The sequence below is a fragment of the Acinetobacter sp. YH12063 genome, from assembly GCF_013419715.1.
Lineage (GTDB): Bacteria > Pseudomonadota > Gammaproteobacteria > Pseudomonadales > Moraxellaceae > Acinetobacter > Acinetobacter amyesii.
In genome coordinates this window covers 1-57,671 of record NZ_VOZO01000013.1, presented here as the reverse complement: position 1 = coordinate 57,671, position 57,671 = coordinate 1, and the positions used below count along the sequence as shown (strand labels likewise).

The window sequence follows — 57,671 nt, the reverse complement described above, 5'->3', positions numbered from 1 at the left end:
AATCAAATTAAGTGTTTTAAAAATAGCCGAATCAGACAAGTTAGTACTTATACGGATACTTTTAGGAAAGCATAAACAAAAAAGTAGGTATGCTTTGCTTAAACAACAGGCAATAAAAAACCCACTTCGTAATGAGTGGGTTTTTTAGAATCTGGCTCTTCCACCTGGGCTCGAACCAGGGACCTGCGGATTAACAGTCCGTCGCTCTACCGACTGAGCTATGGAAGAATAGATGGCTCTCCAACCTGGGCTCGAACCAGGGACCTGCGGATTAACAGTCCGTCGCTCTACCGACTGAGCTATTGGAGAATCTGATGCGCATTTTAGGGATGAAACTTAAAAGGGTCAAGTAAAAATGACGGATATAGCGCTTAAATGTTTTTTTATTATTCAAAGATGGGTTTGTTGCTTATTTATTGATTCTTTTGAGCTTTTATCGTATTAAAAGTCATCAGAATACTTTGGCGATTATAGTTTGAAGAGTAATGGATGAAATGGTGAGTAAGGTTGCGTTAGATCGCTATTCTTGTTTTAGACATGCTGAGAGAAGTACGCACTGTCATTTTGTATGATCGCTATTTTGTTACATTGGGCAATAATTAGACGGCCAATTACAGTTTTTAAAATAAATAGAAGATTTTTTAATAATTTTTAGATAAAAAAATCGTCTAAGTACACAAGTGGCTTAGCTTCCTGTATAAGAACTAGGCAAAGTTTCATTGTTTTATGAAATGGTATTGAATATTTACAAAAGTAGTCTAAATTCAGTATTTTTATAAAATTTAAAAATTTATTTTTTAAACAAGGATTTATATGCTTCACCTTAGAAGAAAATTATTCCCTTTAACTCTTTTATCTATTTTATTAGTCGCATGTGGTGGAGGGGGAGGAGAAAGTAGTCCAACGTCATCAGAAACATCTGTACCGAAGCCTATTGAAGAAACTACTGTACTAAGTCCAGATTTGACGCATGGCTATTTTGAAATTGAAAATTCTGGCATTGCTAATCACTCAACCATCAAGTTTTCACCATTTCACACAGATAGTGTGATTGAAGCATCTGCTACAAACAATAATATGTGGGATTTAGAAATTCTTACACCAAGCAATGATTTGTCTGCCCATATTAATAATTTGGCGGGTCTTTATTTTTATCCTAATGACGATAAAGTTGGAGTTTTTAGCTATTCAGAGAATGATAACGGGTATCTGAGAGTTCAATGTCAAAATTCATGCAGCGATACATTTTCTTATAAAATTGAAAAGCAGAGTAATGGTAAAACTTACTTTATTATAGACGCAAATGGTTCTATAGCAGGACGTTTAAATAATATTGGCTTTGCATCTACAGCTAAAATTAAGGGCTCTGTTAAGTTTGAAGTAAATTCTGATTGGCCAGTGTGGAACACCAAACGATTTAATGAATATCATGCGGAATCAGACTTAGTTGTTAATGGTAAACCTGCAACAATAGAAAAATTTTTGGATTGGAAAACTAGTTCTGTTTTAAGTTTTACGACCGATAAAGAATACTATTTTAATTTTAATAATCCTGTGGATCTTGATCACGATAGATTTATCTTAACAGAGGGGAATTATTTCAGTAATGAGCAACCTAAAGATGTGCACATATATAAGGGATACTTCAATCGAGATTTTATATTAAATACAGATTATGAAAATGGTATAACGACCTTTAAATTCATCAATAACTTATTTACTAACCCTATTGAATATATTGCTTCTCCAGACTTAAAAGTATCTGGAGGTTTTGTGAAAAAAATTCCTTATGGTCAAGTCATTGCAGGAGATGAAGTTTTTAAAATTGATGAAACTGTTTCAGCAGTTGCATATGCAGAGAATGAAAGTAAATATTATCGTTTTATGAGTCGAGATAAGCAATCTGATCTAGAGTTCACAGTGAAATACGATACTATAACTAAAAATGTAAATGTAGCTTATCAAAGACCACAGAAGGGTCAATTAAATGTGAATATCTATCTGAAATGGAACTGTAAATTGACGAATAATCATTGTAGTGGTGTAACTGTCAATGATTCAGAGGGAACTATAGAATTTAAAAACGTGCAGTTAGATGATGGTCGTCTAATAAATGGCAAGTTTGGTCATTTAGGCGTAAATGATCTCTTAAGGTAATAATTGCGTAGTTATACTCTCAAAAATATAACTATGGTAATTCTCCTACAATTAATTTAATACATAGTATTTGAAAACACCTTAATTTTAATAAATTTCAGAATCTTGTGTTGGGAAAGGCCATACCTACGGATTTTAAATTTTTAAAATGTTTAACATGCAACATGTGTAATAAAAAATCCTTGTTGCATAACTTTATTTAATTTCACTTGAACTAAAACAAGAAAAAGTAGTGCTTATATATTTTTATAGATTTTAAAATTGTTAAGCCCATAAAAAATCACCCTAAAAGGGTGATTTTTTTGACTTTTGAATAAGTTTTAAAACTTATTTTTCAACGCCAGCAGCTTGACCTGCATATTTAGCGTTTGCATAGTCCCAGTTCACTAGGCTTTCTAAGAAAGTAGAGATGTATTTAGGACGAGCGTTACGGAAATCGATGTAGTAAGCGTGTTCCCAAACGTCGATAGTCAACACAGCAACTTTACCGTGAGCAAGTGGAGTGTCAGCATTTGAAGTTTTAAGGATAGAAAGGTTGCCGTTTACTTCGTCAGCAACTAACCAAGCCCAACCTGAACCGAACTGAGTTGCAGCAGCATTTGCAAATTCTTCAGCGAATTTTTCGTAAGAACCGAAAGCTTCGTCGATTTTAGCTGCTAAAGCGCCAGTAGCTTTACCGCCACCGTTTTTAGCCATACAGTTCCAGTAGAATGTGTGGTTCCATACTTGAGCTGCATTGTTGAAGATACCAGCTTTAGAAGCATCGCCTTTAACTGCAGTGATGATTTCTTCTAAAGATTTGCCTTCAAGATCAGTACCAGCGATTAGGTTGTTAAGATTAACAACATAAGTATTGTGGTGTTTGTCGTGATGGTATTCTAAAGTTTCTTTACTGATGTGCGGAGCAAGATCTTCGTAACCGTAAGGTAACGCTGGTAAAGTAATCGTTGTCATGTTTTCAATTCCTTGCATTTTGCTGGGTTTTGACATTAAGTGCCGTTATTGTAATAGATTCTTGCAGTAAAATGCGCATTGCTTATAAATAACAATACAGAATAAAGCCTGAAAATATACGTATAAGGACTGAGTCAAAGACCAAGACGATTTAAATTAAATCGGGTTGTTTAATTCGAAATAACTATACTCAATATTGAACTGTTCTGAAATAGCTTTTGCGAGTCGTTGTACACCATAACGCTCGGTTGCATGATGTCCACATGCATAATAATGCACGTTTAATTCTTCAGCCTCATAAAAAGTGCGTTCACTCACTTCACCTGAAATGTATGCATCACAATCTAATGCAGCCGCCTTACCAATAAAGTCCTGTGCGCCGCCCGTACAAAAACCAATTTTTTGAATAGAGGGTTTATCTGCCGGCAGGTGAATGGCATCAAATCCTAATTTTTCAGAAACGAACTCTTTAAACGCTGTTGGAGTCATTGCTTGTTTTAAATAACCAACATTACCAATAGGATTGCGCTCAGTAGGATCTAAGGCTTCAATATTCTCTAATTCGAGCAAATCAGCTATCGCTGCATTATTACCTAAAGTAGGGTGACTATCTAAAGGTAAGTGATAACCTACGAGTGAAATATCTTTTTTGATCAGGCTTTTGATGCGTTTGCCGCGCATACCAGTGATTGGGTAAGCTTCACCTTTCCAAAAATAACCATGATGTACCAATAACAAATCAGCATTTGCTGCGATTGCGGCTTCAATCGCAGTTTGTGATGCGGTAACTGCACATAAAATTTTATGCACTTCTGCTGAGCCTTCAATTTGCAAGCCATTGGGAGCATAGTCCTTAAATTCATGTGCTTTGAGTGTGCTGTCACACCACTGAATAATTTCACTTAACTGAGCCATATACTGTCCAAAATCTCAAAGAGATGCATCAAAATTCACTATTGTTTAAATTGTAACTAAAGAATCACAAATCTCTGTGTTTATTTTTAAGTTTGTTGAAAATATTACATTACAATACGATATAAATTATTTAGCCATCAATGAATTATAAAATTTAGAGGATATAGACGTGCGTCGGACCTTTACATGGTTACCTTGGGTATTATTAATACTTGTGATCATCGGTTTCTTTACATGGCAACAGGTTCAAAAACCTAAAGCACCCATTGCCCCAGATGGGGTCAAAATGCCTGCAGAAAAGGTTGAACCCCTCATTGATACTTCGCGAACAGGCGGGGTGGTTTCGTATAGTGCTGCGGTAAAAGTCGCTGCGCCAGCGGTTGTGAATATTTTCACTACGCAAAAAGTGAAACAATTGGATCATCCTTTATTAAATGATCCTGTTTACCGTGAGTTTTTTGGTAATCAACTTCCAGATCAAACCAATCAAAACGAAAATAGTTTAGGTTCTGGTGTGATTGTTCGTCCTGATGGCTATATTTTGACGAATAACCACGTGATCGCACAGGCCGATCAGATCGTCGTGGCTTTACATGATGGTCGCCGTGCTGAAGCAAAAGTTGTGGGTACAGACCCAGATACAGACCTAGCTGTGATTAAGATTGAAATGAGTCAATTACCGGTATTGCCATTTAAGTTAAGTGGCAATGAAGTCGGTGATGTCGTCCTCGCGATTGGTAACCCTTTTGGCGTAGGTCAGACGGTTACGCAAGGGATTATCTCAGCTACAGGTCGTTCAGATTTGGGAATCAACACTTACGAAGACTTTATTCAAACGGATGCGGCGATCAACCCTGGAAACTCAGGTGGTGCTTTAATTGATGTTGCAGGGAATTTGATTGGCGTTAATACTGCGATCTTCTCGCAGTCCGGCGGTTCTTTGGGGATTGGTTTCGCCATTCCTGCAAAAGTGTGCCAACAAGTGCTGAACTCTATTTTAAAAGATGGGCGAGTGGTACGTGGTTGGTTAGGTATTAGTTTACTTCCAATTGAGCAAGAAAATATTTTAGATCCACGTGTGAATGGTGTGATTGTGGCAGATGTCATTCGTAATGGACCTGCAGCACAAGCAGGTTTAAAACGTGGTGATAAAATCATGAAAGTAAATAATGAGCTAATTACCTCGACTTCGCATTTAATCAACTTCGTTGCACAACAAGCGCCATTGAGCACTATGCAAATTGACATTGAGCGAGATGGAAAGGCGATGACTTTGCCAGTACAAGTGGGAGAGCGTAAACCGCAAACTCAAAACAGTGACTCGCAATATATTCCATTACCCCGCTAGCATAGAAAATCCCTCGTTATGAGGGATTTTTTTGAGTGCCTTTTTTGTACATCGCTTTGAAGCGCATCGTTTGAGCGCAAACAATGCGCTTTGAAATTGAAATATCAATTACAAAAATGCATTGCACGCTTTGCTGAATTTGACTTAATTTATAAGCAATAATAATCAGATAAGCGTATAAGAATATGAGCTTTTTACCCGCAGAACATGCCAAAGTTTTATCCAGTCAAGCCAATTTAGATATCGCCTTATATAAGGCACGTTTGGCTTTGCTGATTGAAGAAAATGCCAAACAGGGGAATACCGCCGTATTTACGGTTTTACCCAAGCATTTAGCTTTAGAAGAGATTCGAAGTTTATCTGCTGAACTTACAGAATTGGGATATCAAGTTCGATTTGAAGTGAATGAATTTTTTTATAATTTTAATGTGTACTGGATTTGATTCGGGATTCACGACATTTAAGGTCCTAAGTTAAAAACAAAATGAGACCCTTTAGAAAACCACGCTAAGCGTAGTTTTCTAAAGCCGTTTTATAACACAGTGACTTATTCAGATTTTTGATAGTCATTAATGACTTCAAGTGCCGCACGAAAAGCTTCTTGAGTCGCTGGTGCGCCACAATATGGCAAACTATGAAGTAACACTTCCTGAATTTCTTCTACAGTCGCCCCATTATTTAAAGCACCTCGGACATGACCTTTGAGTTCTGTCGGACTTTTTTGTGCAGTTAAAAAGGCAATGGTAATTAGTGAGCGATATTTACGGGGTAAAACGCCTTCACGCTGCCAAGTTGAACCCCATGCATGCTCATTAATCCAATCTTGCAAAGGTTGAGTAAATGGCACGGTATTGTCTTGCGCACGTTTGACGAAACTTTCACCCATAACTTCAGTACGAACTTTTAAGCCATTTTCATAATCTTGTTGTGACATGCAGCAAACCCTCTGTGATGTAATTTTGCAGTACAGCCTATACCTTTGACTCTGCGATACTATTGGCTGATGGTCGTATAAAAAAGCCATCCCATTGTTTAACAGTGGAATGGCTTTTATTTTGAGTAAAATTAAGTTTAAAAGCGATGCAGAAGCTGATTAATATCGCAGAAATGCTTCTGGTTCATCATCGGTTTGTTGTTGCTTTTTCACTTCTGGTGAAACGGTTAAATGTGGATTGGATAGCTCAAGTTCGTGGATGAGCTGCATGTCAAATACATCTGTGAGCATGCTGTCATAGCGTTGAATGTTGTAAGTGCTGAGCTGTTCAGCTTCAGAGGCTGTAATGACTTTTTGTGCAATCGCATCGGCTATATGTGTTTCAAAAGTTAAACCTTTGAATTGACCTTTAGATTCAGCTTTTTTAAATTGGTTCCACAGCGGTTCAATTTTCAACAATTGTAAAAAGGCATTTTCCATACGACCAGAAACTTCATCTGCTGCAGTGCTGTAATACACGTGTTTTTTCAGTTCTTGGCGGAAAGTATTGTCTAGCATCATTTGAGTGGCAACTTCACGTTTTAAACGGTCTGTCGGTTTAGCAACAACTCGTCCAAACGGAAAGCAGATGATTTTTACTACGCTTGCTGCCAGTCGCATTGGGAAGTTATCAAATAAGCCATGGAAAGCTTCTTCAACATTGTACAAAGCTTTATCTAATGCAAGTTGTGCATGTAATTGTTCAGCTTCGCTTCTTTGACTTTGTTCATAATATTTAAGAATAGCCGTCGCGATAAATAAATAAGAGTGGATGTCTGCCAAACGTCCCGAAAGCATTTCTTTACGTTTAATATCGCCGGCTAAAAGGCCAAGACACATATCTGCAGTCAGTGCGAAATCGGCGCTGAAGCGATTAATTTTTTTATAGTAGGGGCGGCTAAATTCATCTGCTGAAGCTGGTGAGTCTGATGGGCCACCTGTGAACGCATAAGCAAAGGCACGTGCAGTTCGGTTAAAGGTATAGCCTAAGTGCTTAAACAGTATTTCATTGAATGTATTGAGTGCAGTGTTTTTATCTTCGGCTTGAAGTAATTGTAGCTCCTCAAATAAATATGGATGGCAACGCATTGAGCCTTGTCCAAAAATCATCAGAGAGCGACTGAGAATATTGGCGCCTTCGACAGTAATTGACACAGGAATGGCCTGATAATTCAACGCTAAAAAATTACGAGGCCCCATTTGCACGGCACGTCCACCGACGATATCCATGCCGTGATTGACTACTTTACGCATGGTTTCAGTGGCATAGTATTTGGCCATTGCAGTCATTACAGCAGGTTTGCCGCCTTGGTTTAAACCACAAGTCACCAAATAGCGGAATGCTTCAAGCATATATGCATCTGATGCGATATCACTCGATGCTTCTTGTACACCTTCAAAATTACCTACAGAAATTTTAAATTGCTGACGAACTTTGGCAAATGCACCAACATTTAAATATGCCATTTCTCCGGCTGCTGTTGACAATGCAGGGAGTGAAATACCACGACCGACCGCTAAACATTCCATCAGCATACGCCAGCCTTTGCCGGCATTTTCTATCCCACCAATGATCCAATCTAAGGGGATAAAGACATCTTTGCCTTCAACTGTCCCATTCATAAATGGTGAGCCTGGATTATGACGAGGGCCTGTAATGACACCGTCATGACTCGCCGGTAATAGGGCGCAGGTGATGCCATATTCCGTTTTATTTGTATTTCCCAATAAGCCATCTGGATCGTATAGCTTAAATGCCAGACCAATGACGGTGGCAATCGGTGCAAGGGTAATCCAGCGTTTAGAGAAGTTCATGTTTAAGCCGAGCACTTGTTGTCCCTCAAAGGTGCCATAACAGACGACACCTGTATCAGGAATAGCACCTGCATCTGAGCCGGCTTCAGGGCTAGTGAGACCAAAACATGGAATTTCTTCACCTTTTGCAAGGCCAGGGAGGTATCGGTCTTTTTGTGCTTCGGTACCATAGTGTAGAAGTAATTCGCCCGGTCCAAGAGAGTTGGGCACCATACAACTGACTGCGGCAGTCAGTGAGCGAGATGCAATCTTGCTCATGACACGGCTTTGTGCAAATGAGCTAAATTCACGGCCCCCGTAAGATTTTGGAATCACCAGTCCTAAGAAACCATTATCTTTAATAAATTGCCAAGCCTCTGGTGGGAGGTCTTTATGTTTATGGTGAATATCCCATTCGTTGAGCATGGCACAAAGTTGTTCGACTTCATTATCAATGAAGGATTGTTCTTCAGCGCTGAGCTGAGGGTAGGGATAAGCCTCAAATTTTTTCCAATCAGGCGCGCCCATAAATAGCTCTTTTTCCCACCAACTTGTTCCTGCATCTAACGCTTCACGTTCCGTAATACTCATACTCGGCATCGCATTTGCTAAGGTTTTATAGGCAGGTTTGGTGAGCAGATTGAGCCGCAGTGGGTTAATCAACATAACTAAACTTAAAGCAATAAGAGGGATGCCAAGTATTAATGACCATGGGCTTAAAAAGGCGAGTGCAATTGAAACAAATATCAGTGTTATTGCGCCTACAGCTCGTGAAAGTTCAAAGAAAAAAACGGCCCAAAGAGCAAAAATAAAGAGTACTGCACTGAGTATAAATAGCATTTGTTATGGCTCCAGTGACAAGGGACAGAGCGTTATGCTTTTAAAACAGCCTACATACGTTTAAAAATGATCTCATCTTTTGTCTTTCTGATTTTAAAGTGCATGAGACTGTCAAAATGGCATCACTCGGCTGGTGAGTATGATTGGACAATTGCGCGAATATAATGAAAGCGCAAATAAAGTGTTATCAATAGATTGATTAATAAATGATCACAACACAATCCCTATCGGGCAAAGAAATGTCACATTACGTAAACTTGGATAATTCGATATATTGGATGAATATTGGATACTGTTTAAGGAACACACAATTTTCGAAAGATGTTATATTGGGAAACGAATTGGGCTTAGTGTGAAAGCCACAAAAAAAGCCCTCAATCAATGAGGGCTTTTAATTTGCGATGTTTTAAATCTTAGTGTAATTAGGCTTCAATCGCTTGAACTGCAATTTTCTTTGCAGGATCAGTTTTACGACGTACCGCAGGCACTGGCTCACCATAGTATTGACGGTCAGCAAAGTAACTTGAACGGACCATTGGTGCAGCCCAAATGTTTTTGAAACCAAGCTTTTGGCCATGTGCAGTGTAACGCTCAAATTCTTCTGGGCTTACAAAACGGTCAATAGGGGCATGTTCTTTAGAGGGCTGTAAGTACTGACCAATGGTGACATAGTCAACATCATGTGCTTTTAAGTCGTCTAATAACGCGATCACTTCTTCTTCAGTTTCACCAATACCGACCATCAAACCACATTTAGTTGGTACATCTGGGCAGTATTCTTTAAACATTTTTAATAAGTTTAGAGAGTGTTGGTAGTCAGAACCTGGACGCATTGCTTTATACAAACGTGGCACAGTTTCAATGTTGTGGTTAAACACATCAGGAGGGCACTCCGTCATGATACGAAGGGCAACATCCATACGACCACGGAAGTCAGGAACTAGAATTTCCAAAAGTGTTTTTGGGCTCAAGTTTCGAGCTTCTTTAATACAGTCAACAAAGTGCTGTGCGCCGCCATCAACTAGGTCATCACGGTCGACCGACGTAATTACGGCATATTTCAAACCTAGATTGGCAATGGTTTCTGCCATGTGACGTGGTTCATCTGGGTCAAGAGCATTGGGACGACCATGCGCAACGTCGCAGAATGGGCAACGACGAGTACAGATATCGCCCATAATCATAAAGGTTGCAGTACCGCCACCGAAACATTCAGGTAAGTTCGGGCAAGCCGCTTCTTCACACACGGTATGTAATTTTTGTGCGCGTAAAGTTGTTTTAATACGTTGAACTTCATCAGGGGCAGCCATTTTGACCCGAATCCAGTCAGGCTTACGAGGCGTTTCAACCGTTGGCACAACCTTCACAGGTATGCGAGCGACTTTTTCTGCGCCACGAAGTTTTACACCCTGTACAGGTTTACGGTTCTCAGACATATTCAACTTTTCCACTGTTTTTGACGAGGAGATATTCAAAAAATTAGCTCGATCATTATAGCGGACTTGAGCTTAAATAGGGGGAAAACGATATTCATATAATAAATGTGGTTATCACATAATATATGTGAGCTAAATATCCAAAAAAGTTAGGATATACGTCATAATACAGCCTAGATTAAAGAATATTTGTAAAGGAGCGTTGAATGCCACGTAAGAAAGAGGTCGTTAGTGGAACTTTCGTGAAATACGATGCGGTAGTTCTGGGTTCTGGCCCTGCGGGTGAAGGCGCTGCAATGAAACTTGCTAAATCAGGTAAGCGAGTTGCAATTGTAGATATGCGTGAACAGCTTGGTGGTAACTGTACCCATGTAGGAACAATTCCAAGTAAAGCATTGCGTCAGACCGTTTCAAGCATTTTACGTTACCAACGTGACCCTATGTTCCAAAAAGTCGGTGAATGGAAACAGTTCACGATGAAACAGGTGTTACGTAATGCGCATAAAGTGATTCAACAACAAGTTGAAACGCATTCACGTTTTTATGACCGTAATAAAATTGATATTTTCCACGGCCGTGCGTATATCCAAGATCAAAACACTGTTTTGATTTTTAGCAATGAAGGTATGACGGAAACTTTAGTATTCCAGCAATTAGTGATTGCGACAGGTTCACGTCCTTACCGTCCAGCTGCTTTAGATTTTAATCATCCTCGCGTATTTGATTCAGACAAAATTTTGGATCTGGATTATTCAATCCAAAAAATCATCATTTATGGTGCAGGTGTGATTGGTTGTGAATATGCGTCTATCTTTATTGGTCTAGACCACAAAGTTGATTTGATCAATACACAGCACAAATTACTCAGCTACTTAGACGATGAAATCTCAGATGCATTGTCATATCGTTTACGTGAGCAGGGTGTACTGATTCGCCACAACGAGCAGATTGATCATCTTGAAACACATGATGATCATGTGGTTCTTCACTTGCAAAGTGGTAAGAAAATTAAAGCCGACGCGATTTTGTGGTGTAACGGTCGTTCTGGTAATACCGATGGTTTAGGCCTAGAAAATGTAGGTATCAAACCAAACAGCCGTGGTCAATTAACCGTGAATGATCAATATCAAACTGAAGTAGAGAATATCTTTGCTGCGGGTGATGTAATCGGTTGGCCTTCACTTGCATCTGCTGCATATGACCAAGGTCGTTGTGCCGGTTCTAACATGAGCGGTGAAGAAGGAATTGCACCTGTAACGGATATTCCTACAGGTATTTATACAATTCCTGAAATCTCTTCGATTGGTAAAACTGAACAACAGTTAACGGAAGAAAAAATTCCGTATGAAGTAGGTCAGGCATCTTTCCGACATTTGGCACGTGCGCAAATTACGGGTGATACCGTAGGCGAGCTTAAAATCTTGTTCCATCGTGATACTTTAGAAATTTTAGGTGTTCATTGCTTCGGTAATAATGCTGCGGAAATTATTCACATTGGTCAGGCCGTGATGAACAGCCCGAACAATACGATTAAATATTTTGTAGAAACCACATTTAACTATCCGACTATGGCGGAAGCGTACCGTGTTGCAACATTGAATGGTATGAACCGCTTATTCTAAGGTTAAAGTGAACTTAGAATGTGCAATGAAAGACCCGTAAGTTTCGGCTTGCGGGTTTTTTATGGTTAGAATAAAGTGCATACAAAATATACAGTCAATCCACTTATAATCATCAACATTTTCAACTCATTTTAGGTAGCCCATGACGATCCGTTCAGTGACCATTCAAGGTTTTCGATCTATTCATCATATGAATTTGACCTTGTCGCGTCTGAATATTGTCAGTGGTCCGAATGGTTGTGGTAAGTCCAATCTATATAAAGCTGTACGTCTCTTGCATGAAGCTGCAAATGGCCAATTATCCCAAGCAATTGCAAATGAAGGCGGGATTCAAAAAATCATGTGGGCAGGTGGTCACCGTGCGGGTGATCGATCGAAAGATCCTAAGCGCATGAAGCTTGCTGTGGAAATGGAGCATTATGAATATCAACTTGAAATTGGTTTTCCCGAACCGCTCATCACCTTGTTTGCACTCGATCCTTTGGTCAAAGTTGAAGGGATTTGGTTGAGTGGCTATCAACGTCGAAAAATGAGCGAGTTGCTAGAGAGAACCAACCAAGCGGCATTTCTTAAAAATGTTGATGAAGAACGGATTGCTTATCCGATGGCATTAACACCAGAAGAGTCGGTGTTTGGACAATTGTCCGATCCACACTTATATCCCGAAGTTTCACAAGTGCGTGAGACCATGAAAAACTGGCGCTTTTATCATGAGTTTTCTGTCAGTGGAAATTCACCGATCCGTGTCCCACAGGTGGGTATTCGTTCGCCGGTTTTAGCGCATGATGGCACAAATTTAGCCGCAGCCTTTGAAACTTTACGTGAGCGTGGCAACAGTGAAACCTTGTTTGAAGTACTAGAAAAAGCCTTTCCGCAGACCCAATTTTATGTGCAGGAAATGGGTGGGCGCTTTCAAATGATGATGCAAAAGCAAGGGATCTTAAGACCTTTGGAAAGTGCCGAATTTTCAGATGGGACTTTACGGTTTTTGTGTTTAGCTGTGGCTTTATTGAGTCCAAGACCCCCAAATTTTATGGCACTGAATGAGCCAGAAAATAGCTTACATCCCGATTTATTACCTGCCTTGGCGATGCTGATTGCCGAAGCAAGTCGCTATACGCAGCTTTGGTTGACCACACATTCCAATGAACTGGTTGAAATGATCAAACAGTATAGTGATGTGCAGCATTATCAACTAGATCAAGTCGAGGGGAAGACCGTGGTCAAGGGCGCAAGCTTAATCGATGAGGATTAGATTATTCCTTTAGCTATAGTTTTTTTGCTTAAGTTTAAAAAGGTAGAAAAGTTAAAAAAGCATAATAGCCGATAAAACTGCTTATTAAGCTAAACCAGACTGGCAGCTTGCTGCGAAGTAAAGCAATAACGACGGCAACAAATATAAAGTCCGTCCATTGAATGATGTATTTCTGGCTCATTTGAAATAGTAGACACAGTAATAGACCGACGACAGCCGCATTGATCATTTTTAAGGTGCCAAAAAGCATCGGGCATTTCATCAACTTATTCCAAAACGGTAATAAGCCACACAATAATAAAAACGATGGGAAGTAAATCGCCAATGTCGCGAGTGAGGCATTCAATATTGGCACATCGGTCATGGGTAAAAGTGTGCCGAGATAGGTGGCGAAACTAAACAAGGGCCCCGGCATGAGTTGTGCAAGGGCATAGCCTAAGTCAAAATTTTCATTACTGATCAGTCCTGTAGAGACAAAGTCCTGATGTAAAAATGGCAAAATAATATGTCCACCACCAAAGACGAGGGATGCTGTGCGGTAGAAGCTTTCTAAGCTGAAAGACAATATATTGCTATGTTGTATATCGAAGAATGGCAGAACGAAAAAAGGGCTGATAAAGGCGAGAAGCCATAGCCAAGAGGTGCGAGTATTTTCATATGCATTCTGGCTAAAATTGTCATGTTTGGGTGGAACTGTTTCGGTGATATTTGGCTTTTGGCTGCGTAATTGATTTGACGATAAAACTAAACCGATAATTGCAGCGCATAAAATCACCAAAACTTGATTTAGAGAAAATTGAAAGAAATAAATAAAAAATGCAGCTAAAAGCATGACTAGATACTGAAATTTTGTTTTACAGAAGCTTCGCATCATTTGCCAAAATGCCCATGTAACCACAGCAAGGACAATCAACTGAATAACATGAAAGAACTGTGTTGAGAGTTGATCGCTAAGTTTTAAGCTTAAAATCGCCGCGGCACACATCAGCAGGGCGGATGGTAAAGTAAAGCCTAACCACGCCAAACAAGCACCTTGATAGCGGTTGAGTTGAAATCCAATCGCCATGCCGAGCTGGCTACTGGTTGGGCCTGGAAGGACTTGAGTCAAGGCAAGCAAATGCGCATATTCATGCTCCGTTATCCATTTTTCTTGTTTCACAAAATATTGAAAAAACAACACTAAATGCGCAGCAGGTCCACCAAATGCAATACACCCTAATCTTAAAAAGGTGAGAAAGATGACAAGGTTTCGTTGTGGTATGGACTGGCTCATGCGTTACCAATATTAAAAATCGAAATAAGGTTATGAATTTCTAAAGGATAAAATCTTGAATGTTAAAAGATCTTAAAGGCTGATTATTGCAGGAGTATGTAAATCCTGCTTCAAAAATATTTTGAAGTGCTTAGCAGGGAAAAAGATAATTGGACGAAGTGACATAGTGCTGTCCCACATGCACATGGCGTCGGTTTCCGCCGCTGATTAGCATCAGCACATACACATAAAAAATTGTCTAAAAATGACTTCTCCAAAATCAGACACCTTATCAGAAATTTTGAGCGCTTTATTGAAGTGGTTGATGAGTGGCATTGCATCGTTACTTTCAATCATGGCATTTGCAGATGATCAGCTACTTGCTTCACAAGCATTAGCAAGTTATACAGATCAAAACAGTTGGCAGGGCATTCAGCACTATCTACCCAAAGAATACCATTTAACAGAAACGCAGCGACCCAAAGAAGAGTGGTGGAGTTGGCAGGGTCATACTGTTCACTTAGATACTTATCGGAATCCACAGGCAAAAGTGAAGGTGATTCTGTTTCATGGTGTGGGAACAAATGGTCGACAAATGTCGATGATTTTGGGTCATCCTTTGGCACAACGTGGCTATGAAACTATCGCTATTGATATGCCCGGTTATGGCCTCACCCAAGTCAAAAAGGGCTCAAAAATTCGTTATGATGATTGGGTTCAAGCAGGTAATGACCTCATTGAAGCCGAGCTACAAAAAGATCATCGTCCTATCGTTTTGTATGGGCTTAGTGCAGGTGGTATGTTGACCTATCACGTGGCGGCAAAAAATAAAAAGGTGAAAGGTATCGTCGGTATGACCTTTCTAGACACTTCAAATAAAACTGTGCGTGATCAAGTCTCTTTGAATAAATTTATGAGCCGCGTGGGCAGCCCACTGGCTCATGTGACAGCACATACACCATTTTCAGCATTGCCAATGCCGATGCGGTGGGTAAGTAAAATGCATCGCTTGGTGAATAATGACGCAGCATTGCAGGTCTTTTTAAAAGATAAAACGTCAGCTGGGAATAGTGTATCGGTTAAATTTCTAGATTCGTATTTATATTATAAAAATGACACGCCACCGGAGCAGTTTGATGTCTGCCCAATTTTACTAACGCAGCCTGAACAAGACCGCTGGACGCCTTTGGCTTTAAGTCAGCCATTTTTAGCACGGATTCACCAAGTTCCAGTCGATGTCGTGCTGTTGAAAAATGCAGGACATTATCCTTTGGAACAGCCGGGACTTAAGCAAATGGTCAATGCAATAGATGCGTTTTATCAAAAAGTCACGCAATAATCTGTTGAAAGCGTGATGCGTAATTCATACCAACATAGATATAAAAAAACCGCCAGAAGGCGGTTTTTTTTATTGGGACTTTATCGTGGAAATATTTAAGCAAAATGACCATGTTGAAAATCATAAAATGCCTGACGTATTTCATCTTCAGTATTCATGACGAATGGTCCATGTGCCGCAATCGGTTCATTTAAAGCTTCGCCACTTAAAATAAGCAGTTTGGTTGCTTCAAAAGATTTAAGTTTCAAGGACGATACTTGGTCACTCACATATAAAGTCTGTTTCGCATCAAAGCGTTGACCTTCAATTTCGATCGCCCCACTTAATACAAAAATCATGTTATTCCACTGTGGGTTGAATGAAAATTCCTGTTCAGCATTTGCATTCAAGCGCACATCCAATACATTCATCGGGCTAAAGGTTTCAGCGGCGCCCAATGTATCTTCAAATTGGCCAGCAATGACGCGTACCACGCCTGCATTTTGTGCAAGCTTTACTTCAGCAATATTGGCTGTTGTCAGTTCTTGATAGCGAGGTTCAGTCATTTTGGCATGACTAGGTAAATTGACCCAAAGTTGTACCATGTCTAAATTTCCGCCAGTTTTGGCAAAATCTTTAGAATGGTGTTCTTCATGCATAATGCCTCGACCCGCAGTCATCCATTGCACTTCGTCTTTGGCAATGCTGCCGTGATTTCCTTTAGAGTCAAAATGCTCCAATTCACCTTCATAAACAATGGTCACTGTTTCAAAGCCACGGTGTGGATGTGATCCAACACCACGTTGATGGTGACTTGGAGAGAAATGATATTGGCCGGTATAGCCCATAACGAGGAATGGACTGGTTTGATTGCCCATTTCTTGCATAGGGAGCATAGAGTTTGTTGGGAAGCCATCGCCCACCCAAGTCCTACGATCACTATGATAAACACGTTTGATTGAATTCATAATTCAGCCCTCAATTTAATGCTTCTGTGATCTATTATTGAGGTATAGTGAGGGAATGACAGGGCGAAAAACTCAACAGATTATTCTAAAAATGAAACAATCATGCAAAATTTAAATGACTATTACTACTTCGTGCAAGTGGTGAAATACCAAGGTTATACCAAAGCCAGTGAAGCATTGGGTATTACAAAGTCTAAACTATCACGCCGTATTACAGAATTAGAGACCCGTTTGGGTGTACGTCTGATTCAACGTAATACGCGAAAATTTACTGTGACTGAAATAGGACAACAGTTCTATTTACACTGCTTAAAAATTTTAGAGGAAGTCAGCGAAACGGAAAACTTTGTGCTCAGTACGTTGAACGATCAACTCTGTGGCCAAATTAAAATCTCTTGTCCTGTGGCTTTGGTGGAAATGCCTGTTGCAAAAATGGTCACCGATTTTATGCAGCAATATCCTGAGGTCAGTGTGCATCTCATGGCGACCAATCATCGGGTTGATGTCATTGAGGAAGGCGTAGATTTAGCAATTCGTGTTCGTAATATGCCTTTAATGGATAGTGATTTGATCGTTCGAGATTTAGATGCTTGGGATCATGTTTTGGTGGCATCGCCACAACTTTTCTTCGAGCGTGAAATACCACAGCAATTGGCTGAGATTCAAAATTTTCCGTGTATTGGTTTTGATCGGCCTAAACATTTTTGGGATTTCCGACATCGTGAAAAAAGTGAAACTCAACAAATTGAATTTCATCCACGCTTAAGAACTGACAGTTTTAGTGCGATGATTTCTGCTGCTCTTTCTGGCGTGGGAATCGCTTCTTTGCCCAAAGTGTTTGTACGTGATGCTTTAAAAAGTGGTGAGTTAATTGAACTGTTTCCTGAATGGCAATTGCCGCAAGGGGCAATTCATGTTGCATACGCGACACGACAAGGCATGCTGCCGGGTGTGCGTGCGATGTTAGATCATTTAATTTCAGGTTTTAAGGCATTAGATATAGATCATCCGTAATTTGAGCAGTGTTCTTATTGTTTTAAAATTTTAATTATTTGGAGTTATTGCTTAAACACGGATTTTACTGGGTTATTTATTTTTTATTGTTGGCATGAAGTTCAACATTAGTATGGTCGTCCTCCTGCTAGGCTAATTCGCTTTAATAAGCGGCGTTGGTCTGAAGGGAAAGGGCGGCGTGAGTGTAAAGTGGCTTGGTTATCCCAAAATACAATGTCACCTTCTTCCCATTGATGTTCATATCGAAACTCAGGTTTCAATAAATGTTCACGTAAGGATGCAATCAATTCACTGCCTGACTGATCATCGTAGTGAACCAATTCCACTTCAGATCGTTCATTTAACCACAGACCTTTACGGCCACTTTCTGGATGGGTACGTACAAGCGGATGTGGATAGGCATGTCCAACAATCGGTTGGTCTTTGAAACGGTAAAGAGGTGTAGCGCCATATCCCGTTGTGCCTTTATTATTTTTGGCACGGACAAATGGGTTATAGGTAATGAGTTGAAGTTGGTCTAAATGTTTTTGTGTCGCTTCATCTAAAGCTTCATAGGCTTTAATGGTGTTATACCATGAGGTTTGTCCACCGTCTTGCGGTAGTTCAATGGCATAGAGTAATGAGCCAAAAGATGGCAGCGGAGTCCACTGATGATCTGCATGCGCAGCCAATTCACCATGTCCAGTATAGTCACCTTTGCCGACTGCATTTGAAACGGGTACCACGTCTGGTGGTGTACCGGTATCATCTTGTGACGCTAGCACAGGAATATCTGCACCAGGACGGAAAATTGAACCGAAGTAGCTTGCAAACGCGAGATACTGTAAATCATCTAGACTTTGATGTTTAAAAATTAAAATCAAGTGTTCTGCCAGTGCTTGTTTTAAACGGTAGATGGTTTCCCCAGACTGTGCTTTACGCGCATCTAAACCATAAACCACAGCCCCCAAAGCTTGGTCATGTTGCGCTTCAATACGAATTTCATTGCCATCTTGAAATTGTTCTGCTTGATGCCAACGTGGAGCATCATGGATGGCTTGCGAAAGTTGAGTTAATGCAGTCATTTCATAAGTTCTCAAATTGTTCTTTATTGAGACTTAATCTATGGAAGAAAGCACAGGATGGAAAATTAAAAAATAAGCTAAGTTTATGAAAAAACGTATTATTAATACTAATATGCTGAAAATGCAGCTTTTATTGAATCGTGTAGTAAATAGCTAAAAAACTGCTGTTGTAGTGTTGATAAAACAGCAGTTTGAATTGGAATTAAGGTTTCTATGCGTCTTTAATGTGCACAAAACGCTTGGTTAAAGTATTCGAATAATTCAGGCGTTTGGCTCCATAAGCCGATGGATAAAGCCAACAAGGCCAGAATACTGATAGCAATACTGAGTCGGAACCATAATGTTGAATTAGTCATGAATGACACTTTCCTCATTAACCATGAAATGTACCAATACCCCAAAAATACTCAGGACAATCGAAAAAATCCAAATGGCATCATAGTTACCGGTCATATCGTGGTTCACACCACCCAACCAGCCACCAAAAAATGAACCGACTTGGTGTGTAAAGAACACGATACCGCTGAGCATACTGAGATATTTAACGCCAAACATATTGGCCACAATACCGTTGGTGAGTGGTACGGTAGAAAGCCATAATAGTCCCATAATGACGCCAAATGCATAGATTGTCCATGTGCTTAAAGGCAGCAAAAGAAAGGAAATAATGGCAATGCCACGTAAACCATACAGTCCCATCAACAGCTTTGGTTTGGAATATTTGCCACCGAGCCAACCAGCTGTGTAGGTGCCGACAATATTAAATAGTCCAACGAGCGCGAGGAAAATAGTGCCCGTAGTGGCATTAAAGCCATGATCGATTAAATATCCCGGAAGATGGATGCCAATAAACACCACTTGGAAGCCACAGACAAAGAAACCGAGTGCTAGAAACCAAAAGGGTTTATGCTCCCAAGCCAATTGCAAAATTTGTTTAAAAGTCAGAGAGGCTTCATGCGTATTAGTTGCATTTGGTGCAACATACATTGGTGCTTTTAGCATCCAAGCTAAAGGAATAATAAGCGCAATTAAAATGGCGCTGACCACCAAAGCCGAAGACCAACCCAATTTTTGCAATAGCAGTAATGTAGAGGGCAGCATAATGAACTGACCAAAAGAACCTGCTGCACTGGCAATACCCATGGCTAAACTACGTTTGTCTGGATGCGCTGCACGTCCTACGGCAGAAAGTAATACTGGAAATGATGTGGCTGAGAGAGCCAAACCCAGGATTAAACCTGCGCTTAAATTAAGAAGTAAACCGGTAGAGCTGATGGCCATGAGTAATAGTCCGAGGGCATATAATGCACCACCGACGGCGACCACGATCTTACTGCCATATTTATCTGCAAAAGCCCCTGTAATCGGCTGCACAGCACCCCAAATTAAGTTTTGCATGGCAATGGCAAGGCTAAAAACGTTATGTCCCCAACCAAATTCATCACTCATCGGCACGAGATAGAGGCCAAATGCATGACGCACCCCTAATGACAATGCCAAAATAATAGCACTGCCAATGAGCATGTAAATCAGGGGTTTCGAGAAACGAGTATCAGACATACAGCGGTCTACATTCTTTAAATTTAACTCAATGGTATTCGAATAAACGCAGAGTTGCGATTAAATTTAATTCACCAAACAATAAATTTTTTTTATAGGTAACTATGGATGAATAAAGGAAATTGACACAGCGGAAATTTAAAAGTGTTTAAAAGAGATTGAAAAGATATCTCAGAATAAAAGACCATATAAAAGCCAATAAAAAAGACGACCGTAGCCGTCTTTTATATATGTTATTTATTAGAAACGCATACCGATACCTGCATACGCAAGAATTGGATTTACTTCAATATCCGCTTTAGATTTGATCAGTTCGCCGTGTGTCGCATCTGTAACGGTAATGGTTGTTTCATTTTGAAGGTGTGCATAGCTAACAGAACCAACAGCAAACCATTTGTCATTGAAGTCATAGGTGAAGCCAACCGTCGCAACTGGCGCAAATGCATCTGTTGCTTCTAAATCAACTTTGGGATTTGCCTTACTTGGTTTTCCTTCCAAAGAAGCGCCTGCATTACCTTCTTTAATGTTGGCAATCATGTGACCTGCAGCAATCAAATCTTTCTCAATTTGTGGATTCATTTCCAATTCATTGAAGTAAGCATACATCACGCCTAGACCCACATAGGGACGGAATTTATTGACGCCAGTTTTACCGAAGTGATATTGGATTTCTGCAGCGGGGGTCCATGCACGAGCAGATGCCGCTGGGCCGTAGGCTTCTAAATCTGTAATCAGCAAACTATTCTTCATTGCGATTTCAGGTAGGTCGATAATACCTAACTCAGGTGTCGCAATAGCTGCAAATGGCGCATAAATTTTTCCTGATCCTTGTAAATCAACTTTTGGCGGAATACCCGCTTTCATTTCTAAAGAAATGTTATCAGTAAAGAAATAGTTGGTCATGATGCCTAGTGTGGTTACATCATCGGCTTCAAGGCCAGTACCTTGGTTATCCCAACTTTGTAGGCCATTAATTTCAGCAGTACCGCTTAGCCCTGCTGGTAAGGTACTCGTACCTAATTTATCGAGCAAACCGACAAACCAAGTAGAAATGTTTGGATCCATAGCTGGATCCATATTGGCTTTTACTGCGTCAATTGAAATATCACCAACTTTGGCTGTTTCACCATTTTTTACTGATGTATCAACATGGAATGGTTGTGCTTTACCTTGTGGCATAACATGTAGAGCACCGACAGAGACAGAAAAACGTTTGAAGCCATCGCCATCTTTTAAACTAAAATATGGTGAGTCTGCATGACTGATGATTGGTAGGGCAGCCATAGAAGCAGCAATGCACAATACACTTTTTTTCATTTTAAAGGACTCCATGTCCGTAAATTGATAATAATTTTTCTAAGTGCTCATTATTCAAAATTAGTGCGTAAAAAATGTTATAGAAAACAAGAATAAACGTAATAGTCCTGTAACATTCTTGATGATTTGTATTATTTGAAGGTTTTAATTAGGTATTTGTGTAAAAAAATCGAACATTTTTGAAATTTAGAAATGTTTCTATCTATTTGTATATATTCAATATTTATTGACATAAGTGACAGTGTGTTGGTTGATTTGGGTCAATAAAATAGTTTAAAACGACCATATTCAAAGCACTTTTTTGTGCTGTTGTCCTCTATAGTATAAAAATTCATAGCTTATCATTGAGTCTTTATATGCCAATCGAGGCTATTCACTCAAAGCCTTTTACACCAAAACCATTTTTTTTGTACAATAGCGCCAGATTCAATTGAGTTATTCGTATGAGTACGCAAAACCCTCCCAAGAAAAAGGCTTTAGTCAATTTGCCTTTTCCGATTAAAAAAGCTGAAGATAATGCTTCGGATGAAATCTTTGAAGATATGCGTCCAAAACCTCAGCGTTATGCTGACCGTACTTGGATGCCACCACGCGGTACACGTCGTTCGATGGGTAAGCGTTAAAAGATTTAAATAAAAAAGCCATGGTTCAAACCATGGCTTTTTTATTGCAAATTATTGATGTTAATTGCGTATTTCAGACTGAATTCTTCGGTCTTTATTGAGATAATACTTTTTCTTCTGACGATACATGTCCAGATCGGCACGTTTGAGCATATCTTCCATCCGCTCATTCAGCTCATTGGTGGCACAGCCAATCGATATACTCATCGGTTGATTAGAATAAAATTGGTTATCGACCAATAACAACTCATTCAAACTTTGTAAGCAGTTTTGCAGTGCTGCATCATCTGCACCCGGTAATAGAATGACAAATTCATCACCGCCAATGCGCGAAGCAGAATAGGGCGTATGCTGAATAAGCTGGTTTAAAATGTTGCCCAGACGTCTGAGGATACTGTCACCAGCATCATGCCCAATACTGTCATTGAGTTCTTTTAGTCCATTTAAATCAATAAAAATACAAGAAACAGGACGTAATTGATTGCGTTCGAGACGATTGATTTCTGCGATATAAAATGAACGGTTATAGAGCTTAGTTAGAACGTCATGCTTACCTAAATATTCAAGATAATTTTCAGCCTTTTTACGTGCGGTAATATCGGTTAAAGCAACCTGCACGGTGCTCCAATCATCAAGATAATCGGGAAATACGGTAAATTGCAGCAAGACATGGCGAATACTGCCATCAAGTGCATAATTTATAGCTTCACGTTGATGATGTAGATTGCCATTCCAAAGTTCAATCAACTGTTCTTTAAAGGTTTGCAGCATTTCTTTGGCAAACACTTTATGTACATTTTTGAGCAATATTTCTTTGTTCGGAGCGCCAAATAAATCAAGCGTGGCTTGATTGACGTCAACGATCAGTATTTCTTTAATGCACTCTTGTACAAAATCGGGATGAACATCCAAAAAAGTGACAAAGTCTTCGATTTCTAAAGCGCGTAGCTGATCTAATTTGATTTTAATCCGGCTAAAATCTTCGACCCAAAGTGAGGTTGGAGAATAATGAAAACGCGCTTCTGCCAAATGACGACTTTGTTCTTGTAAACGGCAAGCTTCAGTATAAGAGGTGATATCTTCAGTCGTAATTAAAACGGCAGATAAATCCTGCTCATGACTCGGTAGCACGATGCCTTTGAGTTGAATGTCTAGGCGTTGTCCATTGAGCGTATAGTTCACGGCAGAATGGGAAAAATGTGTTTCACCATTCCATAATGCAACCAATTCTCTAATGTGTGTTTGACAGATCTCCGCCTGAAAAACTAAATCAAGGTTTTGACATAAATGTTCAAAGTCACGTGCTTGATAAAGTTCCAACGTTTTTGCGTTGACCTGTAAGAGTTTTATTTTTCTCGCACATTGCAGAATACGTGATTCATCTTGTTGAAGAAAAGTGGAGAGATCCTGCACACCTTGCTGACGCCAGAGATCAAATTGTTTTTTGACTTCACTGTAATCTTCAAGCCACATGGCAATGGGGGATAGCTCAAAAAAAGGAGAATCTAGCATGTCTATTTTATGTGCTCGTCATTCTTCATGATAATTACAGCATGTAGTATAAGATGAAAAAAAATGATATTAAAATAATGTGATATGTAAAATAAACTTTATTTTTAATGTGACTTAAGTCGCTAAAAACCATTAATCAACCGTAGAAAAAAAGCCAATATGGACATTGGCTTTTTGGGTGTTTCAAATGTGGTGAAAAGAGCCTTTAGCGGCTGGCTTTACGGGCTTTATTTTCAGGCTTTGGTGCAGCGATTTCACGTTCAGCTTTCCAAACATCGATGAAATCTTTTTCATTGATATTGTACAGTTCAAGTAGGGCTAAAATGACGCCGCCAAACATCATCGGGCCTTCAGAATTACTTTGAAACTCAAATATTTTCCCATTCAGGGCATGCAAAATATCTTCAATTTCAAAAATACGGTCACGACCATTGCTATCTGTCGGGTACATTTGGGTATTCAGCACAATTTTCGCAAGACTTTTTTCATTATCTGTTAAGGCCAGAACATCAACCAATTCATCTGCCGAAGGTGCAAAAATTACCGAGTCTTGAAAAATTGTATGTAGAAGTTTCGAAGTAAGTTTAGGTAAAGCTTTTTCAACGAAAGGACGGAATGAAATTGGAAAAATAACATTTCTAGAAATCCCCTTAAACATGGGAGCAATTTCTTCAACTTTATAGCCAGCGACACCACAGCCAATCGAAGTAATGAAATATTTGGTCTTCGGATGATTCTTGGTATAGATTTTAAAATCATCAACATAATGTTGAATCTGAGACAATGGCATTTGTTGTAAATGCTCATTCATCGTTGGAATAGCAAAACTTTGACCAGCCCATCCACGACCAATACCATTCATTGCACCAAAATGCTCTAGGGCAGTACGCGCTGCACCGCCAGTATGTTGACCTGCCATATTGCTGCCAAAAACAAAAATAGTATCTTCGGGTAGGTTTTTAACAATACTTTCGTCATGATATTGGTAAGTCATAAGTTTGATCTGTGGCGTCCTTTTGTTCATGTTGCAGGTGAAATTTATATAGGTCAAGTATCAATAAGGGATAAATGAACGCTTTATTCTTGAGTTTTTTTAGAGCCAAGAGTTTCCTCAAGAAAAACATGCGAAATCAGGCGAATTATTTTTCAAACATGAAAAAAATCTATGGGTTTATGTTGAATTATAATTTTACAGTCCGTACACGCCTCTGGTATTTACATAAATTTAGCGTTGTTTTGTGCAACTTTGCCCTCATAATAAAGCCATATAAAACTGTTGAAGAAGAGTGTGATGCAGAAACAGCCTTTTGAACTGGTAACACAATATCAGCCGGCAGGTGATCAGCCTCAAGCGATTGAGAAATTGGTGAAGGGGATTGAAAAAGGAATGCATGATCAGTTGCTCTTAGGGGTAACAGGTTCAGGTAAAACCTATACCATGGCAAATGTGATAGCACGCACGCAACGTCCAACGATTATTATGGCGCATAATAAAACTTTAGCTGCGCAGCTTTATGGCGAGTTTAAAGCCTTCTTTCCGCATAATGCCGTGGAATACTTCGTCAGTTATTATGACTATTATCAACCCGAAGCCTATGTTCCATCTTCAGATACTTTTATTGAAAAAGACTCATCGATTAATGATCATATCGACCAAATGCGTCTTTCGGCAACACGGGCATTATTAGAGCGACGTGATGCAATTATTGTAGCGTCAGTTTCAGCTATTTATGGTCTGGGTGATCCCAATGCTTATATGAGTATGCTTCTGCATATCGTGGAAGGAGACCGTATTAGCCGTGATGATATCATCCGTCGTTTGGTGGAAATGCAATACACCCGAAATGAACTCGAATTTTTACGGGGCACATACCGTATTCGTGGTGAAATTATTGATATTTTTCCTGCTGAATCTGATCAAAATGCCATTCGAATAGAGTTATTTGATGATGAAGTTGATTCAGTTCGATGGTTTGATCCATTGACAGGCAGAATGGTGCGTAAAGTGCCACGTATTACGATTTACCCAAAAAGCCATTATGTAACACCTAAAGATAATTTACAGCGTGCAATTGGAACGATTCGTGAAGAACTCGCAGAACGACTAGGATTCTTTCGTGCAAATGATAAATTACTCGAAGCACAGCGTATCGAACAACGTACACGTTATGATTTAGAGATGATGCAGCAGCTTGGCTATACCAATGGTATTGAAAACTATTCACGCCACTTGTCTGGCCGTCCTTCTGGTGAAGCACCTCCGACTTTGTTTGATTATGTACCTGATGATGCTTTATTAATCATTGATGAATCGCACGTTACCGTACCGCAAATTGGGGCTATGTATAAAGGTGACCGTTCACGTAAAGAAAATTTGGTCAATTACGGTTTTCGTTTACCAAGTGCGCTTGATAACCGCCCAATGAAATTTGAAGAATGGGAGCGGATTATTCCTTCGACCATTTATGTCAGTGCAACGCCTGCACATTATGAAATGGAAAAGTCTGAACAAGTCGTTGAGCAAGTGGTTCGACCCACAGGTTTGGTCGACCCTGAAATTGAAATTCGTCCAGTGTTAACGCAAGTGGATGATGTATTGTCAGAAATTAATAATCGTAAAAACTTAAATGAGCGTGTATTGGTTACGACATTAACCAAACGTATGGCAGAAGATTTAACTTCATATTTGAAAGAATATGGTATTAAGGTCGCTTATTTACATTCTGATATTGACACTGTTGAGCGCACTAAAATTATCCATGAATTGCGTTCGGGTGTATACGATGCAATTGTTGGGATTAACTTACTGCGCGAAGGCTTAGATATGCCAGAAGTGTCTCTAGTCGCCATTTTAGATGCAGACAAAGAAGGCTTCTTGCGTTCTGAGCGTTCTTTGATTCAAACCATTGGTCGTGCAGCGCGTAACTTAAACGGTAAAGCGATTTTATATGCAGATCGTATGACTGACTCCATGCAAAAAGCCATTGATGAAACGGATCGTCGTCGTAATTTACAGATTGCATTTAACCTTGAACATGGCATTACGCCACGCAGTGCAGTGCGTCAAAACGTCAATGATATTGATACAGGTGAAGTGCTGACAGATGATGAAATCGATGAAAAAATTTCAGATCAGGCCAAGGCATTAACTGCAGATGAACGTCATTTGATGTCGGATCCAAAACTTCTGGCAAAACATATGAATAAGTTGGAAAAAGAAATGCTAAAAGCGTCTAAGGAATTACAGTTTGAACAAGCGGCTCGTTTACGCGATGAAATCTTGCGTTTAAAAGCACAGATGATTTCATAATTTTGTTAGACAAGATGCGGAATATTGTTTGAATGACATACATAATTCAGACAAGAAAATGATTTTTAGAGCAATTTTTTCCGCTAGAGTAAAATCACGAGAAAAGAATCTACTTTATTTTATCGATAATTTTGCAGCGAAATGAGGCATAAAATGACAACAACGAATATTCCCAAAGCAGGTTTTAAGCTCGCAAAAATTGCACTTGGTGCAGCAGTGTTAATTGGTTTGGGTGCAGCCACAATGGCCTATGCACAGACGAAACCGTTACAGACTGTGGAAAAAGTCGAGCTCGATCGTTATTTAGGTATGTGGTATGAAGTAGCTCGTAAGCCTATGGTTTTTCAAAAAAGCTGTGACCGTGATGTGATTGCGGTTTACACGCTAAATGAAAATGGCAACATTAATGTAAATAATCGCTGTGTATCTAAAGATGGTACCAAGAAGCAATCAATAGGCGAGGCATTTGTACAAAATGCACCGTTTAACACGAAATTAAAAGTTAGTTTCTTACCAGAAGCCATTCGTTGGTTGCCTGTGGGGCGTGGTGATTATTGGGTACTCAAAGCCGATGAAGACTATCAAACAGTTTTGGTGGGTGAGCCACGTCGTAAATATATGTGGGTTCTTTCTCGTTCGGCTCATCCAGATCAGGAAGTGATTCAGGAATATCTAAATTATGCTCAATCTGTCGGTTATGACTTATCAGATATTATTCATACCAAGCAGACAGTGAAACCTAAAACCTAAATAATTGAACAAATGCTAAAAAACCATGCCTGTGCATGGTTTTTTATTTGCTAGAATGTCCAGGCGAGAAGCTTGATTCATCAAGCAAAATATCAAGATTATGTAGTCATTTGGACTGGAGTGAAAGATGTATAAAGGCGTTGCATTGTCTGTATTGGCATCGGTCACTTTCGGTATTTTGTATTTCTTTACCATCTTTTTAAAACCTCTAGATAGCGAGCAAACTTTTGCATGGCGCATGTTGGCGACCTTGCCATTTTTAACCTTATTTATGTGGTGGATGAAAGATTTAAACAAAGTCAGTGAAATTTTTTGGCGTGTGGTCAAGCAACCGATCTTTCTCATTTGGTTAATCATTAGTTCATTTTTATGTACTACACAGCTTTGGTTGTTTTTGTGGGGACCAATTAATGGCCGAGGGCTAGAAGTATCTTTAGGGTATTTTCTATTGCCCTTAGTAATGGTTCTGGTTGGATGTGTACTGTATAAAGAAAAGCTGTCTAAATGGCAGATGGCTGCCGTGGCATTGGCAATTTTAGGGGTCGGCCACGAAATTTGGCGTATTGGCAGTATCGCGTGGGAAACTGTCTATGTTGCTGTGGCTTATCCGATTTATTTCTTTTTACGTCGTACCTTTAAAACCGATCATTTGGGTGGTTTTTGGTGGGATCTTTGCTTAATTCTGCCTGTAGCCTTTTATTTAGGATTTATTCATAGCGATAGTTTAGCGCTGATGTCGTTATTCCCGTATCTGATTTTGGCGGTTTTAGGACTTGGTTTTTTGAGCGCACTTGGCTTAGGTAGCTATATGTTGGCGAGTCGTTATCTGCCATTTGTGATTTTTGGTTTGTTGAGTTATTTAGAACCCGTGTTGTTAGCCTTTGCATCGATCGCATTGGGGGAGCGAGTAGAAGCCGAAGAATGGCTAACTTATATTCCAATTTGGGGTGCAGTGTTGTTATTGGTAATAGAAGGCGTCTTACATCTGTTTAAACAAAAGCAAAATGAACGTGCGCTAGCAAAAAATGTAAAAGCGTTAAATGATCGAATCGATTCTTAGACTGAAAATGCTGGTACGTTAAATTGATCAGTTTACAATTAATGCTTGCTGTTTTTTAATAAAATCTTAAACTTAGAAAACTAAAACACGCCATGATTCAATTTGTTGTTTAGGAAGAACAGCATTGAATGATGGTGTACAAAAATATTTATTTTAGATAAAAATAAACTGAAATCGATAAAAGATCGATTAAAGAACCAAGATACAGGAAGCAGTCAGTGGTTGTCCCATTTCATCAAAACGCTAAACTTTTGCAGCTAGAGCCTGTGTTGGATCAGCATTGGCGGAGTATTGTATCTGAAGTATGCACTGATCTTGATCAATCCAATTTAGCACAGATACAGCAGGTGTTATCGCAAAAAGGTATTCGTTGGGAGTCTTCATCACAGTCGTATCAAAGCGATGTACCGATGAATTTGGGTATGCTGATGAAAGTACTAAAATATGATGTCATGCGTGAGCATGCACAGTATTTGGCAACACAGCTCGAAGAACTTAGGATATTGACCCAGAGTATTCAAGTTGCGCAAAAATTAGAAGAAAACCTACTCTATATCAATAAAATAGATGCAGAAGAAGATTTTGAATTACAGCATGAAAAAAACGTATTACATCGGCATTTTATTTTAAATGCCGCACAAATCATTCGTGAAATGGATTTGATTGCGCCGAGTGATGCACGTCAACTCACTGCTCTGCAAGTTAAAATTTTCTTGATCGAGATTTTCTTAAAGTCACATATGTTAGGGCAAGTTTTTGATGCTTCTATCCCGAAATCATCTGAGGTTTGGCAACATCCGATTTTTAAATATTATTTAAAGCGTGAACAAAAAACGCGATATTTACAAATTGTACAAACATCTGAGTTTATTTATATTTTGTCGCCTGATTTAGATTGGACGACGCAGTATTCAGCAACTCGGTTTTTATCGACAAAGCATAATGATGCCTTAGCAGACGACGTTTTTGATGGGGTGGCCATAGATTTAACTACTGCTTTAGAGAATCAGCAGATCGAACAATTAAAATTTCGAGTCTCAAAGTTGGCATCCATTGCAGGTTTTATACATTTAGATCTACAAAATTTAATGCAGCAACTACATACACGGGTAGATAAGCATCTACTTTTAATGCTGCATGTAGAGGATGCTACTCAATTAGCGACGGTTTTACCTGCTTTTGAGCAGCAGTTCAATACATTGATATTGAAGCCCTTACATCAGACTGTTCAATATCAACTGAGTGAGCAGATACAGCATGACTTTGTATTTTTCCATAGCATGCAAATATCTCAGAAGCTCATCACGAGTCTAAACGTCTTGAGTAGTTGCCCTAAGTTTGAGGCAAGTTTGGAGTTGAAGCGACTGCGACTTCAACTACAGGCTTGGCAGGTGCTTTTGTTGAAACGGCGTACGCACATTTTTCATGTTCAAAACGAAGATGATTGGGAGTTACATCATCAGCAGTCACAGCAAATTCATACGGCGTTGAAAGCGCTCTTGCAGCCGAACGAGGATCAACAGAAGATCTTTGCTAAAGACGTAATTGTAGAAAATACGGGTGCCCATGGCGCGCATGTTGGATTTTCCAAACGCATGACGAAAACAGGGGAGTATGAAAGCCTTGAAGCCGATGCTTTAAAAGCGCAGCAGCAAAAAAAGCGACAAACTTATATGCAGGTTTTAATGTTGCTAAAGGAACATGCGTCACAGCTCGTCAATCTCGATTTTGAGCCATGTGAAAATGCCTTAAAGGTGCAGTCTTTTAGTGATCAGAGATATTTTGCGATTAGTACTGGAGAGAATGGTTTAAATGCACTACCGAAAATATTAGAGCTGAGTGTAAATTTCTTTGATTTTAATTTGGAAAAGTTTGCTGAGAATCTGAAAAATTAACAGAATTTTAAATATTGATCTGACTTTAAAACTAATGTTAGGCAGTAACATTAGAGGCGTAATTTGATCCAAATAAAAGAACGATACTCGGTAATGTTATCCTCAATTGTCTAAGACAAGGTTATTTCTAATAAAAAATGTTTTTGCAATACTTTGAATAAATTGACAGTAGTGAACGAGTTTTGCGGTGAGGAGCATTGCTCCGCAAGATGGTTTCCTTATGAAGCACGCTTCTCATTTTGCCAAATGAGAAACAACGTTTCGTAAGAGTACCTCCAGCTGAAGGCTAAACCCTTTATTCAAACCTCAGGTGTAAGACTCCGTCGAATATTCTTAAAAATCATTTAAAAATGTGAACTTATTATTACGAGCTTAGCATCAGTAAAAATACTATAAATTGAGCAAAATAAAAAACACCACAATTTGAAAAATATAAATATTCGTTCATCTTTGAGCTAAATCTGCTGAGATCTGGTTGATAAAACTACATTTGAAATTTTGTGACAAAAATCTGCGAAAAAGCCTGTTTTTCAACTTTCGGCTATAAAATCATAATACTAATCATGATTATTTTGAAAATTGATAGTGAATATATAACAAAATAACCTTGTCGAAATCTGCTTTTAGATTCATTAATTTTCAGTTTTCCATTACAATTGTGGGGTTTTGAAATTTATGCTTAGATTTACAATTAATTAGAGGACGTATCTGTGAGCAAAGACACTATCGTTGCCCTACATGCAGAGCACCAAGGTCGCTGGAAAAACCGTGAAGAAATCGCGGAACGTATGATTGCCCTAGTGGGTCAGTTATATCGTGAAAAAAACATCGTAGCTACAGTATACGGTCGTTCTTTAATTAACCGTTCGGTTATCCAAATTCTTAAAGCGCATCGTCGTACTCGCGTACTTGACGTTGAACTTTCAGTTGTGAACACTTTCCCAATTCTTGAAGCTTTAGCGAAAATCGAAAACATCGGTACTGCTGAAATTGATCTTGGCAAACTTGCTGTTGAGTTCAAAGAAAAAGGCGGTGATGTTGACGCATTCGTTGCTGACGCTGTGAAATCACTTGAAGGCAATGCAACTAACGTTGAAAACCGTGATGTTGTACTTTACGGTTTCGGTCGTATTGGTCGTATCCTTGCACGTTTGATGATCAGCCAATCTGGTTTAGGCCGTGGTCTTAACCTTAAAGCAATCGTTGTTCGTAAATCATCTGACGGTGACTTAGAAAAACGTGCGTCTTTGTTACGTCGTGACTCTATTCATGGTCCATTCGCAGGTACGATTTCTGTTGATGAAGAAAACGAAGCAATCATTGCAAACGGTAACTTCATCAAAGTGATCTATGCGTCTAACCCATCTGAAGTTGATTACACTGCTTACGGTATTAACAATGCACTTGTAATCGATAACACAGGTAAATGGCGTGATTCTGAAGGTCTTGCACAGCACCTTAAATGCGCTGGCGCTGCACGTGTAATTCTAACTGCACCTGGTAAAGGTGACATGAAGAACGTTGTATTTGGTGTGAACCAGGCTGACATCCTTGATGAAGATCAAATCATCTCTGCTGCAAGCTGTACTACCAATGCGATCACTCCAACACTGAAAGTGTTAAACGACAAATACACAGTGATCAATGGTCACGTTGAAACAGTTCACTCGTTCACAAACGACCAGAACCTGATCGACAACTACCATAAAGCTGATCGTCGTGGCCGTGCTGCAACATTGAACATGGTTATTACTGAGACTGGTGCTGCTAAAGCGGTTGCGAAAGCACTTCCTGCACTGAAAGGCAAGTTGACTGGTAACTCTGTACGTGTTCCTACGCCAAACGTATCTCTTGCAATTCTGAACCTGACTTTAGACAAAGAAGTTGATCGTGATGAAGTAAATGAATACATTCGCCAAATCTCAATCAATTCTAACCTTCAAGGTCAAATCGGTTATACAAACTCGACTGAAGTTGTATCTTCTGACTTTATCGGTTCTCGTACTGCAGGTGTATTCGACGCTCAAGCGACCATCACTTCAGGCAACCGTTTAACTTGCTACGTTTGGTATGATAACGAAGTAGGTTATAGCTGCCAGGTACTTCGCATTGCTGAACAAATGGGCGGCGTAAGCTATCCAAAAGTTCCTGCTGAAACAAATGCATAATTTGTGAAAGCTAAAAAAGAGTCTCATTTGAGGCTCTTTTTTTTATCTAAAGAGTAGGGATGAGTAGCTTAAGGCATAGACGATGAATGGATTGATCAAAAGCATCGAAATGTCTTGTTATTTCTGCCACTGTTAGATGCGTGTGAGTCATTTATAATGAAAAAGCCAACTAAAATATTCAAGTTTTAAGTTAATGAAATCATTAAAGAAATAAATACAAAAAATTGCAAACTGGTTTGGGTAATGTGTTCAAAATAAAGCTGTAAAAATAAAAAAGCAAAAGGAATTTAGTTTGCAAGCAAAGCACATGCTCAGTGGATTGGCATTTATTGTGTTTGCTGCACTCTGTGGTGTACTCATCGCCATTTGGGTGTTTAAGCACTTTAATATTTATATCCCACTAGAAAATCAAAACGTCAATATCGACCTGCAAGAGCCATTACAAGCCGAAGTCAAAATTCATGATGCCTTGGATGTGGATGTGACAGGGCGGGTGAATGCTGAAATTCCGATACATGAAAATTTAAATATTCCCTTAACTCAAACGCTGACACCACGGGTGTATTTTGATAATCAAGTCCCGATCAAGACCACGATTCCAGTGCGTGAAACTTTGAAAGTGAATCAAAACCTTCCTGTGAATACCAAAGTGAAAGTCAGAGTCATGGGGCAGGATGTGACATTGCCACTCAAAGGTGATATCCCGATACAATTGGATATTTCAGTAAATATGAATGTGCCTTTGGAGCAAAAAGTACATTTAAAATTTGATGCGCCAGTCAAAACCGTGCTGAAAGAAAACCTGCATATTCCACTCAATGCAAATTTAAAAACCAACATTCCTATTGAAGGTAATTTGAATGTTCCAATTAAAACGGCATTGAAAGCGACAGTGGACGTACAAAATACGTTGCCCGTTCAAATTAAAAAGGGTGAATTGGTGATTCCACTAAAAACAATGCGACTCAATAGAGAGCATGCCAAAACTGAAGCGAAAGCTCAGGAGTAAGCCATGTGGATATTTCAATCGGCGAAGCGTATCATTTTGAGTTTTATCGCAGTTGCATTGTTGGTTGCGGTACTATTTTGGTTGTATTTAAATATTTATGCGTCGATGCAAGTACGTGCAAAAAATGCAGATATTCAATTGTCGCATTCACTACCCACCAAAATTTCCGTTGGCAATTATTTGCAAACGCAGTCCATCGGGACGTTGGATACGCAGATTGCTTTAGATCGGAAGCTGTAACTGCCCTTAAAGGGAAAATATCTGGCAGATTTGCAGTTTAGTGTAGAGGTTCCGATCTCAGTGGATATTGATTATTCCACCAATATTCAAATTAACCAGACGATGCCGCTTGAGGCGACCACAGATTTGGTGATTAAAAATAAACTTGTGCCGAAATTTCCCTTAAAAATGGACATTCCTGTCAAGTTAGATGTGCCTTTTCATTTGAAAAGAACCTATAACATTCCTATTCGAATTAATTTTAATGGCCCTGTGTATTTTGAGTTTAATGAAAAAGTTGATTTGCATGTGGTACATCAGTTTGCACCACAGCTAAAACTGAATGACCCGATGACCATGCGAAAAATTGCAACCTTTAATGCCACGATGTACAACGCAGAGCGTAATACCAAGGCAAATTTAGATATGAATATGGATTTGCCGATAAAAAATGTACATCCATAAGCATGATTCAACTCAAAAAAAGCCCGAATCAATTCGGGCTTTTTTGTGGGTTCAATCTTATTTTAAAGCAGCTTCAACAGCACTACGTAGAGAAGTAGTTGGGTGACCGAGTAACTGTTCCAAGTCCTTACGATCACTTTGCATCGCACCGTCAATGCTATTGATATCGGCATCGACGATCACATCTACAAGACCAGCAGGTAATCCAGCTTGTAATAGACCTTGTGTATAGTCTTCTGTAGTTAGATTTTGATAGTGAACATTTTGACCTGAAACTTGCTGTAGGGTTTCAGCAAGCTGTGCCAATGTGAAACTGTCTGAGCTTGCAAGTTCATAGGTTTTATTCTCATGACCAGAGCTTGTAAGTACTTTTGCAGCTGCTTCAGCATAGTCAGCACGGGTCGCTGCATTAATTTTCCCATCCTTTGCTGCACCAAATAAGGTACCTGTTTCCACCACATGTCCTGCAGCAGCAAGATAGTTTTCGACATACCAGTTATTTCGTAAGAAGGTATAGGTTAAACCACTAGCTTGAATCAGACTTTCTGTTTCACGATGTTCTTGAGATAAACCCAATGGTGACGTATCTGCACGTAACAGGCTGGTATAAGCAAGATATGGAACTTTCGCTTCTACTGCAGCATCAATTACGGCTTTGTGTTGTGGAGTACGCCGACCAATTTCATTGGCAGAAATGAGTAATAATTTATCGACACCTTGTAGTGCAGGAACAAGTGTATCTGGTTGATCATAGTCAAAATGACGAAGTTCGATGCCTTGAGCTTGTAGAGATGCTGCTTTTTCTGGTGATCGAACTAAAGCGATGATGTTTTCGGCCGCGGTTTCTTTCAATAAAAATTGAAGGACCAATTGGCCTAGTTGACCTGTTGCACCTGTAATTGCGATTTTCATATTTAAACCCTCTGATTGTTGAATCAATGATCTTGATGGTTGAATCTTAATCTGTTAACTTACTAAATGTAAGTACGTACCAAAAAGTAAGTTAGTGACTTTGAGGAAAGATTTAATGAACACATACGCTACAAGTAAATTATTAGGTCAAGTTTTATCCACAGATTGTCCATCTCGAGAAATATTGGAACATCTCACCAATAAATGGTCAGTATTAGTTTTACGTTGTTTGACTGAAGGGGTACACCGTTTTAGTGAACTTAAGCAACGTATCGAAGGGGTAAGCGAAAAGATGCTGGCTCAAACGCTGAAAATGCTCGAGCAAGATGGTTTTATCTTACGGACAGTCTATCCAGTCGTGCCACCCAAAGTTGAATATCAACTGACTTTAATGGGCTCACAGGCTGCAGAAAAGTTAATGCATCTGATTGGTTGGGTTGAACGAACCTTGCCTGAAATTATTGAAGCCAAGGAAAATGCACGTAAATAGCTTTCAGAAATGGGGAGTGAAATTCGTTTGCTATTTATCAAAGCTATTTTGATGATGAGCTAAAGATTTTCGAGCGATGTGCGGATTTTCCTAAAAATTTGCATCAGCACCAAGATGAATGAAATTTATAGTATTGCTGAATAATATTGTTCGAGAAATTCTTTAAAATATGGCAGAATAAGCGGTTTTAAAGTTTTTAGAGGATTGGCAAACATGCGCTTTGTTGATGAAGCAGTCATTACCGTAGAGGCTGGCGACGGTGGCAATGGCGTAGCCAGTTTTCGCCGTGAAAAATTCGTACCATTTGGTGGTCCAGATGGTGGTGATGGTGGTCGTGGCGGTAACGTATACGTTCAAGCCGACAACGACACAAGTACCCTAGTAGATTATCGTTATACACGTAAATTCCGTGCAGAACGTGCTAAAAATGGTCGTGGAGCGAACTGCTCAGGCCGTGGCGGTGAAGATACCGTATTGCTCGTTCCAGTGGGCACAACAATTGTAGATACAGAATCTGGCGATATCATCGGCGACTTAGTGGCTGACGGTCAGCGTGTGTTAGTGGCAGCAGGTGGTGAAGGTGGTTTGGGTAATACTCACTTCAAATCTTCAACCAACCGTTCTCCACGTAAATGTACACACGGCTCAAAAGGCGAATATCGTGAAATTCGTCTTGAATTAAAAGTACTCGCAGACGTTGGTTTGTTGGGTATGCCAAATGCGGGTAAATCAACCTTTATCCGTGCAGTTTCAGCAGCAAAACCAAAAGTTGCAGATTATCCATTTACCACAATGGTGCCAAACCTAGGTGTGGTTGATGCCGATAGTCACCGTTCATTTGTAATGGCGGATATTCCGGGTCTAATCGAAGGGGCTGCAGAAGGTGCTGGTCTAGGTATTCGATTCCTGAAACACTTGGCGCGTACACGTATTTTATTGCACATCGTAGATGTTCAACCGATTGATGGTTCTGACCCTGCGTACAATGCAAAAGCAATTTTGGAAGAGTTGAAAAAATTCTCCCCAACACTTTCAAAATTACCTGTTGTATTGGTACTCAATAAAGTAGACCAATTGGCGGCTGAAACGCGTGATGAATGGTGTGATCACATTCTCGAAGAGTTGCAGTGGAAAGGCCCTGTATTCAAAACTTCAGGTTTAACGTTTGAAGGTACTAAAGACGTTGTGTATTACCTGATGGATCAAATTGAAGAGCAGCGCGAACGCGAAACTGAAGATCCTGAATATGCTGCAGAAGTTAAAGCATTCCGTGATCAGCTTGAAGCTGAAACACGTGAGCAAACGCTTGCTGCGAAAGAAGCATATCGTGAAATGCGTCGTCAACAACGTCTGGCAGGTCAAGGTGAAGACTTTGATGATGAATTTGAAGACGGTGATGATGAGGCAGAATCGTACTACGTACGTTAATTGCTGAATAAGTGTCAAAGCAAACAAGTCTGAGGACAAGATGATAGAAGTGGTAGATGGGCAACGTCAGCTCAAGGGTTGTAAACGTATCGTTGTTAAAATCGGATCATCACTACTCACAGCAAACGGAAAAGGGTTAGATCTGGATGCAATCTCGCATTGGGCGGGACAAATTGCAGAACTACACAATGCAGGACACGAGATCATTCTTGTGTCTTCCGGTGCTGTGGCTGAAGGGATGGTTCGTATGAATTTGGACAACCGACCCACAGATCTACCCAGTCTACAGGCTTGTGCTGCCATTGGTCAGATGGGCTTAATTCATACTTGGTCTAGCGTATTAGAACAACGTTCGATTCGTACAGCACAAGTGCTGTTAACGCATGATGACTTGGCAGACCGTCGTCGCTATTTAAACTCATGTGATGCTTTGCAGCATTTGATCGATTGGCGTGTGATTCCTGTGATCAATGAAAATGACACAGTGTCGACTGACGAAATCCGCTTTGGCGATAACGATACTTTAGCTGCGATGGTGGCTGGACAGGTTCATGCAGACCTCTTGGTGATTCTAACTGACCAAGAAGGTATGTTCGACTCTGACCCTCGTTCGAATCCAGATGCAAAACTGTTCCATACAGTACGTGCAATGGATGAATCATTATTCGATATGGCTGGCGGCGGCGGTAAATTCGGTCGTGGCGGTATGTTGACCAAAGTTCGTGCGGCACGTTTGGCAGCCAAGTCAGGTTGTCCAACAGTGATTGCAAGCGGCGATAGCGACAATGTGCTTTCACGTGTGATGGCCGGTGAATTACTCGGTACTTTATTCATTACGGATAATGACCGTGTCACAGCCCATCAACAATGGTTAGCTGCACACTTACAAACAGCTGGTCGTTTAGTAATTGATGATGGCGCAGTCAAAGCCATTCGTGATAATCACCGCAGTTTATTACCTGTAGGTGTGAAAGCAGTTGAAGGGCATTTCGAACGTGGTGATGTGGTGGAATGTGTCGATACACAAGGTCATCGTGTTGCCGTCGGTCGTGTAAACTTCAGTTCACGTTCGGCAGAAATCGTCAAAGGTTTGGCCTCAGATAAGGTTCATCAAGTTTTAGGGGAAGCCCGATCACTTGAAATGATCCATCGCAATCACATGGCGATTTACTAAATTGAAAGATCAAAATCCTGCTTCCGAGCGGGATTTTTTATGGCATGCCATTTGAATATAACGATAAAAATAGAAATAAGAGGAAAAGAAGATGAGCGAAATTCAATATTTAAACATTCAAGATCTAAAAGATGAGCAGGCTCAACTGTGCGAATTATTGGCACAATGTGTGCAAGATGGTGCATCACTGGGTTTTTTAGCTAAAGAATCTAAGTCGCACTATGATGAATATTGGTCTGCTGTGACAAAGGATATTCAAAAGCATAAAACCTTTTTGTGGGCGGCGCTACAAAGCGGTGAAATTGTGGGCACAGTACAATTGGTTCGTGCCACCAAAGCCAATGCACTGCATCGTGCTGAGATTGAAAAACTTATGGTGCATCCAAAGGTACGTCAGCGAGTCATTGCTCACCAACTATTAACACTTGCAGAAGATCAAGCAAAACACTTGAACTTGAAATTACTTGTACTTGATACGCGTACAGGCGATTTCGCTGAAAGGCTGTATGAAAAATTTAACTTTATAAAAACCGGGATCATTCCACAATTTTCATTGGGCCATACGGGTGCATTAGATTCAACGACATTATTTTATAAATTATTGTCTTAAGTTAAAGTTGATGAATTTTTTAGACCAAAACTCCTGCACAGATGCAGGAGTTTTTTCATTAAAGGTTCTTTTGATTAACCCGTTTAGAGAGTTCTTCCGCACTTTCAACTCGTTCAGAATAGCGATCTGTGAGGTAGGCAGATTGACCACGTGTGAGTAGGGTAAATTTATATAGTTCCTCCATTACATCGACAATGCGAGTGTAATAAGAGGAAGGTTTCATGCGATCATTTTCATCAAACTCTAAAAATGCTTTTGCAACGGAAGATTGATTTGGAATCGTGATCATCCGCATCCAACGCCCAAGGATGCGCATTTGGTTAACAGCATTAAAAGATTGCGAACCACCACTGACTTGCATTAACGCCAGCGTTTTACCTTGAGTAGCACGAATGGCACCTGACGCTAAAGGAATCCAATCAATTTGTGCTTTCAATATAGAGCTCATCGCACCATGTCGTTCTGGCGAACACCAAACCATGCCTTCAGACCATGCAAGTAATTCATGTAATTCCTGAACTTTGGGATGTGAAGTTTCAGCATCTTCAGGCAGTGGAAGACCTTTAGGATGAAAAATTTTGACTTCTGCACCAAAATGTTCAAGGATTCGACCCGCCTCCAATACCGTTAGGCGGCTAAATGAGCGTTCACGGTTAGAGCCATATAGCAGCAGAATGCGTGGCGGATGTTCAAGTGCTTTAGCTTGAACTTGTTCAAAACGCGGTGTTTCAAGTAAATCTAGTTGAATATTGGGGAGCTTCATTTTAGTTCTCTTTATACCATTTGCGTTTTAGCCAGAGCGATACACTCACTAATGCAATAAGCACAGGCACTTCAACCAATGGGCCAATAATCGTGGTAAATGCAATCGGAGATGCAATGCCAAAGGTGGCGATGGCAACAGCGAGGGCAAGTTCAAAATTATTACCCGCTGCGGTAAAGGATATGGCAGTGGTTTTGGCGTAATTATTACCCATCCATTTGCTCATCAAAAAGCTAATGAAAAACATCACCACAAAGTAGATCGTGAGGGGAATGCCAATACGCAGTACATCCATTGGAAGGCTCAAGACATCTGCACCTTTGAGGCTAAACATCACCACAATGGTAAAGAGTAATGCCATTAAACTGATGGGGCTGATTTTGGGTATAAATTGATTTTTATACCAATCCAGACCTTTTTGTTTTACCAATATGGCACGCGTTAGGAAACCGAGCAGGAAGGGAATGCCTAGATACACCAATACTGCATGTGTGATGGTCCAAAAGCTGACTTGGATCACTTGTGCTTCTATACCAAAATAAGGCGGTAAAAAACTCAAAAAGAACCATGCGTAGGTACTAAAAAATGCAATTTGGAAAATACTGTTAAATGCCACTAAAGCCGCAACGTATTGGTTATCCCCGCAAGCTAAATCATTCCAAACCAGAACCATCGCAATACAACGTGCTAAACCAATCAGAATCAAACCGGTCATGTATTCAGGGTAGTGTTGTAAAAAAACGATCGCCAAAATAAACATCAGGCAAGGCGCAATTAACCAATTTTGAACCAGTGATAGGTACAAGGTACGTTTATCTTTAAACACTTCAGGCAGGGCTTTGTAATCCACTTTAGCCAAAGGCGGATACATCATCAGGATTAAACCAATGGCAATCGCAATATTGACATCACCGATATTGAGTTGATTTAAAGCCCTTGAAGCACTTGGAATATACACGCCAATCGCAATGCCTAGCCCCATTGCGATAAAAATCCATAGCGTTAGATTGCGGTCTAGAAATGACAGTTTTGCAGCAGCCATTATTGGATCTCTGAAATTTTTTGGATTTCTAGGTTGAGTTCTTCACGACTTAATTGCGTAAAATCGAGTGCAAATAAAGCATCTAAACGGCGGTTAATATGCGCCACGGTATCAAGAAATGCTGCAAGTTTTATTTCATCTACAAGCTCTAAATGGGAAGGATCTTCTAAGCCCCAGTGGGCTTTGATGGCAGAGCCTAAGTAAATTGGGCAAGCTTCTTGAGCGGCAGAACCACAGACGGTAATTACCACATCGGGTTGATATTGTTCACATGCTGCGATGGTTTTACTCGACAAACCCTCAGTCGGTAGATTGAGGTTTTGTAGGGTTTTCAAGGTAAACGGGTGGACTTGTCCTGAAGGTTTACTACCTGCGCTATAGGCATGGAAACCTTCAGGGGCACGATGGTTAAAAAGTACTTCGGATAAAATGCTGCGGCAGCTATTGCCAGTACATAGAAATAAAAAATTCATAGCGTTTCACACAATGTTGTAGTGCCTTTCGGAGAGTTTAAATCGAGATTTTTAAATCGTTCTTGGTGACGCATGACATCAAGTATTTGTGTACACCAAGTAGGCAGTACAGGGTGAATGGAGTAATAAACCCATTGACCTTTACGCTGATCACTCAGCACACCTGATGAACGCAGTAAAGCCAAATGACGTGAAATTTTGGGTTGGCTTAATTCAAGATACTCAGTGAGTTCGCAGACGCAGAGTTCACCTTTACATGCCAACAGCATGATGATGTTCAGACGAGTCTCATCTGCAAGTAATTTGAAAAATTCAGTCTGTTCCATGTTTATCTGTATATATGGATTTACATATATCTTCACATATGAATATGTGGATGTCCATATGTGTTGTTCAATAAAAATCCCACACGCGGTGGGATTTTGATATTTAGACCAGTTTAAAAGTCGAATGAAGTTTGTAAGAAGAAGCTACGTGGTTGACCTATATATTTACCACCTGTTGCATCTGATGAACGGGTGAAATACTGTTTATCAAAGACATTCTTAATACCAGCAGCAACTTTAACCCCTTGTAGCGAACCGCCAAAGTCATAGCCGGTACGCACAGCAAAAGTTGAATAGCCTGGAATATCGCCCAGTTTACCATTTGCCGTTTCTTCAGTTTGGTAGATCCCCGAATCTTGGTTAGCTGGGGCACGTTGTTTAGATTGAGCATACATGTCGGCATTGATTGACCAAGCATCGTATTTATAGCCTAAGCCAAAGTTTGCGACATTTTGTGAATAGAAGGGCAAATCTTTACCTTTAAAGTTACCTGCTTCAGCAACTGCTTTGGTATAGGTGTAATTACCATAGGCTTTTAAGCCTTCGAGATTGTTAGCTAAATGTCCAAAGTCATAGCTAAAACCGGTTTCGATCCCTTTATGACTTGTAGCACCGAGGTCAGTCCAAATGCCATTGTTTGCAGCATCACGTTCTAAAATCAGTTCTTTGTCAAAATCTAGATAAAACGCAGTTAATTCAGCGCTCAAACCATTGCCTAAATATTTGGTACCAATTTCATAGTTATTAGACTTTTCAGGATGTAAGCCATCTAAGGTGGTGACCGCTGTAGTGCCTTGTGTTGTCGCTAACTGGTTATATTGCTGTGGACCAAAAGAAACACCTGCATTAGCAAAGAAATTCCAATGGTCTGTTGCTTTATACAGGACAGCTAAACTTGGTAAAAATTCATCTGATTGGATTGATGGATGAACAGTATTTTGTAATACGCCATTTTTATAGGCACTAAAACTGTTTTGCGTATCAATCAATTCAAAACGAACGCCAGGTGTAATATTCCATTTACCTAGTTCTATACGGTTATCAATATAAGCTGCGTGTGCTTTGGTGCCACCCGCACTGCGGGTACGTGCTATAAACTGACCGGGTTCAGCATCTGCAGCGTATTCAGTACGGCCTGCGAACTCGGTGCTTTCTTCATCCATATAACGGTAGCCTACAGTCACTTCATTCAGCGTGCTACCTAAGCTATAGCTACGAGAATAACGTGGCTCAATGGCAAAGACTTTATAATCACGCGGTGAAGTATCTAAGCGATGATTGCCATTGGTTAAGGTGGATTCAAGATTGCTGGTACGGAATGAATCGATGTAATAACTTAAAAGTTCAAAGTTGTTCGTGTCTCTTTATGTGTATAACGCAGCGATACATCTGAACGACGGCCAGTGAAAAAATCACGATAATGCGACGTTTGATATGGATTTGCTTCGAATTCAGCAGTGCTTAAACCTTCAGGCATTTCACCTGTACCATCGTAGTGATGTAAATTTAACGCGATTTTATCCTGATCAGTGATGTCATAAGCGGTTTTTAACATGACATCATCAATGTCATTTTTATTGTTCGCTTCACGATAACCGTTGCCTTTAGTGCCTGAATAAAGTAAGGCAAGACCTAAACCATTATCTAATGTTCCACCAACAAACAGACTAGGACCTAATTTTACCTGATCTGTACCTGTTGCATATTCAGAGTTTAATGCCACGGTACCTTTAAAGTCTTCAGGAATGCTACGTGTGGCAAAGTTGATAATACCGCCGACATTTTGTGGCCCAAAACGGACAGAACCTGCACCACGGACTACATCAACAGATTCTATATTTCCTAAAGAGACAGGCGCCATCGAAAGCTGTGGTTGGCCATACGGTGCAAATGACATTGGTATGCCATCGATCAACACAGTTGAACGTGGAGAGAGGCGAGAAGTTAATCCACGAACGCCAATATTTAATGAAACATCGCTACCGCCAGTACCATTATTTTCTTGAACCTGAACACCAGGAACTTGGCGTAACGCATCTTTAAGAGATGTTGCTGCGCTTTCGTTTAAGCGTTTACGGTCAATGATGGTCCGCGCACCGGCATGCTTTTGCACCTTTTTTTCATTGGCGTTTTCCAGCCAGTTCCCTTGAGTTTCAATGGTGATGGTGGGTAAAACATCTGCTTGTGCTGTCTCTGTATTTTCAGCAGCAGAAGCCATAGTGGCAACCATGCTTATACCTATGGCAATACTCAGCGGTAATAGCGGGAAATTTTGAAGCTTTAGAGATTTTTTGCTTGAACTATACATAAAAGTGTGAGCAATGGAGAGAGAGCGCGTATCATAATCTTGAGTGCGATAAATTTAAATAAGGATGATTATCATTTAAAACTATGAGTTTGATTAAGCTAATAGACTTTTTAATTTAAATAAAGAATAAGTGAAATTTGTAATCAAAAAAACCGCGCTAAAGCACGGTTTTTTAAAATGAATTTAATTATTTAAACTGGATAGAGCCGTTTGCACTGACCGTGATTTTAGATTCACCACCTGCCATTTCTTGTTCTGGAATTGCATCAGCTGCTGCAGCTTTCATCATGGCCATACGTGGTACAGGCTGACCACCATAATTGCTGGTATTTAAATTAATATTAACTAAGTTATAGCCTGATTTATTCCATGCTTGAGCGAGCGCTTGGGCACGTTGTTGAAAGTTTTTAGAGGCTTCAACCATCAACTCATTTTCTACTTTTTTACGCTGTGCATCTGACACACTAAAGCTGATGGATTGAGTTTGGAAATTTTGTTGTAACTCGCTCACCAATTGGCTAGCTGCTTTAAAGTCTGTACTTTCTAAACGCACTTCGGCACGACCACGCCATTCTTTCAATTTACGACTGTCATTGTCATAAATCGGGTAGGTGCTTTGAGATCCCGTTTCGATTTTTACCGCAGGGTATTTACGGGCTGTGTTCACCGCTTGGGTCATCAATTGGTTGATTTGGGTAGCAAGTTCAGCCGGTTGTTTATTTGACTTTTCAATATATAAAACGGCATGCATTTGGTCGTTCGACACTTGGCGAGTGGCATCCGCCTGAATGTTCACGATGTTGTAATTGAGTGGGTCGGCTGCTTGAGTTGCTGCTGCCAAACCTAGACCGGATGCTAATAAAACAGTAGATAAGATAATTTTACGCATTGTTATGACCTATTCTTCTTTCAGAATGACTAATTTAGCTTATGCTCTTATCTTAAAAGGGGATTGTGATGGATTAAAGGAAAATCTGTGGTGGGATTGTAAATCTTTCAAGAAAAATAAATGCAGTGCTTGATGAATATTTATTTAAATAATCAGCACTTAGTTGTTTAAATAATTGAAGATTACAATAATCATTCATAAGTTGTAAAAAAGCATAAAATAAAAAGGTTTTCTTTGTTTTGTCACACTGTAAGATGATAATTCAAGATATCCATGGAATAGATCTGTTTTTTCTCTAAATTATCTTTTTATTTGATCATAAAAGTGATTTATTTTCTTGAAAAAGTCTGTATCATCCGCCTCCTAGTTAGCCCATACTCAAAGAGCTTTTAAAGCTAACTAGAAACTCATAAAGCACCGAGTCAAAGGACCGCAAGTCACCCGACTTATTTCTTTCAACCCATATCAGAGATGGTAATTCGATATGAGCGTTTCTTCTGTAAACCCTGCCACTAATTCTACTAACGAATACTATTTGACTCGCCAAAGCCAGATGGAATCCAATGTTCGTAGCTATCCGCGTAAACTTCCACTTGCGATAGCAAAAGCTTTAGGTTGTTGGGTTACTGATGTTGAAGGTACAGAGTACCTCGATTGTTTAGCTGGGGCAGGAACATTGGCATTAGGCCATAATCATCCTGCGGTAATTCAAAGTATCCAAGACACACTTGCAAGTGGCCTCCCATTGCATACTTTGGATTTAACAACGCCTTTAAAAGATGCTTTTACTGAAGCACTACTTGAGCAATTACCTGGTGGTAAAGAAGAGTATTGTCTACAGTTCTGTGGCCCGTCTGGTGCAGATGGTACAGAAGCAGCAATTAAATTAGCAAAAACTTACACAGGTCGTAGTTCAGTAATCAGCTTCTCAGGTGGCTACCATGGTATGACTCACGGTTCTTTAGCAATGACAGGTAATTTGTCTGCTAAAAATGCTGTGAACGGCTTAATGCCGGGTGTTCAATTTATGCCGTATCCGCATGAATACCGTTGCCCATTAGGCATAGGTGGTGAAGCGGGTGTAGACGCATTAACGTATTATTTCGAAAACTTCATTGAAGACGTAGAAAGCGGTGTAACGAAACCTGCAGCTGTAATCTTGGAAGCAATCCAAGGCGAAGGCGGTGTAGTGACTGCACCTGTAAAATGGTTAAAGAAAATCCGCGAAGTGACTGAAAAGCACAACATCGTGTTGATTCTTGATGAAGTACAGGCTGGCTTTGCACGTTCAGGTAAAATGTTTGCCTTTGAACATGCAGGTATTGAGCCAGACGTCGTTGTAATGTCTAAAGCAGTTGGTGGTAGCTTACCACTTGCAGTATTGGGTATTAAACGTAAGTTTGACGCATGGCAACCCGCAGGTCACACGGGTACATTCCGTGGAAACCAACTTGCTATGGGTACTGGTCTTGCAACAATCAAAACCATCAAAGAACAAAACTTGGCTCAAAACGCACAAGAGCGTGGCGACTTCTTACAAGCTGAAATTAAAAAATTAGCGGTAGAATTCCCATGTATCGGCAACGTACGTGGCCGTGGTTTGATGATTGGTGTTGAAATTGTTGATGAACGTCAAAAAGCAGATCACATGGGGTCTTTACCAGGTGATTCTCAATTGGCAGCAGCAATTCAAGCAGCATGTTTCAACAACAAATTGTTGTTAGAAAAAGGTGGTCGTAATGGTACTGTAATTCGTTTACTTTGCCCATTGATCATTAACCAAGCTGAATGTGAAGAAGTAATTGTTCGCTTCAAAAAAGCACTTGCTGAAGCACTAGTTGCAGTTCGAGGCGCGTAATGGTTGATTTTGCAGAACATCGTAAAGCGTTATTCTGCAATGATGCACAATCCATTGCTGACTATCAGTCAGCAATGGGCGAAGCGGTTAAAGCCGTTTCTGCATGGTTGCAAAATGACAAAATGTACACCGGCGGTAGCATTAAAGAGCTTCGTAGTGCAATTGCATTCAATCCTTCAAAAGAAGGTATGGGTGTACAAAAATCACTAGACCGTATGGTTGAGCTTTTCTTAAATAAAAGCTTAAAAGTACATCACCCACATTCTTTAGCGCATTTGCATTGCCCAACAATGGTAACAAGCCAAATCGCTGAAGTGTTAATTAACGCGACTAACCAATCTATGGACTCATGGGATCAAAGCCCTGCAGGTTCATTGATGGAAGTTCAGTTAATTGACTGGCTTCGCCAAAAAGTTGGCTATGGTGCAGGTCAAGCAGGTGTATTCACCTCTGGCGGTACGCAGTCTAACTTGATGGGCGTTTTGCTTGCACGTGATGCATGTATTGCTAAAAACTGGAAAGACGAAAACGGTAACCCGTGGTCTGTTCAGCGTGATGGCGTACCTGCGGAAGCAATGCGTAACGTAAAAGTGATCTGTTCTGAAAATGCACACTTCTCTGTGCAAAAGAACATGGCCATGATGGGTATGGGTTTCCAATCTGTTATCACTGTTCCTGTAGATGCAAATGCACGCATGGATATAGACGCGCTTGAGAAAACCATGGCACACCTTCAAGCTGAAGGTAAAATTGTCGCATGTGTGGTTGCAACTGCGGGTACAACCGATGCAGGTGCGATTGATCCACTGAAAACTGTTCGTGAAATCACCAACAAATATGGCGCGTGGATGCATATCGACGCAGCATGGGGCGGTGCACTGATTCTTTCAAATGACTATCGTTCAATGTTAGATGGTATTGAACTGTCTGACTCGGTAACGCTTGATTTCCATAAGCATTACTTCCAAACGATTTCATGTGGCGCATTTTTGCTTAAAGATGAAGCGAACTATCGTTTTATGCATTATGAAGCTGAGTACTTAAACTCTGCTTATGATGAAGAGCATGGCGTACCTAACCTTGTATCTAAGTCTCTACAAACAACTCGTCGTTTCGATGCGTTGAAATTGTGGATGACAGTTGAGGCATTGGGTGAAGAGCTTTACGGTTCGATGATCGATCACGGTGTGGGGTTAACACGTGATGTTGCAGACTATATTACTGCCACTGACGGTCTAGAAATGCTGGTTGATCCTCAATTTGCATCGGTATTGTTCCGTGTAGTACCAGCAGGTTACCCAGCTGAATTGTTAGATACATTGAACCAAAACGTTGCAGACGAATTGTTTGCTCGTGGTGAAGCGAATATTGGTGTAACTAAAGTAGGTCAGGTTCAATCTTTGAAAATGACGACTTTAAGCCCAGTAGCGACTTTAGATAACGTGAAGAATTTACTTGCTCTTGTGCTTGCAGAAGCGGATCGTATCAAAGGCCCAATCGCTGACGGTACATATACACCTGCAATTGACTAATTGTCATTTTGTAGTTGTAGAAGAAGGAGCTCATTTGAGCTCCTTTTTTTTAAATGAAAAGGCGCTTAATTTATTACATGGCCACAATTTTTCATTGAGTGATGATAGTTTACTGTGTAGGCAGATTTTTACTTTGACGGATCAAAGTAACTAAAATCCTTCTCAGGCAAAAGGTACATCCATGTGACCTTTACCTTACAGCGACATCCCTGTCGCCAGTCACGATAGTCATTGATGTTTATCATTTGATGAATGAGATACCACTTAATATTTATAACCAATAGAAGGCTTGTAAAGGAGTTTCCCTCTCCTTGTAGGAGAGGGTTAGGGTGAGGTGAATGCAATACGATATTGATGTTATGCCGCAAATAATGGACTAAAACCTTTTTTACGCAATAATTTGCGGTACATGCTAGAACTGCGGTCCGCCGGGAAATGCGCTTCGATGCTTAAATCCAAAGGCAAATATTCAGGCTTTTGTGATTCAGAGACTAATCGGTCTTCCTCAAATATTTTCAGGTTAAAGTCGTAAGCATCTTCGACAGGTAAGTCCTTGTCATAATTACGGCAAATGGGAGCAAATAGACGGGTGGAGCGGGCAGTCATCGGTGAAGCCACATTCATAATCACTTGCTTGCTGTCGTTTGGAAAATGTATGGTGAGTGTTGCAGTAAAAGGCAGATGAATTTCAAAATGCCGCAGCCATTGAAAGCCATCTTGTCCACGTTGTTCTAAACCAATCGGGTAGCGCCCAACACTGCTCCAATAATCCGCATTAAACCCTGTTTCAGTCTCAAATGTTTTATAGTCAGGTACTTCTACATTTTCAGGGTCACCAAAGGTATCGGGATGTACCCATGCAAAATGCGCAACATCAATAAAGCCTTCAAGCTGCCGGCCTGCAAAACATTGAAAATCGACCGTTGGGCACACCAATTGCTGAAACTCGGCTTCATCCCAATATGGCATTGCAGGTATATTCGGCGCAGTATCTTTAGCGGCAGTAAGTGAGCACCATATCAGTCCATAACGCTCAACAGCAGCATAAGTACGTAAGTTAAAGCGAGGTGAAATTTTGTGCTCAGGATGTGCAGGGATGCGATTGCAATGACCGTGTTCACCAAAGCGTAAACCATGATAGCGGCAGACAACGCCTAGACCATCATTTTTACCTAAACTTAGGGGTACGCCGCGGTGTGGGCAGGCATCTTTAGCGATAATCAGTTCATCTCCCATTTTATAAATGACGAGCGGCATATCTAAAAGCATGGTGCCATAAGGTTGTTCGCTGATTTCACGTGCTAATGCAATCGGATACCAATATTCTGCAAGTAAGTGCCAGTCATGTTCTTCAAAAGTCATATGCACAGGCAAGTCCGGATTAAATGTCGCAATGGCTTTGCTGGTCATTTTAGGCTCTGTTTTTATGTAAACTTGCATATTGAGCGAACTAAAAATGTAATGAAATTTCAATTATTGGAATACGGAGGAATAAAAAATCGAACATGCAAATGTGCAACATTCAGAAAAGGAGGGGAAATTGAAAAAAGAAAATAAGACAAAAGATGACAAGGACATGAATTCTTACGAATATCAAAGTAGAAATAAATAAGACCAATACTTTGATAAATTTCATTACATATTGAAAAATAAAGAATTATATTTAAATCAATGTGCAATCATCAATTATCATAAAAGCGTCATAAAGATGTAACCTAACTGTCATACTCTAAAATCAAAATGCAGATATCGAAAAAGTACAAGACTTTAAAAACAAAAGTGGCGTACTCCAATAAATGCATCAATTAAGAGAGATGAGAATGCGCTTAAATCATATCGCACTTGCTATGGTACTCACTACTGGGGCAACAGTCGCTACAACTGCAAATGCAGCTCGTGACACGATCCAAATTGCTGGTTCTTCAACTGTACTGCCTTATGCAAGTATTGTTGCAGAAGAGTTTGGTAATACATTCCCACAATTTAAAGCACCTGTCGTAGGTTCAGGCGGTACTTCAGGTGGTTTGAAACAATTCTGTAATGGTGTAGGCGACAACACAATTGACGTTGCAAACGCATCTCGTAAAATTAAAGATACTGAATTGGCTGCATGTAAAAAAGCCGGCGTTAACCAAATCTTAGAAATTAAAGTTGGATATGACGGTATCGTATTTGCGTCAAATGCGAAAAAAGCGGCATTCAAACTTCGCCCACAGCACGTATTTGCTGCACTCGCTGCTGAACTACCATCAAAAGGTAAATTGGTTCCAAACCCATACACACGTTGGAATCAAATCGACCCAACATTACCAAACGAAGCAATCACTTTAGTTATTCCTGCATCAAACCACGGTACACGTGAAGTGTTCCAAGAAAAAATGGTCGATGCTGGCTGTGAAACTTATGAAGCTTTCGCAAAATTAGATAAAGATGCTCAGAAAAAAGCATGTTCAACTTTCCGTAAAGATGGTCGTGTGATTGAAATCGCAGGCGACTATACAGAGACATTGGCACGCTTAAAAACTTCACCTAACGCTGTAGGTGTATTCGGTCTAGGTTTCTATGACCAAAACCGTGACAAGTTACGTGTAGCAACAGTCAATAACGTTGCACCTTCTGAGAAGACGATTTTAAATGGTTCATACCCAGTATCTCGTCCATTGTTCTTCTACGTAAAAGGTGAGCACTTAAAATCAATTAAAGGCTTAAAAGAGTTCACAGGATTCTTCCTTAGCAAAAAAGTATCAGGTAAAGGTTCTAAGCTAGAAAAAGCAGGCTTAATTTCAATGTCTGATAAAGAACGCGCTGCAGTTCTTGCAAACTTTAAAGCGGGTAAAGCAGTTAAATAATTGGATTGAAACAGCCAATGGCAGGATTGACCTGCCATTGGCTTTTTGCAAAGAAACAGTTTTTTCAAGAAGGGCTTTTGAAAAAACAGTGGAGATTACATGAATCTGCTACTTATTGGTGTGTTGCTCGCAATTATTGCAATCGCTTATCAAGTTGGACTGACCAAAAGTCGCAAACTTGCAGGTAAAGGCAATAACTCAGCAATGTTGCATTCACGACCGGGCTACTATGGTGTTTTGGTCGCTTTATGGTGTGGGATTCCCGCTTTTTTAATCTTGATTGTTTGGAACTTGGTTGAACCGAGTATTTTTCAACATGTTATTTTAAATAATGTCCCTGAAAATATTCGTTTAAGTTTAGATCCTGCAAGCACGAGCGTAATGGTTGACCGCGTTCAAGCGATTGCTTCTGGTTTTGGGGTGAGTGATACGCCAGCTGCATATGAACTTGCAGCAGCAGAACAATTAAAGAAAATTGAAAACATTGGCTCATATGCAAAATTGGCCATTGTGATTTGTGCGGCATTGATTGGTTTAGTCATGGCTAAACGCCGCATCGCAGAAAAATATCGTGCACGTAACCAAGTCGAAAAAGTCATTAATATCGCATTGGCACTGTGTTCGGGTGTCGCAATCCTGACAACAGTTGGCATTGTGATGTCGATGTTCAGTGAAGCCATGCGTTTCTTTAGTTTTGTCAGTCCACTCGATTTCTTCTTAGGCACTGAATGGAACCCCGGTTTTAGTACATCAGGGAATGCCGAAGGTAGTTATGGTTTGCTGCCACTCCTTTGGGGCACACTCATGGTCAGTGGTATTGCGCTATTGGTTGCTGTTCCTGTTGGTTTGATGATTGCCATTTACTTAGCTGAATATGCCAAGCCAAGTTTCCGTGCTTGGGCAAAACCGGCCATTGAAGTTCTCGCAGGTATTCCAACGATTGTTTACGGTGTATTTGCCTTAATGATTATTGGACCTTTTGCAAAACAGCTCGGCGCGTATATTGGACTCGATATTAATGCAACCAGTGCTTTAACAGCAGGCTTTGTGATGGGGATTATGATTATCCCATTCGTTTCATCATTATCTGACGACATCATTACTCAAGTGCCTCGCGCGCTTCGTGATGGTTCACTTGGTTTGGGTGCTACAAAATCAGAAACCATTCGCCAAGTGGTGATTCCAGCAGCATTGCCGGGCATCATCGGTGCATTCTTATTGGCAGCATCTCGTGCAATTGGTGAAACCATGATTGTGGTGCTTGCAGCAGGGAACAGTCCTTTACTGCATATCAACCCACTCGAAGCGGTGTCTACCGTCACTATTACCATCGTAAACCAATTAACAGGTGATACAGACTTTGCGAGTCCTCAAGCATTAGTTGCTTTTGCACTCGGTTTAACACTGTTTGTGATTACCTTAGGGCTGAATATTGTTGCACTGTACATTGTGCGTAAATACCGTGAGCAATACGAATGAGTACTACGAATACATCAAACATGGATCAAAAATTTGATTCACATGCAGCCGCTGAGCTTCGTGAAAAACGTAAGAAAATCATTGAAAACTCATTGGCGAAAAGACACCGTAAAGAAAATACCTTCCGTGTCTTGGGCTTTAGTGCAGTAGTGACTGGCTTATTGTTCGTCGTGCTATTGTTTGGTAGTATTTTAGCCAAAGGTTTACCTGCATTTTGGCAAAGCTCAATGACGGTACCTGTGTTTTTTGATCCAAACATTGTCAAAGTTGGTGCGAAACCAATTCAAAAAGAAGGTGAATCACCTGCACAGTTCCAAGAGCGTTACATTGCTTGGCAAACTGAAATGGGCATGGTGGATTGGGATGCGCTCATCGTAAATGGCATCATAGCAAAAGATCCAGCGATTGCCTCACAACGTGATGATCTCAACAGTTTATATACAAGTTCAGAAGCTTATCGCTTACGTGACATGGTAATGGCAGATCCGTCATTGATTGGTCAAAAACAAGATTTTAAAATCCTTGCAGATGCTAATGTCGATGTCTGGTTGGCTGGTAATATTGACCGCAGCTTGCCTGATGAACAGCAACAATTGAGCCCAGAAGTACGCCAACTTGCAGATAAACTTAAAGCTGATGGTGTTATTACTAACTCATTTAATACTGAAATATTTAAGAATCCAGACTCTCGTAGCTCACCTGCAACTTCAGGTTTAGCTGGGGCGTTTATGGGGTCGTTATTTATGATGCTGATCGTGATCATTATTTCAATTCCAATCGGTGTAGCATCCGCAATTTACTTAGAAGAATTTGCACCTAAAAACTGGATTACCGATGTTGTCGAAGTCAACATTAACAACTTAGCAGCGGTTCCTTCGATTGTCTTTGGTTTGCTTGGTGCAGCGATCTTTATTGGTTGGATGCATATGCCGCTTTCGGCTCCTGTGGTTGGTGGTTTAGTCTTAAGTTTGATGACTTTGCCAACGGTCATTATTACCACACGTGCTTCACTAAAAGCTGTTCCTCCATCGATCCGTCAAGCCGCTTTAGGTTTGGGTGCATCACGTTTACAAACTGTATTTCACCACGTCTTGCCACTGGCATTACCAGGTATCTTAACCGGTGCCATTATTGGTGTTGCGCAAGCCCTAGGAGAAACTGCTCCATTATTATTGATTGGTATGAGTGCCTTTGTGGCAAGTGTACCAGCCACTCCTTTAGATCAATCCACTGCATTACCTGTACAAATTTTCCTTTGGCAAGGTAATGAGCTACGTAACTTCTTTGAAGGACGTACCGCAGCAGCAATCATTGTACTTCTTGCTCTCATGATCGGCTTAAACAGTTTAGCCATCTGGTTACGTAAGAAATTTGAAGTACGCTGGTAATTGAGGGCATTATATGAATAGCGTCATTACAACTGAAAAGAATTCCTTATATCAGGATAAGTCTGTGAATCCAGAACAAACACAATTTACCTCTGCTCAGGGCAGCCAAAAACAAACCAATACTGCGTTTGTGTCACAATTCGATACGCAATCTAGCGCGAAAAAAGATGCGAAATCGAGCAATGTGAAAATCAGTACCAATGATGTGCATGTGTACTATGGTGAATCTGAAGCGATCAAAGGCATAGATCTGAACATTTATGAAAATGAAGTGATTGCCTTTATTGGTCCGTCTGGTTGTGGTAAGTCAACTTTCCTACGTACGCTCAACCGTATGAATGACACGATTGATTCTTGTCGTGTGACAGGGCAAGTGCTTATGGATAATCAAGATATCTATGATCCAAATCTCGATGTGGTGTTACTGCGTGCCCAAGTGGGTATGGTTTTCCAAAAGCCGAACCCATTCCCAAAGTCTATTTTTGACAATGTCGCTTATGGTCCAAAATTGCATGGTTTGGCACGTGACAAATACGACATGGAAGAAATTGTTGAAAATAGTCTGCGTAAAGCAGGCCTTTGGGATGAAGTGAAAGACCGTTTGAACCAACCGGGTACAGGACTTTCAGGTGGTCAGCAGCAACGTCTATGTATTGCGCGAACCATTGCTGTCAGTCCTGAAGTGATTTTAATGGATGAACCTTGTTCAGCACTCGATCCAATTGCAACAGCAAAAGTAGAAGAGCTCATCACTGAACTTTCAGCGCAATATACCATTGCGATTGTGACACACTCGATGCAACAAGCAGCGCGTGTTTCTGACCGTACCGCATATTTCCATTTGGGTGATTTAATTGAAGTGAATTCCACTGAAAAAGTCTTTACCCAACCGGATCATCAGCTTACAGAAGCCTATATTACCGGTCGTTTTGGTTAATCTAGACTGTTTGAAAATAGAGCCGAAAGGCTCTTTTTTTATGAAGTCAATAATTAGGTAGAAAAGGATTGATAGAAATAAAAAGCTCAATTTGACTCAATGAGAATTATTTTCAAAAAATAGATTGAATTTTTGTGATGTAACCCACATGTTATACAACATAAATATGAATTAAATGAGTTTCAATTTTATGCTATTTCATAATCCCAAGTTGCCTGCGGAAATTCGTGTAAGCCACTTAAATGCACGTATCAATGAACAACGAAAAAAAATTGCGCAAACGACTGCATCTAAACTTGAGCTGCTGCAACTAAGCCAACAATTATCAAAAGAAGCGCGCGCACGTAAAAAGAATAACCAAAAAATTTATGTAATCGATTTTAATGGTGATACCGCTGCATCTGCGGTAACGAGTCTACGTGAAGAAATTACCCTGATCTTAGCGACAGCAAAAGCAGGACGTGACCGCGTGGTTTTACGTTTAGAAAGTCCAGGCGGGATGGTGCATGGCTATGGTCTGGCCGCTGCACAATTGGTACGTTTACGTGATGCTGGATTTAACTTAACCATTTGCGTGGATAAAGTTGCTGCAAGCGGTGGCTATATGATGGCCTGCATTGCAAATGAGATCGTTTCAGCACCATTTGCCGTGGTGGGTTCGATTGGTGTAGTTGCACAAGTGCCGAACTTTAACCGTTTATTGAAAGAAAAACATATCGATTTTGAACTGTATACCGCGGGTCAGTTCAAACGTACCGTAACTATGTTTGGTGAAAATACTGCTGAAGGTAAAGCCAAATTTGAAGAAGAGTTACAGCAAACCCATAACTTGTTTAAACACTTTGTTGAAAAATACCGTCCTCAGCTCAATGTCGATAAAGTTGCCACAGGTGAGCATTGGTATGGTCAAGATGCAATGGATCTCAATTTGGTCGATAAACTCCAAACGTCAGATGAATATCTATTAAGTCTTATGCCACAACATGATGTATATATGATTGAAACCCGCAAAAAACCAACACTGGGTGAGAAGTTAGGCTTACAAGCAGCACAAATTGCGGATTCATTGGTTCCTGCTGTCATGTCAAAAGTGATGGAATCATTGAGCAAAGCTAATGCAAATATCGTTCAATTAAAAGATCTAAAATTTTAAAATCTTTATGCTTATAAAGTATTTAAAGCTCACTTCGGTGAGCTTTTTTTATGCTAAACGATGCTGTTGTGATAGATTGCGTTGCGTACATAGATATTGATGATAATGATGTCTAATTTTCTGTTTATTTTAGGTGGTGTCATTTGCCTAATGGTTTGGCCTTGGCTATATTTGCTGCATTTTCAAAGTGTGAAAAAATCTGTGCTGAAACAGTATGCTGCGCTGTTTGGCCCAGCAGCAACACTGTTGGCAGGCTATATTTATTGTTCATCACTACAGGTAGATGTTCGCTCTGAAGCCTGCGGCACTGTTGTGGCCTATCAGAGTTATATGAGTAGCGGAAATATAAATAAAAGACAGCCTTTTGAGCGGGTTGAAATTTTAGTGAATCATACAAAATATACACGGCATTTTCGTATAGATGATGATCTACAAAAAATGCCAGCGGGAGCAAAAGCGTGCTTTCAGTATTATGACCGAAAATTGAATCCGCAAATGTCAGATTCAATCTTAATTCAATGGACTGCTTAAATATTTAACTGATGTTACGCAGTAACACCAGAAGTGCAATTTGATTCAAATAAAACAACGATACGCGGTAACGTCATCCGCAAGTGTTTGAGACAGGGCTGCTTCTAATCAAAAATGTTTTTGCGATACTTTGAATACGTAGACGCGAGCGAACGAGTTTTGCGGTGAGGAGCATTGCTCCGCAAGATGGTTTCCTTGCGAAGCTTCGCTTCTCATTTTGCCGAATGAGAAACATCGTTTCGTAAAAGTACCTCCAGCCGAAGGCTAATCCCGTTATTCAATTCCTAGATGTAAGACTCCGTCGAATAGACTTAAAAATCATTTTTAAAATGAGAAATTACTTCTAGGTGCGTAACATCAGTATTTAAGATAAAAAATATTCAGGCTTTTGTTTAGCGTTATTCAACAAATTTGATGTCATTAAACAAATACCACCAGTGATCATCGCACCAAGTGTTGCAAGTAGCATATCTTTATGTGCATCCCAAATATCACCTTGTTGCCCATTATAATTTTCAGCTTCTTCTGGTGATAAGCCAATGGCAATCAGCCATTCGATCCATTCATAAAATAAACTGGTCGCCATGACGAATTGTATAACCAATAGATCTCTTTCATAAATCAAAAAACGATCTTCTTTTGGTTAATATTTGCACTCCGGATTTCTTAGCATTCGTGCATAATCTGCGGATGAAATACATCGATTCAAACAAGCTTTCTGATCCTCAGTT

The 57,671-nt window shown here is 40.1% G+C and carries 46 protein-coding genes, 2 tRNA genes and 3 pseudogenes; 27 read left to right on the top strand and 24 right to left on the bottom strand.

The window, feature by feature from the left end:
* Positions 1 to 152: 152 nt before the first annotated feature.
* Positions 153 to 228: transfer RNA gene (locus FTU12_RS13655), tRNA-Asn, on the bottom strand.
* Positions 229 to 233: 5 nt separating this feature from the next.
* Positions 234 to 309: transfer RNA gene (locus FTU12_RS13650), tRNA-Asn, on the bottom strand.
* A gap of 504 nt (positions 310 to 813) precedes the next feature.
* Between FTU12_RS13650 and FTU12_RS13645 the strand changes: the two genes are divergently transcribed.
* Positions 814 to 2,157, top strand: coding sequence for a hypothetical protein (locus FTU12_RS13645; RefSeq protein ID WP_180022628.1), 1,344 nt, complete (start codon positions 814 to 816; stop codon positions 2,155 to 2,157).
* Between the two features lie 327 nt (positions 2,158 to 2,484).
* Here FTU12_RS13645 and FTU12_RS13640 read toward each other — a convergent pair whose 3' ends face one another.
* Both FTU12_RS13640 and FTU12_RS13635 read right to left on the bottom strand, forming a co-directional pair.
* On the bottom strand, positions 2,485 to 3,111 hold the full coding sequence (locus tag FTU12_RS13640) for a superoxide dismutase (protein WP_180114589.1): 627 nt from the start codon (positions 3,109 to 3,111) through the stop codon (positions 2,485 to 2,487).
* Positions 3,112 to 3,267: 156 nt separating this feature from the next.
* Positions 3,268 to 4,026 carry a Nif3-like dinuclear metal center hexameric protein gene (locus tag FTU12_RS13635; protein WP_180114588.1) on the bottom strand — a complete coding sequence of 253 codons (759 nt, stop codon included), beginning with the start codon at positions 4,024 to 4,026 and terminating at the stop codon, positions 3,268 to 3,270.
* Between the two features lie 169 nt (positions 4,027 to 4,195).
* On the opposite strand from FTU12_RS13635, the gene FTU12_RS13630 reads away from it, so the two are divergent.
* Together FTU12_RS13630 and FTU12_RS13625 are read left to right on the top strand one after the other, a co-directional pair.
* Positions 4,196 to 5,374: a trypsin-like peptidase domain-containing protein gene (locus tag FTU12_RS13630; protein WP_180114587.1), complete on the top strand. Its 1,179-nt coding sequence runs from the start codon at positions 4,196 to 4,198 to the stop codon at positions 5,372 to 5,374.
* A gap of 185 nt (positions 5,375 to 5,559) precedes the next feature.
* A complete protein-coding gene (locus FTU12_RS13625; protein ID WP_078190243.1) occupies positions 5,560 to 5,817 on the top strand; it encodes a hypothetical protein in 258 nt (85 codons plus the stop codon).
* Between the two features lie 104 nt (positions 5,818 to 5,921).
* Here the strand turns inward: FTU12_RS13625 and FTU12_RS13620 are convergent, their stop codons facing one another.
* The 3 genes from FTU12_RS13620 to lipA all read right to left on the bottom strand — a co-directional run bounded on the left by FTU12_RS13620 (position 5,922) and on the right by lipA (position 10,417).
* Complete coding sequence (locus FTU12_RS13620) at positions 5,922 to 6,308, bottom strand: carboxymuconolactone decarboxylase family protein (protein WP_005008801.1); 387 nt, start codon at positions 6,306 to 6,308, stop codon at positions 5,922 to 5,924.
* A 159-nt stretch (positions 6,309 to 6,467) separates the two neighbouring features.
* Positions 6,468 to 8,981 (bottom strand): acyl-CoA dehydrogenase, encoded by a 2,514-nt coding sequence (locus tag FTU12_RS13615; protein WP_180114586.1) that lies wholly within the window; start codon positions 8,979 to 8,981, stop codon positions 6,468 to 6,470.
* A gap of 422 nt (positions 8,982 to 9,403) precedes the next feature.
* The gene (gene lipA, locus FTU12_RS13610) at positions 9,404 to 10,417 is read right to left on the bottom strand and encodes a lipoyl synthase (protein WP_180010433.1); all 1,014 of its coding nucleotides are present in this window, start codon (positions 10,415 to 10,417) and stop codon (positions 9,404 to 9,406) included.
* A gap of 206 nt (positions 10,418 to 10,623) precedes the next feature.
* Here lipA and sthA point away from each other — a divergent pair, with 206 nt between their 5' ends.
* Entirely contained in the window at positions 10,624 to 12,039 is a 1,416-nt protein-coding gene (gene sthA, locus FTU12_RS13605) for a Si-specific NAD(P)(+) transhydrogenase (RefSeq protein WP_078190237.1), read from the top strand.
* A 142-nt stretch (positions 12,040 to 12,181) separates the two neighbouring features.
* On the top strand, positions 12,182 to 13,294 hold the full coding sequence (locus tag FTU12_RS13600) for an AAA family ATPase (RefSeq protein WP_180004940.1): 1,113 nt from the start codon (positions 12,182 to 12,184) through the stop codon (positions 13,292 to 13,294).
* A 34-nt stretch (positions 13,295 to 13,328) separates the two neighbouring features.
* Here FTU12_RS13600 and chrA read toward each other — a convergent pair whose 3' ends face one another.
* Positions 13,329 to 14,567 carry a chromate efflux transporter gene (gene chrA / locus FTU12_RS13595; RefSeq protein ID WP_180114585.1) on the bottom strand — a complete coding sequence of 413 codons (1,239 nt, stop codon included), beginning with the start codon at positions 14,565 to 14,567 and terminating at the stop codon, positions 13,329 to 13,331.
* A gap of 334 nt (positions 14,568 to 14,901) precedes the next feature.
* On the opposite strand from chrA, the gene FTU12_RS13590 reads away from it, so the two are divergent.
* Positions 14,902 to 15,885, top strand: a complete 984-nt coding sequence (locus tag FTU12_RS13590; protein WP_257224555.1) for an alpha/beta hydrolase — start codon at positions 14,902 to 14,904, stop codon at positions 15,883 to 15,885.
* Between the two features lie 95 nt (positions 15,886 to 15,980).
* On the opposite strand, the gene FTU12_RS13585 is transcribed toward FTU12_RS13590, so the two are convergent.
* On the bottom strand, positions 15,981 to 16,832 hold the full coding sequence (locus FTU12_RS13585) for a pirin family protein (RefSeq protein ID WP_180007676.1): 852 nt from the start codon (positions 16,830 to 16,832) through the stop codon (positions 15,981 to 15,983).
* 102 nt (positions 16,833 to 16,934) lie between these two features.
* Between FTU12_RS13585 and FTU12_RS13580 the strand changes: the two genes are divergently transcribed.
* Positions 16,935 to 17,846 (top strand): LysR substrate-binding domain-containing protein, encoded by a 912-nt coding sequence (locus FTU12_RS13580; RefSeq protein WP_180007677.1) that lies wholly within the window; start codon positions 16,935 to 16,937, stop codon positions 17,844 to 17,846.
* A gap of 107 nt (positions 17,847 to 17,953) precedes the next feature.
* Here the strand turns inward: FTU12_RS13580 and FTU12_RS13575 are convergent, their stop codons facing one another.
* The 4 genes from FTU12_RS13575 to FTU12_RS13565 form a co-directional block, all read right to left on the bottom strand.
* On the bottom strand, positions 17,954 to 18,910 hold the full coding sequence (locus FTU12_RS13575) for a TauD/TfdA family dioxygenase (protein WP_078190229.1): 957 nt from the start codon (positions 18,908 to 18,910) through the stop codon (positions 17,954 to 17,956).
* 221 nt (positions 18,911 to 19,131) lie between these two features.
* Positions 19,132 to 19,266 (bottom strand): hypothetical protein, encoded by a 135-nt coding sequence (locus FTU12_RS16545; protein WP_257221407.1) that lies wholly within the window; start codon positions 19,264 to 19,266, stop codon positions 19,132 to 19,134.
* Positions 19,259 to 20,470, bottom strand: coding sequence for an MFS transporter (locus FTU12_RS13570; RefSeq protein ID WP_180007678.1), 1,212 nt, complete (start codon positions 20,468 to 20,470; stop codon positions 19,259 to 19,261). Before FTU12_RS13570 ends, FTU12_RS16545 begins: the two co-directional genes overlap by 8 nt.
* A 240-nt stretch (positions 20,471 to 20,710) precedes the next feature.
* Positions 20,711 to 21,787: an OmpW family protein gene (locus tag FTU12_RS13565; RefSeq protein ID WP_180114584.1), complete on the bottom strand. Its 1,077-nt coding sequence runs from the start codon at positions 21,785 to 21,787 to the stop codon at positions 20,711 to 20,713.
* Positions 21,788 to 22,230: 443 nt separating this feature from the next.
* Between FTU12_RS13565 and FTU12_RS13560 the strand changes: the two genes are divergently transcribed.
* Positions 22,231 to 22,410, top strand: coding sequence for a hypothetical protein (locus FTU12_RS13560; RefSeq protein WP_078190224.1), 180 nt, complete (start codon positions 22,231 to 22,233; stop codon positions 22,408 to 22,410).
* Positions 22,411 to 22,470: 60 nt separating this feature from the next.
* Here the strand turns inward: FTU12_RS13560 and FTU12_RS13555 are convergent, their stop codons facing one another.
* Together FTU12_RS13555 and FTU12_RS13550 are read right to left on the bottom strand one after the other, a co-directional pair.
* On the bottom strand, positions 22,471 to 23,928 hold the full coding sequence (locus tag FTU12_RS13555; protein ID WP_180114613.1) for a sensor domain-containing diguanylate cyclase: 1,458 nt from the start codon (positions 23,926 to 23,928) through the stop codon (positions 22,471 to 22,473).
* 199 nt (positions 23,929 to 24,127) lie between these two features.
* Positions 24,128 to 24,916, bottom strand: a complete 789-nt coding sequence (locus tag FTU12_RS13550) for a hypothetical protein (RefSeq protein WP_180023438.1) — start codon at positions 24,914 to 24,916, stop codon at positions 24,128 to 24,130.
* Positions 24,917 to 25,210: 294 nt separating this feature from the next.
* On the opposite strand from FTU12_RS13550, the gene uvrB reads away from it, so the two are divergent.
* The 7 genes and pseudogenes from uvrB (at position 25,211) to FTU12_RS13515 (ending at position 34,798) form a co-directional block, all read left to right on the top strand.
* The gene (gene uvrB, locus FTU12_RS13545; protein ID WP_180114583.1) at positions 25,211 to 27,232 is read left to right on the top strand and encodes an excinuclease ABC subunit UvrB; all 2,022 of its coding nucleotides are present in this window, start codon (positions 25,211 to 25,213) and stop codon (positions 27,230 to 27,232) included.
* A gap of 153 nt (positions 27,233 to 27,385) precedes the next feature.
* On the top strand, positions 27,386 to 27,982 hold the full coding sequence (locus FTU12_RS13540; protein WP_180114582.1) for a lipocalin family protein: 597 nt from the start codon (positions 27,386 to 27,388) through the stop codon (positions 27,980 to 27,982).
* 127 nt (positions 27,983 to 28,109) lie between these two features.
* Positions 28,110 to 29,042, top strand: coding sequence for an EamA family transporter RarD (gene rarD, locus FTU12_RS13535; RefSeq protein WP_078191878.1), 933 nt, complete (start codon positions 28,110 to 28,112; stop codon positions 29,040 to 29,042).
* Positions 29,043 to 29,260: 218 nt separating this feature from the next.
* Positions 29,261 to 30,937: a hypothetical protein gene (locus FTU12_RS13530; protein WP_180114581.1), complete on the top strand. Its 1,677-nt coding sequence runs from the start codon at positions 29,261 to 29,263 to the stop codon at positions 30,935 to 30,937.
* Positions 30,938 to 31,647: 710 nt separating this feature from the next.
* Positions 31,648 to 33,105: a glyceraldehyde-3-phosphate dehydrogenase gene (locus FTU12_RS13525; protein ID WP_180114580.1), complete on the top strand. Its 1,458-nt coding sequence runs from the start codon at positions 31,648 to 31,650 to the stop codon at positions 33,103 to 33,105.
* Between the two features lie 307 nt (positions 33,106 to 33,412).
* Positions 33,413 to 34,114, top strand: coding sequence for an MFS transporter (locus FTU12_RS13520; RefSeq protein ID WP_218947574.1), 702 nt, complete (start codon positions 33,413 to 33,415; stop codon positions 34,112 to 34,114).
* Between the two features lie 3 nt (positions 34,115 to 34,117).
* A pseudogene (locus tag FTU12_RS13515) lies at positions 34,118 to 34,798 on the top strand (hypothetical protein).
* 57 nt (positions 34,799 to 34,855) lie between these two features.
* Here the strand turns inward: FTU12_RS13515 and FTU12_RS13510 are convergent.
* Positions 34,856 to 35,710, bottom strand: a complete 855-nt coding sequence (locus tag FTU12_RS13510; protein ID WP_180007685.1) for an SDR family oxidoreductase — start codon at positions 35,708 to 35,710, stop codon at positions 34,856 to 34,858.
* A gap of 115 nt (positions 35,711 to 35,825) precedes the next feature.
* Here FTU12_RS13510 and FTU12_RS13505 point away from each other — a divergent pair, with 115 nt between their 5' ends.
* From FTU12_RS13505 to FTU12_RS13490, 4 genes are all read left to right on the top strand, one after another.
* Positions 35,826 to 36,200, top strand: coding sequence for a helix-turn-helix domain-containing protein (locus FTU12_RS13505; protein ID WP_078191873.1), 375 nt, complete (start codon positions 35,826 to 35,828; stop codon positions 36,198 to 36,200).
* Between the two features lie 213 nt (positions 36,201 to 36,413).
* Positions 36,414 to 37,628 (top strand): Obg family GTPase CgtA, encoded by a 1,215-nt coding sequence (gene cgtA / locus FTU12_RS13500; protein WP_078190204.1) that lies wholly within the window; start codon positions 36,414 to 36,416, stop codon positions 37,626 to 37,628.
* Between the two features lie 40 nt (positions 37,629 to 37,668).
* Positions 37,669 to 38,802, top strand: a complete 1,134-nt coding sequence (gene proB, locus FTU12_RS13495; protein ID WP_078191872.1) for a glutamate 5-kinase — start codon at positions 37,669 to 37,671, stop codon at positions 38,800 to 38,802.
* Positions 38,803 to 38,893: 91 nt separating this feature from the next.
* Positions 38,894 to 39,412, top strand: a complete 519-nt coding sequence (locus tag FTU12_RS13490) for a GNAT family N-acetyltransferase (protein WP_180114579.1) — start codon at positions 38,894 to 38,896, stop codon at positions 39,410 to 39,412.
* A gap of 58 nt (positions 39,413 to 39,470) precedes the next feature.
* Here the strand turns inward: FTU12_RS13490 and arsH are convergent, their stop codons facing one another.
* From arsH to FTU12_RS13460, 6 genes and pseudogenes are all read right to left on the bottom strand, one after another.
* The gene (arsH, locus tag FTU12_RS13485; protein ID WP_180114578.1) at positions 39,471 to 40,175 is read right to left on the bottom strand and encodes an arsenical resistance protein ArsH; all 705 of its coding nucleotides are present in this window, start codon (positions 40,173 to 40,175) and stop codon (positions 39,471 to 39,473) included.
* A gap of 1 nt (position 40,176) precedes the next feature.
* Positions 40,177 to 41,217, bottom strand: a complete 1,041-nt coding sequence (gene arsB, locus FTU12_RS13480) for an ACR3 family arsenite efflux transporter (RefSeq protein ID WP_180088086.1) — start codon at positions 41,215 to 41,217, stop codon at positions 40,177 to 40,179.
* On the bottom strand, positions 41,217 to 41,690 hold the full coding sequence (locus FTU12_RS13475; protein WP_180007690.1) for an arsenate reductase ArsC: 474 nt from the start codon (positions 41,688 to 41,690) through the stop codon (positions 41,217 to 41,219). The genes arsB and FTU12_RS13475 overlap by 1 nt, the downstream gene beginning before the upstream one ends.
* Entirely contained in the window at positions 41,687 to 42,016 is a 330-nt protein-coding gene (locus FTU12_RS13470) for a metalloregulator ArsR/SmtB family transcription factor (protein WP_180114577.1), read from the bottom strand. Before FTU12_RS13470 ends, FTU12_RS13475 begins: the two co-directional genes overlap by 4 nt.
* 113 nt (positions 42,017 to 42,129) lie before the next feature.
* A pseudogene (locus tag FTU12_RS13465) lies at positions 42,130 to 44,324 on the bottom strand (TonB-dependent receptor family protein).
* Positions 44,325 to 44,511: 187 nt separating this feature from the next.
* Positions 44,512 to 45,213: an SIMPL domain-containing protein gene (locus FTU12_RS13460; protein WP_180114576.1), complete on the bottom strand. Its 702-nt coding sequence runs from the start codon at positions 45,211 to 45,213 to the stop codon at positions 44,512 to 44,514.
* Positions 45,214 to 45,697: 484 nt separating this feature from the next.
* On the opposite strand from FTU12_RS13460, the gene FTU12_RS13455 reads away from it, so the two are divergent.
* The gene (locus FTU12_RS13455) at positions 45,698 to 47,071 is read left to right on the top strand and encodes a diaminobutyrate--2-oxoglutarate transaminase (RefSeq protein ID WP_180114575.1); all 1,374 of its coding nucleotides are present in this window, start codon (positions 45,698 to 45,700) and stop codon (positions 47,069 to 47,071) included.
* Positions 47,071 to 48,603 carry an aspartate aminotransferase family protein gene (locus tag FTU12_RS13450; RefSeq protein ID WP_180114574.1) on the top strand — a complete coding sequence of 511 codons (1,533 nt, stop codon included), beginning with the start codon at positions 47,071 to 47,073 and terminating at the stop codon, positions 48,601 to 48,603. Before FTU12_RS13455 ends, FTU12_RS13450 begins: the two co-directional genes overlap by 1 nt.
* A 357-nt stretch (positions 48,604 to 48,960) precedes the next feature.
* Here the strand turns inward: FTU12_RS13450 and FTU12_RS13445 are convergent, their stop codons facing one another.
* Complete coding sequence (locus FTU12_RS13445) at positions 48,961 to 50,013, bottom strand: Rieske 2Fe-2S domain-containing protein (protein WP_180093493.1); 1,053 nt, start codon at positions 50,011 to 50,013, stop codon at positions 48,961 to 48,963.
* Between the two features lie 410 nt (positions 50,014 to 50,423).
* Here FTU12_RS13445 and FTU12_RS13440 point away from each other — a divergent pair, with 410 nt between their 5' ends.
* From FTU12_RS13440 to FTU12_RS13415, 6 genes are all read left to right on the top strand, one after another.
* Positions 50,424 to 51,452 carry a substrate-binding domain-containing protein gene (locus tag FTU12_RS13440; protein ID WP_180114573.1) on the top strand — a complete coding sequence of 343 codons (1,029 nt, stop codon included), beginning with the start codon at positions 50,424 to 50,426 and terminating at the stop codon, positions 51,450 to 51,452.
* 99 nt (positions 51,453 to 51,551) lie between these two features.
* A complete protein-coding gene (gene pstC, locus FTU12_RS13435) occupies positions 51,552 to 52,931 on the top strand; it encodes a phosphate ABC transporter permease subunit PstC (protein WP_168379200.1) in 1,380 nt (459 codons plus the stop codon).
* A complete protein-coding gene (gene pstA / locus FTU12_RS13430; RefSeq protein WP_180114572.1) occupies positions 52,928 to 54,319 on the top strand; it encodes a phosphate ABC transporter permease PstA in 1,392 nt (463 codons plus the stop codon). The genes pstC and pstA overlap by 4 nt, the downstream gene beginning before the upstream one ends.
* 13 nt (positions 54,320 to 54,332) lie before the next feature.
* Positions 54,333 to 55,256, top strand: a complete 924-nt coding sequence (gene pstB, locus FTU12_RS13425) for a phosphate ABC transporter ATP-binding protein PstB (protein WP_218948527.1) — start codon at positions 54,333 to 54,335, stop codon at positions 55,254 to 55,256.
* A gap of 190 nt (positions 55,257 to 55,446) precedes the next feature.
* Positions 55,447 to 56,409, top strand: coding sequence for a protease SohB (gene sohB / locus FTU12_RS13420; RefSeq protein ID WP_180009607.1), 963 nt, complete (start codon positions 55,447 to 55,449; stop codon positions 56,407 to 56,409).
* 105 nt (positions 56,410 to 56,514) lie between these two features.
* On the top strand, positions 56,515 to 56,940 hold the full coding sequence (locus FTU12_RS13415; RefSeq protein WP_252725857.1) for a hypothetical protein: 426 nt from the start codon (positions 56,515 to 56,517) through the stop codon (positions 56,938 to 56,940).
* A 364-nt stretch (positions 56,941 to 57,304) separates the two neighbouring features.
* Here the strand turns inward: FTU12_RS13415 and FTU12_RS13410 are convergent.
* Positions 57,305 to 57,547, bottom strand: a pseudogene (locus FTU12_RS13410) (DUF2238 domain-containing protein); the annotation flags it as partial.
* Positions 57,548 to 57,671: the final 124 nt, after the last annotated feature.

What these genes read in the sequence shown, in the direction of transcription:
- FTU12_RS13620 (WP_005008801.1), bottom strand. Translation starts at nt 6,308, where the DNA reads ATGTCACAACAAGATTATGAAAATGGCTTAAAAGTTCGTACTGAAGTT.
- FTU12_RS13490 (WP_180114579.1), top strand. Translation starts at nt 38,894, where the DNA reads ATGAGCGAAATTCAATATTTAAACATTCAAGATCTAAAAGATGAGCAG.
- FTU12_RS13470 (WP_180114577.1), bottom strand. Translation starts at nt 42,016, where the DNA reads ATGGAACAGACTGAATTTTTCAAATTACTTGCAGATGAGACTCGTCTG.
- FTU12_RS13550 (WP_180023438.1), bottom strand. Translation starts at nt 24,916, where the DNA reads ATGACTTACCAATATCATGACGAAAGTATTGTTAAAAACCTACCCGAA.
- chrA (WP_180114585.1), bottom strand. Translation starts at nt 14,567, where the DNA reads ATGAGCCAGTCCATACCACAACGAAACCTTGTCATCTTTCTCACCTTT.
- FTU12_RS13585 (WP_180007676.1), bottom strand. Translation starts at nt 16,832, where the DNA reads ATGAATTCAATCAAACGTGTTTATCATAGTGATCGTAGGACTTGGGTG.
- FTU12_RS13540 (WP_180114582.1), top strand. Translation starts at nt 27,386, where the DNA reads ATGACAACAACGAATATTCCCAAAGCAGGTTTTAAGCTCGCAAAAATT.
- FTU12_RS13510 (WP_180007685.1), bottom strand. Translation starts at nt 35,710, where the DNA reads ATGAAAATCGCAATTACAGGTGCAACAGGTCAACTAGGCCAATTGGTC.
- FTU12_RS13645 (WP_180022628.1), top strand. Translation starts at nt 814, where the DNA reads ATGCTTCACCTTAGAAGAAAATTATTCCCTTTAACTCTTTTATCTATT.
- FTU12_RS13445 (WP_180093493.1), bottom strand. Translation starts at nt 50,013, where the DNA reads ATGACCAGCAAAGCCATTGCGACATTTAATCCGGACTTGCCTGTGCAT.
- FTU12_RS13455 (WP_180114575.1), top strand. Translation starts at nt 45,698, where the DNA reads ATGAGCGTTTCTTCTGTAAACCCTGCCACTAATTCTACTAACGAATAC.
- FTU12_RS13590 (WP_257224555.1), top strand. Translation starts at nt 14,902, where the DNA reads ATGGCATTTGCAGATGATCAGCTACTTGCTTCACAAGCATTAGCAAGT.
- FTU12_RS13460 (WP_180114576.1), bottom strand. Translation starts at nt 45,213, where the DNA reads ATGCGTAAAATTATCTTATCTACTGTTTTATTAGCATCCGGTCTAGGT.
- pstB (WP_218948527.1), top strand. Translation starts at nt 54,333, where the DNA reads ATGAATAGCGTCATTACAACTGAAAAGAATTCCTTATATCAGGATAAG.
- sohB (WP_180009607.1), top strand. Translation starts at nt 55,447, where the DNA reads ATGCTATTTCATAATCCCAAGTTGCCTGCGGAAATTCGTGTAAGCCAC.
- lipA (WP_180010433.1), bottom strand. Translation starts at nt 10,417, where the DNA reads ATGTCTGAGAACCGTAAACCTGTACAGGGTGTAAAACTTCGTGGCGCA.
- rarD (WP_078191878.1), top strand. Translation starts at nt 28,110, where the DNA reads ATGTATAAAGGCGTTGCATTGTCTGTATTGGCATCGGTCACTTTCGGT.
- FTU12_RS13415 (WP_252725857.1), top strand. Translation starts at nt 56,515, where the DNA reads ATGATGTCTAATTTTCTGTTTATTTTAGGTGGTGTCATTTGCCTAATG.
- FTU12_RS13625 (WP_078190243.1), top strand. Translation starts at nt 5,560, where the DNA reads ATGAGCTTTTTACCCGCAGAACATGCCAAAGTTTTATCCAGTCAAGCC.
- FTU12_RS13505 (WP_078191873.1), top strand. Translation starts at nt 35,826, where the DNA reads ATGAACACATACGCTACAAGTAAATTATTAGGTCAAGTTTTATCCACA.
- FTU12_RS16545 (WP_257221407.1), bottom strand. Translation starts at nt 19,266, where the DNA reads ATGACTAATTCAACATTATGGTTCCGACTCAGTATTGCTATCAGTATT.
- proB (WP_078191872.1), top strand. Translation starts at nt 37,669, where the DNA reads ATGATAGAAGTGGTAGATGGGCAACGTCAGCTCAAGGGTTGTAAACGT.
- FTU12_RS13560 (WP_078190224.1), top strand. Translation starts at nt 22,231, where the DNA reads ATGAGTACGCAAAACCCTCCCAAGAAAAAGGCTTTAGTCAATTTGCCT.
- FTU12_RS13570 (WP_180007678.1), bottom strand. Translation starts at nt 20,470, where the DNA reads ATGTCTGATACTCGTTTCTCGAAACCCCTGATTTACATGCTCATTGGC.
- FTU12_RS13615 (WP_180114586.1), bottom strand. Translation starts at nt 8,981, where the DNA reads ATGCTATTTATACTCAGTGCAGTACTCTTTATTTTTGCTCTTTGGGCC.
- FTU12_RS13520 (WP_218947574.1), top strand. Translation starts at nt 33,413, where the DNA reads ATGCTCAGTGGATTGGCATTTATTGTGTTTGCTGCACTCTGTGGTGTA.
- FTU12_RS13600 (WP_180004940.1), top strand. Translation starts at nt 12,182, where the DNA reads ATGACGATCCGTTCAGTGACCATTCAAGGTTTTCGATCTATTCATCAT.
- FTU12_RS13640 (WP_180114589.1), bottom strand. Translation starts at nt 3,111, where the DNA reads ATGACAACGATTACTTTACCAGCGTTACCTTACGGTTACGAAGATCTT.
- arsH (WP_180114578.1), bottom strand. Translation starts at nt 40,175, where the DNA reads ATGAAGCTCCCCAATATTCAACTAGATTTACTTGAAACACCGCGTTTT.
- FTU12_RS13475 (WP_180007690.1), bottom strand. Translation starts at nt 41,690, where the DNA reads ATGAATTTTTTATTTCTATGTACTGGCAATAGCTGCCGCAGCATTTTA.
- FTU12_RS13565 (WP_180114584.1), bottom strand. Translation starts at nt 21,787, where the DNA reads ATGAAAAAAAGTGTATTGTGCATTGCTGCTTCTATGGCTGCCCTACCA.
- pstC (WP_168379200.1), top strand. Translation starts at nt 51,552, where the DNA reads ATGAATCTGCTACTTATTGGTGTGTTGCTCGCAATTATTGCAATCGCT.
- sthA (WP_078190237.1), top strand. Translation starts at nt 10,624, where the DNA reads ATGCCACGTAAGAAAGAGGTCGTTAGTGGAACTTTCGTGAAATACGAT.
- pstA (WP_180114572.1), top strand. Translation starts at nt 52,928, where the DNA reads ATGAGTACTACGAATACATCAAACATGGATCAAAAATTTGATTCACAT.
- FTU12_RS13580 (WP_180007677.1), top strand. Translation starts at nt 16,935, where the DNA reads ATGCAAAATTTAAATGACTATTACTACTTCGTGCAAGTGGTGAAATAC.
- FTU12_RS13575 (WP_078190229.1), bottom strand. Translation starts at nt 18,910, where the DNA reads ATGACTGCATTAACTCAACTTTCGCAAGCCATCCATGATGCTCCACGT.
- FTU12_RS13440 (WP_180114573.1), top strand. Translation starts at nt 50,424, where the DNA reads ATGCGCTTAAATCATATCGCACTTGCTATGGTACTCACTACTGGGGCA.
- arsB (WP_180088086.1), bottom strand. Translation starts at nt 41,217, where the DNA reads ATGGCTGCTGCAAAACTGTCATTTCTAGACCGCAATCTAACGCTATGG.
- FTU12_RS13635 (WP_180114588.1), bottom strand. Translation starts at nt 4,026, where the DNA reads ATGGCTCAGTTAAGTGAAATTATTCAGTGGTGTGACAGCACACTCAAA.
- FTU12_RS13450 (WP_180114574.1), top strand. Translation starts at nt 47,071, where the DNA reads ATGGTTGATTTTGCAGAACATCGTAAAGCGTTATTCTGCAATGATGCA.
- cgtA (WP_078190204.1), top strand. Translation starts at nt 36,414, where the DNA reads ATGCGCTTTGTTGATGAAGCAGTCATTACCGTAGAGGCTGGCGACGGT.